This window comes from Streptacidiphilus monticola (assembly GCF_042658505.1).
Classification (GTDB): Bacteria; Actinomycetota; Actinomycetes; order Streptomycetales; family Streptomycetaceae; genus Streptacidiphilus; species Streptacidiphilus monticola.
In genome coordinates, this window is the sequence record NZ_JBHSQJ010000078.1 from 983 (window position 1) to 49,019 (window position 48,037).

Sequence of the window (48,037 nt, forward strand, 5' to 3'; positions counted from 1 at the left end):
GGAGCCCGGCGCCGGAGGGCCTGCGGGGCGGCTCGCGGCGCGTCGGCGGCGCGGCGCGGCCTTGGGGGCCGCCGGCTCCGGCGCGGACGCGCCGACCGCGGCCTGGGGTTCGTTGTTCTCGTTTTCGTTGATCTCGTTGTTACCGAGCATGCGGGCGGTTCTCCCGTCACGCCCCCGGGCGCCGCGCCGGTGAGGCGGGCGCCGCACGGGGGCTCGCGTTATGTCGTATGGCGTCCCGCGGTGCGCGGGAGCGCCGAAGTCTTCTGGTGGTGCGCCCACACCGGCCCCGGATGGCTCCCAGGACCTCGGACGGGCACCGACGACGCGCCTTGCTTGCGGCCCTACGTCTGCTGCGGCTCGGCCTGCTCCGTCAGGAGGGCCGGTACCGCGCCGCGGTCGGGCGCGAACGGGTCGGTCACCGCCCCGGTCTCCTCGTCGAGCAGCCCCTGCGCCAGCCTGGTCACCCCAGCGGGGACCGGCAGCGCGAGGTCGGCCGTCGCACGAAGACCGGAGAGGACGTCGTCGGGTCGGACGGCGGGTGTGGCGTGCCGAACAACCAGGCGCAGTATCGCACAGGCACCGCCTGCAGCGATATCGGCACCGGTGGTGACCTCGGACGTGTCCACCACGTCGAGGGCCACGACGGCGCCGCGGGCGTCGAAGGTGCGCAGTCCGTTCTTGGTCTGCCGCTGCACCTCGACCGACTCGGCGGCGAGAAACGCGGACACCGCGGATCGCGCGGTCTCCGGCTCGACGCCGTCCAGGCGCAGCTCCCACACCGACGCCTGCAGGCGCTCCATGAAGTCCTTGCCGGTGGCCTCGACCGCCTCGATGACGTCCAGACCCGGCGGCAGGGACTCGTCCAGCTGCTTGCGCAGCAGCTCCGGGTCGCGGTGCTCCGCGAGCGCGAGCTCGACGTACTCGGCCTCGCTGGCGGCGCCGGTGGAGGCGGCGTTCATGAAGCTGATCCTGGGGTGCGGGGTGAACCCCGCGGAGTACGCCATGGGTACGGCGGAACGGCGCAGGGCCCGCTCCAGGGCCCGCTGGAAGTCGCGGTGGCTGGTGAAACGCAGCCGGCCGCGCTTGGTGTAGCGCAGACGGATGCGCTGAACCACCGGTGCGGGCGGCGGACCGTCGGGCGTGCGGCGTGCCAGTGCGCTCAGTCCTTCAGACGTAGGGGTATTCCTGCGTCTACAAGGGTACGCGGGCCGTTGACGGGCCGTGCGCACCCGCCGCCCGACGCCACCGGTTCGAAGGAGCACCGATGATCGGCCGTGTCCAGACCTACGCCCTCGACTGCCCGGATCCGCTCGCCCTGGCCCGCTTCTACCAGCAGCTGGTCGGCGGCGAGATCGAGGAGGACGACGAGATCCAGGATTCGGACGACGGCTGGGTGACGCTGAAGCCCGAGTCGGGCACCCCGATCTCCTTCCAGCGAGTCCCCGGCTTCGTCGCCCCGACCTGGCCCTCCCAGGAGCGCGGGCAGCAGGGCCACATCGACATCGGGGTCGGCGACATCGCCAAGGCCCACGAGCAGGTGCTGTCCCTGGGGGCCGAACTGCTGGAGGACTGGGACGGCGCCAAGTCCTGGCGGGTCTACGCCGACCCGGCGGGCCACCCCTTCTGCCTGGTCCGCGAGTAGGGGCGGGCGGCGGCCGGAAGCCCGGGCGCTTGTCACGAATCGGCAACCGCCGCGCCGACCCCGTTCCGCTGCCGACCGGTGGGCATGGATGATCCAGCCATGATGACGCTCACCAAGGAAGACGGACCGGCCGACCTGGACGGCGTGACGCACCTGTCCATCGGCGTGTCCTGGGACCCCACCTCCGGGAGCAGCGGCGGCGTTCTGGGCAAGCTCCGCCGCACCACCGGCACCGACCTGGACCTGATCGCCATCGCGATGCAGGGGGGCGACCCGGTCCGCCTCGCCGGCCTCGACTCCCGGGACCCGATGGGCAACGGTTCCTTGGTCCACAGCGGCGACAACCAGACCGGGCGCGGGGACGGCGACGACGAGACGGTCACCGTCGAGTTCGCCCGGATCCCCCCGAACATCACCTCGATCGTCTTCGTCGCCGCCGCCTACAAGAAGGGCAGTTCCTTCCAGAAGGCGCGCAACATCAGCTTCAAGGTCTACGACGCGACCGGCGGCAGCACCCAGCAGGTCGCCGACATCTGGCCGAGCCTGCTCAGCCAGGACAACGGCTGTGCGGTCGCCAAGGCCGTGCGCGTGGGCGGCAGTTGGAAGCTCGAAGTGATCAACGTGACCGGCAAGATCAAGCAGGGGGACGAGCACGCGCTGATGCGCTTCGCCATCAGCAAGTAGGCCCGCCTCCGCCGCAGCCCGGTGCCCGGGTTCTCCCGCCGAGGGAGGTCCCGGGCAGCGCCTGTGCCGGAAAGGCCCTCAGCCGGCCGCGGCCTGCGCGCACCGCACGCCGAACCACTGCTCGGCCCCGTACTCCTCGAACCGCTCCACTTCGGTGAACCCCAGCTTCGCCGCGACACGCATCGAACTCCGGTTGGCGGTCCGGGTGGTGAGCACCACCGGCTCCCCCGGCAGCACCCCGGCGAGCCAGTCGAGCGCCGCAGCGGAGGCTTCGACGGCATAGCCGTGCCCCCACGCCTGCGGCAGGAACAGGTAGCCGAGCTCGACCTCCCCGGCCTCGGGACGCACGTGCCCCGGCCGTTCGGCGCCGCGCCGGTCGAGCGTGACCATACCGATCATCTCCCCCGCGCACTCGACGACGAACAACCCCGGGCTGCGCCCCGGTACTTCGGGCACCGCCCGCTCGAGCTCCTCCCGCGGCCGCGCGCCGCCCACGTACGTGCCCACCTCCGGCGAGGCGAACAACTCGACGAACGCCGCGCGGTCCCGCGCCTCCGACGCGCGCAGCACCAGTCGTTCGGTCCGTATCGGCTCCGGCGGCCAGGTGACCGGTCCAAGATCGCTCATGACCGGCAACCTATCCCAACCCCCGAACCGGCTGCGGGAGTTGAGCGCCGTTACTTCTGCCGGCCCGAACCGACCACGGTCAGCGGCAGCAGCTTCTTCCCGGTCGGGCCGACCTGGATGTGGGTGTCCATCTGCGGACACACCCCGCAGTCGAAGCACGGCGTCCAGCGGCAGTCGTCGACCTCGACCTCCTCGAGGGCGTCCTGCCAGTCCTCCCAGAGCCAGTCCTTGTCCAGGCCGGAGTCCAGGTGGTCCCAGGGCAGGACCTCCTCGTACTGGCGCTCCCGAGTGGTGTACCAGTCGACGTCGACTCCCGTGCCCGCCAGGGCCTTCTCGGCGGAGCGCATCCAGCGGTCGTAGGAGAAGTGCTCGCGCCAGCCGTCGAAGCGGCCGCCGTCCTCGTAGACGGCGCGGATGACGGCGCCGACGCGGCGGTCGCCGCGGGAGAGCAGGCCCTCGATGATGCCGGGCTTGCCGTCGTGGTAGCGGTAGCCGATGTTGCGGCCGTACCGCTTGTCGTCGCGGATCGCGTCGCGCAGCTTGATCAGTCGGGCGTCCGTCTCCTCGACACCCAGCTGCGGGGCCCACTGGAAGGGCGTGTGCGGCTTGGGCACGAAGCCGCCGATGGAGACCGTGCAGCGGATGTCGTTGGAGCCGGTCACCTCGCGGCCCTTGGCGATGACGTTCTTCGCCATCTCGGCGATCTGCAGCACGTCCTCGTCGGTCTCGGTCGGCAGGCCGGCCATGAAGTACAGCTTCACCTGACGCCAGCCGTTGCCGTACGCGGTGGCGACGGTCCGGATCAGGTCCTCCTCGGAGACCATCTTGTTGATGACCTTGCGCAGCCGCTCGCTGCCGCCCTCGGGCGCGAAGGTCAGGCCGGAGCGGCGGCCGTTGCGGCTCAGCTCGTTGGCCAGGTCGATGTTGAAGGCGTCGACGCGGGTGGACGGCAGGGAGAGGCCGACCTTGTCCTCCTGGTACCGGTCCGCCAGGCCCTTGGCGATGTCGCCGATCTCCGAGTGGTCCGCTGAGGACAGGGACAGCAGCCCGACCTCCTCGAAGCCGGTGGCCTTGAGGCCGCGGTCGACCATCTCGCCGATGCCGGTGATCGAGCGCTCGCGCACCGGACGGGTGATCATGCCCGCCTGGCAGAAGCGGCAGCCGCGGGTGCAGCCGCGGAAGATCTCCACGGACATCCGCTCGTGCACGGTCTCCGCGAGCGGGACCAGCGGCTGCTTCGGGTAGGGCCACTCGTCCAGGTCCATGACGGTGTGCTTGGACACCCGCCACGGCACTCCGGCCCGGTTCGGCACGACGCGCGCGATGCGGCCGTCGGGGAGGTACTCGACGTCGTAGAAGCGCGGGATGTAGACGCCGCCGGTCTTCGCCAGCCGCAGCAGCACCTCGTCGCGGCCGCCCGGGCGGCCCTCGGCCTTCCAGGCCCGGATGATCTCCGTCATGTCGAGCACGGCCTGCTCGCCGTCGCCGATGACCGCGGCGTCGATGAAGTCCGCGATCGGCTCCGGGTTGAAGGCGGCGTGGCCGCCGGCCAGGACGATCGGGTCGTCCAGGGTGCGGTCCTTCGCCTCCAGCGGGATGCCCGCGAGGTCCAGCGCGGCAAGCATGTTGGTGTACCCGAGCTCGGTGGAGAAGCTCAGCCCGAACACGTCGAAGGCCTTGACCGGGCGGTGCGCGTCGACGGTGAACTGCGGGACGCCGTGCTCGCGCATCAGCGCCTCGAGGTCCGGCCAGACGCTGTAGGTGCGCTCGGCGAGGACGCCCTCGCGCTCGTTCAGCACCTCGTAGAGGATCATGACGCCCTGGTTCGGCAGACCGACCTCGTAGGCGTCCGGGTACATCAGCGCCCAGCGGACGTCGCAGGAGTCCCAGTCCTTGACGGTGGAGTTGAGCTCGCCACCGACGTACTGGATCGGCTTCTGGACGTGCGGGAGGAGGGCCTCCAGGCGCGGGAAGACCGACTCGACAGGCATAAGGAGGAGGCTTTCGGTTCGGGCGGGAAACTCGGCACGAGGGCCACGCGGGTGACTCTTCAGCCTACCGTGCTCCCGAGGACCCGAGGCCGCGACGAGGTGCCGCTCCGGCCTCGGCCCTGTCCCGCGGACGGCGTCAGCTCACAGGGTGCGCTGCATCCGGACCGACTGCAGCAGCCCGATGCCCATCCAGATGGCGAACATCGACGAGCCGCCGTAGGAGACGAAGGGCAGCGGGATGCCGGCCACCGGCATGATGCCGAGCGTCATGCCGATGTTCTCGAACGCCTGGAACGCGAACCACGACGCCACGCCCGCCGCGACCACCGTGCTGTACAGGTCGCTGGCCTGTCGGGCGATCCGGCACGCGCGCCAGAGCACCACGCCCAGCAGCACCAGGATCAACCCGGCTCCCACGAAGCCGAGTTCCTCCCCCGCGACGGTGAAGACGAAGTCGGTCTGCTGCTCGGGCACGAACTGCCCGGTGGTCTGCGTGCCGTGGAACAGGCCCTTGCCCATCAGCCCGCCCGAGCCGATGGCGATACGCGCCTGCGCGGTGTTGTAGCCGACGCCCGCGGGGTCCAGGGCCGGGTTGGCGAACGCGGCGAAGCGGGCCACCTGGTACTGCTTGAGCAGGTGCAGCTGGATCACCGCGAAGACGCCGACCGCGCCGACCACGGCCAGCCCGCCGAGCCACTTCGCGGGGACGCCCGCCGCGGTCAGCACCCCGAGGATGATCACGACGATGACCATCGTCGAGCCGAGGTCCGGCATCAGCATGATGACGCCGATCGGCACCGCCGAGAGCCCGAGCGCCTGGAGGATGGACCGTCCGTCCGGCTGGGTCACCTCCCCCGCGTCCACACGGGCGGAGAGGATCGTCGCGCCCACCAGGATGACCGCGATCTTGACGAACTCGGAGGGCTGCAGCGAGAAGCCGCCGCCGAGCACGATCCAGGAGTGCGCCCCGTTGACCGTCGATCCCAGCGGGCTCAGCACCGCCAGGACGCCGAGCACGGCCAGACCGTAGATGAACGGCACCGCGGTGCGCAGCCGGTGGTGGCCCAGCACGACGACGGCCGTGCACAGGCCGAGGCCGATGCCCAGGTTCATCAGGTGGCGCACCAGGAAGTACGTCGAGTCGCCGTGGTTGATCTGGGTGCGGCTGCGGGTGGCGGACCACACCAGCAGGGAGCCGATGCCGGACAGGGCGAGGGCGGCCAGCACCATCGGCCAGTCGAGCCCGCGCAGCGGCGACTCGCGTTCGAACAGCCGTCCCATCGCGCCGCGTCGGGGGGTGTAGCGGGGGGCCCGCCAGGTGCTGCTGCTCAGGCCTGCCATCCGGCGCTCCTCCGCTCGGGGGCCAGGGCGTACAGCTCGGCGGGGGTGCCGAGGGTGCCCGCGCCGCCCTGGCCGGGGTTGGCGTACTGCGCGGCGGTCCAGCTCGCCGGCTGGGTGACGGTGCCGTCCGCGTGGAACGTGGGCAGCTGCTTCTGCGGCGTGGGCAGCAGCGCCTTCTTGGGGTCGATCGAGCCGTTGGGCTGGATGCCGTAGAGGGCGTTGTAGATGTTGCGCACGGCCGGACCGGAACCGCCGGAGCCGGTGCCACCCTGACTGATCGTCATGACGATGGCGTAGTCCTTGGTGTAGGTGTCGAACCACGAGGTGGTCTGCTTGCCGACGACCTCAGCGGTACCGGTCTTGGCGTGCAGGGTGATCTTGTCCTGCGGCCAGCCCTGGAACTTCCAGGCGGCGGTACCGCTGGTGATGACGCCGGCGGTGGCGTTGTCGATGTACTGGATCATCTTCTGCGTGGTCGGCAGCTTGCCCTGGACGATCGGCCTGAGGTCCTGGACGACCTTGCCGCCGGGGCTGACCACGGCCTTGGCGACCTGCGGCTGGTAGAGGGTGCCGCCGTTGGCCAGGGCCGAGTAGACACGCGCCATCTGAATGGGCGTCACCAGCGTGTCGCCCTGGCCGATGGCGTAGTTGACCTCGTCACCGGCGCGCAGGGTCTTGAAGTCGGCGCAGTCCTCGCGGGCGACCTCGGTCTCGTAGTCGTGCTTGCCGCTGGCGGCCTGCTTGCACCAGATGCCCTGCATGGCGTTCCAGTAGTCGACGTGCCACTGCCGGTCCGGCACCCGGCCCTTGACCTCGCCGGGGAGGTCGATGCCGGTCTTCGCGCCGAGGCCGAACTGGTGGGCGGTCCGGAACAGGTAGTCCTTCGGGTTCTTCGGCTTGGTGCCGCCGTCCTTGAGCCACTGCTGGTAGGCGATGTTGTAGAAGACGGTGTCGCAGGAGACCTCAAGAGCCCGGGACAGGTTGATGGCGCCGAAGTTCTCGCCCTCGAAGTTCTTGAAGACCCGGCCGCCGATGGTCATCGACGAGGTGCAGGGGAAGGTCGTGTCGTAGGAGTAGCCGGCGTTGAGCGCGGCGGTGGTGGACACGACCTTGAAGGTCGAACCGGGGGCGCTCTGGCCCTGGATGGCCCGGTTCAGCAGCGGGTAGTCAGACCGGGCGCTGGTGAGCGCCTGGTACTCCTTGCTGGAGATGCCGCCGGTCCACACGTTGGGGTCGTAGGTCGGCGCGGAGGCCATGGCGATGATCCGGCCGGTGTGCACGTCCATCACCACCACCGCGCCGGAGTCGGCCTTGAAGTTCTCGTGGGTGACGGTGTCGTAGGTCTTGCGCAGCGTCAGCATCGCCTGCTGGAGCTGCTGTTCGGCGATGGCCTGGATCCGGGCGTCGATGCTGGTGACCACGGTGTCGCCGGGGACGGCGGCCCGGCCGCCCGCGTTGCCGATGACCCGGCCGAGGTTGTCCACCTCGAGGTCCGTGGTGCCGTTGACGCCACGCAACTGGGTGTCGTAGACGGACTCCAGGCCGCTGCGGCCGATCTGGTCCGAGCCGGAGAGGGACGCCTGGCCGCTCTTGTTCTTGGAGGCGTCGATCTCGTCCTGGGTGACCGGGGAGAGGTAGCCGAGCACCTGGGCGGCGTTGGCCTTGTCGGGGGCCGGGTAGCGGCGGACGGCCTCGACGGCGGCGGTGACGCCGGGGAAGTCCTCCTGCCGCTCCATGATCTGCATGGCCTGCTGGGTGGTGGCCTTGTCGGTGACCGGGATGGGCTGGTACGGCGAGCCGTTCCAGCAGGGCTGCGGGGTCTTGGCGTCGCAGAGCCGGACCTTGTCGTGGATCTCCTGGTAGCTCATGCCCAGCACCGAGGCCAGCCGGGTGAGCACGGCGGTGCCGCCGTCGGCCTGCTGCATCAGCGAGGTGCGGCTGACCTTGACGACGAGCTTGGAGGCGTTGTCGGCGAGCGGGACGCCGTTGGCGTCCAGTATCTGGCCGCGCACGGCGGGGACGACGACGGTGCGGATGTGGTTGGAGGAGGCCTCCTGCACGTACTGCTTGCCGTCGCGGATCTGCAGGTACCAGAGCCGGCCGCCGAGGGTGGCCAGCAGCGACATGACCACGACCTGCAGGATGACCAGACGGGCGGTGACCTTCTTGGTGCGTCCGGTCTCCGGGATGTTGCTCACTGACGACCCTCTCCCAGGATCTGCCGGTCCGTCAGGACCGGCCCGCCGTCTTCTTGCTGCCGAAACCGGGAAGTGTGCCCAGCCCCGCCTCGCCGCCGGTGCGGCTGCCGGACACCCCGAACAGGGAGCCGCGGCGGTTGAGCAGGCCCTTGCGCGATCTCGGCGCGGCTCCGCCGCTCAGGCTCGAACCGCCGCTGCTGACCTGTTCGCCGAGGCAGCGCCGGGCCAGCGCCATCACGCCGGGCACCACGAAGGGCGCCAGCAGCAGGTCGTAGACGAGCGCCGAGACGATCAGTCCGACGATGCCGACGTGCCGGGCGGCGGTGTCGCCGACCAGGGCCCCGACGGCCGCGTAGAGCACGGTGGCGCCGACGGCCGCGACCGCGACGACGACCAACGGGGTCAGCACGGACCGCAGTTGGCCGCTCTCCGGACGCAGCAGCCCGGCGACGTAGCCGACCAGGCAGAGCACCAGGGCGTAGCGGCCGACGGCGTGGTCGGAGGGCGGGGCCAGGTCGGCGAGCAGTCCGGCCCCGAAGCCGACCAGGGCTCCTGCGGTGTGCCCCCAGACCAGGGCCAGACCGAGGACGACGAGCAGCAGCAGGTCCGGGGCGGCCCCGGGCAGGCCGAGCCGGGCCAGGATGCTGACCTGGACCACCAGGGCGACGACCACCAGCACGGCGCTCAGCAGCAGTGCCTGCAGCAGACGCGGACTTCCCATCTCAGTGCCCCTTCTGACGGGCCGTCGGCGTCGCCTTCGGCGTGGCGGCGGGCTTCGCCTGGGCCTGCGCGGTCGGCGTCGGCGCGGGCTTGGGCGGCAGCACCGCGTAGCGCGGGTCGGTACGCGGCGGCTGCACCACGATGCCGACCAGGTCGAGCTTGGTGAAGCTGACGAAGGGCTGCACCAGCACGGTCTTGGTGAGCTGGCCCGGGGTGTTCTCGACGGAGACCACCTTGCCCACCGGCACGCCCGGCACGAAGGGCTTGGAGTTCTGCGAGCCGAAGGTGACCAGCCGGTCCCCGGGCTTCACCGCGGCCTGGCCGTCGAGGAGTTCGACCCGCAGCGGCGAGTCGCCCTGGCCGGTGGCGAAGCCGACCTGGCCGCTGCCCTCCATCCGGGTGCCGACGGTGAACCGGGGGTCGACGGCGAGCAGCACGGTGGCGGTGTGCGCGGCGACCGTGGTGACCCGGCCGACCAGGCCCTGCCCGTTGATGACGGTCATGTCGCGGGTGATGCCGTCGGCGCTGCCGATGTCCACGGTGACGGTCCAGGAGAAGCCCTGGGCCGAGCCCATGGCCACGACCTGCGCGGCCTTGATGGTGTACTGGCCCGCTCCGGCCGCGCCGAGCAGCTGGGCGAGCTGCCCGTCGCGCGAGCGGACCAGGTCGGAACTGGACAACTGCTGCCTGAGCGCGGTGTTCTGCTGCTCCAGCGCACGGATGCGGTCGCCGTCGCTGCCGGAGGTGCGCAGCGCGTGCATCGCGTCGGAGACGGGGGTGACCGCGCCGGACAGGCCGCTCTCCACCGGGCCGAACACCGCCGCCGCCGCGTCGCGCGGGCCGTTGAGCGGTGAGTCGTCACCGCCGCGGATGTCGACGGTGATCAGCGCGAAGGCGATGGCCACCAGCAGGACCAGCAGGAGTCGACTTTCTCGGGTGTCCCTCACGATCCTCGAACGGACCCTTCACTGGTGGTTCGTCACATTGCTTGCACCGCGGACCCGTCGGGGGTCAGCGGCGCGGCTGCGCGTCCAGCACCTGCTGCAGCGCCTCGAACTCCTCGACGCACTTGCCCGCGCCCACGGCCACCGAGTCCAGGGGGTTCTCGGCGATGTGCACCGGCATGCCGGTCTCCTTGCGGAGGCGCTCGTCCAGGCCGCGCAGCAGGGCGCCGCCACCCGTGAGAACGATGCCGCGGTCCATCACGTCACCGGCGAGCTCGGGCGGGCACTGGTCCAGCGTGGTCTTGACGGCGTCGATGATGTTGTTGACCGGCTCCTCGATGGCCTGCCGCACCTCGGCCGCCGAGATGACGACGGTCTTGGGCAGACCGGACACCAGGTCCCGGCCGCGGATCTCGGAGTGCTCCTCGTTGTCCCCGTCCACCGGGTAGGCCGAGCCGATGGTCATCTTGATCTGCTCGGCCGTGCGCTCACCCAGCAGCAGCGAGTACTCCTTCTTGATGTGCTGGATGATCGAGTTGTCCAGCTCGTCGCCGGCCACCCGCAGCGACTGCGCGACGACGATGCCGCCGAGCGAGATCACGGCCACTTCGGTGGTGCCGCCGCCGATGTCGACGACCATGTTGCCGGTCGGCTCGTGCACCGGCAGGCCGGCGCCGATGGCCGCGGCCATCGGCTCCTCGATGATGTGCACCTGGCGCGCGCCGGCCTGCGCGGACGCCTCGATCACGGCCCGGCGCTCGACGCCGGTGATGCCGCTGGGCACGCAGACCACGACCCGGGGACGGGCCAGGTAGCGGCGCCGGTGGATCTTCATGATGAAGTAGCGCAGCATCCGCTCGGTGATCTCGAAGTCGGCGATCACGCCGTCCTTGAGCGGGCGGATGGCGACGATGTTGCCGGGCGTGCGGCCGATCATCTTCTTGGCCTCTGCGCCCACCGCCAGGATGCCGCCGGTGTTGGTGTTGACGGCGACGACCGACGGCTCGTTGAGCACGATCCCTCGGCCCCTGACGTACACCAGCGTGTTGGCGGTGCCGAGGTCGACAGCCATGTCACGGCCGATGAACGACATGTTGTTCGCCATGTGGGTGTGGAGCCTTCCCGAGCTCGAGGGTGGGGGGCGACGCCGCCGGGGCACTTCGGGCATGGTAGCGACGGCAGTGCCGCTCTCATTCTCCGTGCAGACGATCGGATATCCGGCGATTGGGACGCCTGTGTCGGCATCCCGGTTCCGCGGATTTCGGTGGGGGATCAGGCGTGAGCAGGGAAGAAAATCTTGATCTCACGCTCCGCGGAGGCGGGCGAGTCGGAGGCGTGGATCAGGTTCTCGCGGGTGATCGTCGCAAAGTCCCCACGAATCGTCCCCGGCCCCGCCTCAAGGGGGTTGGTCTTCCCGGCCAGCGCGCGAACGCCTTCGATCACTTCCTCGCCCTCGACGATCAGCGCGACCGACGGGCCGGAGGACATGAAGCGCATCAGCGGCTCGTAGAAGGGCTTGCCCACGTGCTCGGCGTAGTGCTGCTCCAGCGTCGCCTGGTCCAGCGTCCGCAGCTCCATGGCCGCGAGGCGCCACCCGGCCTTGCGCTCGATCCGCCCGAGGATCTCGCCGACCAGTCCGCGGGCGACGGCGTCGGGCTTGAGCAGGACCAGGGTGCGCTGGGGCATGGGTGGCTCCCGGGGAATGAGCGTGGGACGTGATGTGATGATCGGCACGAGACTACCTGACCAGTCCGGGGAGTCCGCGCGCAGAGGGCACCCGAGGGCGCCCGCCCGGGCGAGCGGCCCGCTGACCGGTCCGCTGCAGCCTGCTGACGGGCCGTCAGGCGGTGGCGGCGGCGCGCTGGGCCTTGATCGCGTCGATCTTGCGGCCGTAGTGGACGGAGGCCCACCACAGGGCGGCGAAGACGGCGCCCAGGCCGTACATCATGCCGACGACGGCGCCGGAGGCGATGAGCGCGATCTGGATGACCCAGCCCACGGCGACGGCGCCGGGGCGGTTGAGGGCGCCGCAGAGGAGGACGCACAACGCCATGGCCACCCCGCTGACCGTCCACAGCGTGGTGGAGGAGACGTGGGACAGCTTCATCGCGACGAGCGCGGCGAAGCCGATGACCATCGCCTCACTGATCAGGGTCGAGGAGCAGAGCGTACGCACCCGACGATGTTAGCTCGCGAGCACGTTGCACCTTCCCTTTGGGGCGCGAGGATCCCCCACCCTTCGGGCGGGAGGCGCCCCCAGCAGGACCGGTCCACCGCCCGGGGAGGTCGTCCTGCAGTACGGGTCGAAGCTCCGTCGGTGGTGCGCTGGTCGTGCTGGGGGCACCTCCCGCCCCGAAGGGTGGGGATCCTCGCGCCCCCGGCGAGGCAACTAATTCTTGCCGAGGAGGGTGCGGGCTTCGCCGACGGTGATGATGGAGCCGGTGATGAGGACGCCGGCGCCGCCGAGGTCGCCCTCCTCCTCGGCGAGGGTCACCGCCGCGTCGATCGCGTCGTCCAGCCGGGGCTCGACCTGCACCCGGTCCGCGCCGAAGACCTCCACCGCGATCTCTGCCAACTTGTCGACGTCCAGGGACCGTTGGGTGGAGTTCCGGGTGACCACCACCTCCGCGAGGACGGGCTCCAGCGCCTCCAGGAGGCCCTCGACGTCCTTGTCCCCGCTCGGCGCGACGACGCCCACCAGCCGGGTGAAGCCGAAGGCCTCGCCGATCGCGTCCGCGGTCACCCGGGCTCCGCCCGGGTTGTGCGCGGCGTCCAGCACGATGGTGGGGCTGCGACGGACGACCTCAAGGCGGCCGGGCGAGCTGACGCCCGAGAACGCCGCGCGCACCTTGTCGATGTCCAGCGGCTCCGTGTGGGCGGTGCCCACGCCGAAGAAGCCCTCCACCGCGGCCAGCGCCAGCGCGGCGTTCTGAGCCTGGTGGGCGCCGTGCAGGGGCAGGAAGACGTCCTCGTAGTCGTGGCCGCCCAGGCCCCGGAGGGTGACCATCTGGCCGCCGACCGCGACGTCGCGGCGGACCACGCCGAACTCCATGCCCTCGCGGGCCACCGTGGCGTCGATCTCGACCGCCCGGCGCAGGATGGCCTCCGCCGCGTCCAGCGGCTGCTGGGCGACGACGGCCAGGCCGCCCTTCTTGATGATCCCGGACTTCTCGGTGGCGATCGCCCCGGTCGTCGGGCCGAGCCGCTCCGTGTGGTCGAGCGAGATCGGGGTGATCACCGAGACCTGCGCGTCCACGACGTTGGTCGCGTCCCAGGACCCGCCCATGCCGACCTCGACGACGGCGACGTCCACCGGGGCGTCCGCGAAGCACGCGTAGGCCATGCCCGTGACGATCTCGAAGAAGGACATCGGGATCGGCTGCTGGGCGTCGACCATCTCCACATAGGGCTTGACGTCCCGGTAGGTCTCCACGAACAGCTCGGGGCTGATCGGCTCGCCGTCCAGGCTGATCCGCTCGGTGATCGACTCCACGTGCGGGCTGGTGTAGCGGCCGGTGCGCAGCTCGAAGGTGCGCAGCAGCTGCTCGATCATGCGAGCCGTGCTCGTCTTGCCGTTGGTGCCGGTGATGTGGATGGCCGGGTAGGACCGCTGGGGCTGGCCCAGGATGTCCATCAGCGCCCGGATGCGGTCCAGGGACGGCTCCAGCTTGGTCTCCGGCCACCGTGCGGTCAGTTCTGCCGCTACGGCACTCAGCTCGTTCTCGCTCACGGCGCAAGTCTACGGAGCTGTGGAGGTTCCGTTCAGACCCTGTAGCCAGGCATTTTCCTGCGATTTGCAGGCCCTAGGGTAGTTTCGTCCCTTTAACTGCCATCTACACCCGTCTTACCGGAGGCATACCTGGGCCACCAGACCCGTCCCCGACCCCGAGTGTGAGGAAACTTCCCACCGCTATGAGCACCGTCATAGACACCGCCCCCTATACCCGCTTCCACAAGCGTCTGGCACTGGCCTGCTCCGGCGGCCCACTGCTGGACGGCTACATCCTCAGCATCGTGGGCGTCGCCCTGATCGGCATGCAGCCGCAGCTCGGACTGAGCACCGCGGACGTCAGCCTGATCGGAGCCGCCGCGCTGGTCGGCATGTTCGTGGGAGGCGCGGTATTCGGGGTGCTGACCGACCGCATCGGAAGGGAGGTGATGTACACCGCCGACCTGCTCGTCATGATCGTCTGCTCGGTGGCCTCCTTCTGGGCCGACCAGGTCTGGCTGATCGTGGCCCTGCGCTTCGTCCTCGGCATGGCCGTGGCCGCCGACTACCCGATCGCCACCTCGCTGCTGGCGGAGTGGCTGCCCACCCGGCACCGCGGCCGGCTGCTCGGCAAGCAGATCGTCGCCTGGTACGCGGGTTCCGTTCTCGCCTACGTCGTGGGCTACGCCTTCCTGCAGCTGGGCGGCGAGGGCAGCTGGCGCTGGATGCTGGCGAGTTCCGCGCTCCTGTGCGTGGTCTTCCTGCTGATCCGCCGCGGCTCTCCGGAGTCGCCCCTGTGGCTGGCCCAGCACGGCCGCCAGGACCAGGCCGTCGCGGTCGTCCGCAAACACCTGGGCGTCAAGGTGACGGCCGATCAACTCCTGGCCGGCGAGCCGGACTCCGCCGACGAGCGGCTGACCGCGGGCAGCGTCCGCGTGCTCTTCTCCCCCGCCTACCGGACCCGGACGCTCTTCTGCGGCCTGTTCTTCCTGTGCCAGGTCGGCCCGCTGTTCGCGATGCTGACCTTCGGCCCGCAGATCCTCGGTTCCTTCGGGCTGCCCGGCGGCACCGTGATGGACACCCTGGGCACCGGCCTGATCAGCATGGTCTTCCTGCTGGGCTGCTACCCGGCGCTGCGCGCCATCGACGGGGTGGGCCGCCGGCCCACGATCGTGTGGTCCTTCGCCCTGATGATCGTCCCGCTCGCCCTGCTCGGCGTCTGGCCCTCCGCCCCGGCGGCGGTCGCGCTGGTGGCGCTGTGCGCGTACGCGTTCCTGTGCGGCGGGCCCAACGTGCTCGACTGGACCTACCCGAACGAGCTCTTCCCGACCCACATCCGGGCCACGGCCGTCGGCTTCGCCACGTCGGTGAGCCGGGTGGGCGCCGCGATCGGCACCTACCTGCTCCCCCTGTCCCTCACCGACCTCGGCACCGGCCCGACCATGCTGATCGCCGCGGGCGTGACCGCCATCGGCCTGCTCGTCTGCGCCTTCTGGGCCGAGGAGACCAAGGGCCGCAGCCTCCAGGCTGCCTCCGGCAGCCCGCGCCGGGAAGCCGTGCACTCCCTGTAGTTGCCACTCCGCCCAGGCGGCGCAGCCGCCCAGGGGCGCGAGGAACTGCGCGAGCAACCCGCCACCCGGGCAGGTCCGGCCCCATTGCACGGGTCGAACCTCCCCGGGTGGCGGGTTGCTCGCGCTGGGGGCACCTCCCGCCCGAAGGGTGGGGGATTCCTCGCGCCCCTTACGGGGCCTCCGGCCCCCGGGTGATGCGACTCAGCCCTGCGGAAGAGCCTCCAGCTGGGCGGTCAGGCGGGCGATGTCCGCCTGCGCCGTGGCCAGGCGCCCACGGATCTTCTCCACCGCCTGCGGCGCGGCCTTCGCCACGAACGCCTCGTTGCCCAACTTGGCCTCGGCCTGCGCCAGTTCCTTCTCCGCCGCCGCGAGGTCCTTGCTCAGCCGCTTCCGCTCGGCCGCCACGTCGATCGCGCCGGACAGGTCCAGCGCCACCGTCGCGCCCGCGACGGGAAGCGTGGCCGTCGCGTGGAAGGAGTCACCCTCCGGCTGCAGCTTCGCCAGCAGGCGCAGCGCCGCCTCGTGGGCCACCAGGGGCGTGCCGGCCAACTCCAGCCGCGCGGCCACCTTCTGACCCGGCTTCAGGCCCTGGTCCGCGCGGAAGCGCCGGACCTCGGTGACCACCTGCTGCAGCAGGGAGATCTCCTGCTCCGCCGCCGCGTCGCGGAAGCCGCTGTCCTTCGGCCACGCCGCCACGACCACCGACTCGCCGCCGGTCAGCGTGGTCCACAGCGCCTCGGTCACGAAGGGCACCACCGGGTGCAGCAGACGCAGCGTCACGTCCAGCACTTCGCCGAGGACCCGGCGGGTCACCTCGGCCGGACGGCCGCCCTCGGCGAGCGTGGACTTCGACAGCTCGACGTACCAGTCGAAGACCTCGTCCCAGGCGAAGTGGAACAGCGCGTCCGAGAGCCGGGCGAACTCGTAGTTGTCGTAGTGGCCGTCGACCTCGGTCACCACCGAGTTGAGCCGGGACAGGATCCACCGGTCCACCGCGCTCAGCTCGTCGACCGGCAGCTCCCCCGCCACCGTCGCACCGTTCATCAGGGCGAAGCGGGTCGCGTTCCAGATCTTGTTGGTGAAGTTCCGCGAGCCCTGGACCCAGTCCTCGCCGATCGGCACGTCCTTGCCCGGGTTGGCGCCGTTGGCCAGGGTGAACCGGACGGCGTCGGAGCCGTACTTGTCCATCCAGTCCAGCGGGTCCACCACGTTGCCGAAGGACTTCGACATCTTCTTGCCGCGCTCGTCGCGGACCAGGCCGGTCAGCGCGATGGTGTGGAACGGGACCTGACCGTCCATCGCGTACAGGCCGAACATCATCATCCGGGCGACCCAGAAGAAGATGATGTCGTGGCCGGTCAGCAGGACGTCGGTCGGGTAGAACTTCTCCAGGTCCGGGGTGCGCTCCGGCCAGCCCAGCGTTGAGAAGGGCCACAGGCCCGAGGAGAACCAGGTGTCGAGGACGTCCTCGTCCTGGCGCCAGCCCTCGCCGCTCGGCGGCTGCTCGTCCGGGCCGACGCAGACGATCTCGCCGTCCGGGCCGTACCAGACCGGGATCCGGTGGCCCCACCACAGCTGGCGCGAGATGCACCAGTCGCGCATGTTGTCGACCCACTGGAAGTAGCGGCCGGACATCTCCTCCGGGTGGATCTTCACCCGGCCGTCGCGGACCGCGTCGCCCGCGGCCTTGGCCAGCGGCTCGACCTTGACCCACCACTGCATCGACAGGCGCGGCTCGACGACCGTCTTGCAGCGCGAGCAGTGGCCGACGGCGTGGACGTAGGGGCGCTTCTCGGCGACGATGCGCCCCTGGCCGCGCAGCGCGCCCACGACCGCGTCGCGCGCCTCGAAGCGGTCCAGCCCCTCGAAGGGACCGGGGACGGTGATGATCCCGCGCTCGTCCATGACCGTGATCGCGGGCAGGTTGTGGCGCTGCCCGATCTCGAAGTCGTTCGGGTCGTGCGCCGGCGTCACCTTGACGGCGCCGGTGCCGAACTCCGGATCGACGTGCTCGTCGGCCACCACCGGGATGTGACGGTCCGTCAGCGGCAGCTTGATGAGCTTGCCGACCAGATGCCGGTACCGCTCGTCCTCGGGGTGGACGGCCACGGCGGTGTCGCCGAGCATCGTCTCGGCGCGGGTGGTGGCGACGACGATGGACTCGTCGCCCTCGCCGTAGCGGATGGAGACCAGCTCGCCGTCGCGGTCCTCGTGCTCGACCTCGATGTCGGACAACGCGGTCAGGCAGCGCGGGCACCAGTTGATGATGCGCTCGGCACGGTAGATCAGGCCGTCGTCGAAGAGCTTCTTGAAGATGGTCTGGACGGCGCGGGACAGGCCCTCGTCCATGGTGAAGCGCTCGCGCGACCAGTCCACGCCGTCGCCGAGGCGCCGCATCTGGCCGAGGATCTTGCCGCCGTACTCCTCCTTCCACTGCCACACGCGCTCGACGAAGGCCTCGCGGCCCAGGTCGTGGCGGGACTTGCCCTCCTCGGCGAGCTGCTGCTCGACCTTGTTCTGGGTGGCGATGCCGGCGTGGTCCATGCCCGGAAGCCACAGGGACTCGTAGCCCTGCATGCGCTTGCGGCGGGTCAGCGCGTCCATCAGCGTGTGCTGGAAGGCGTGCCCGAGGTGGAGCGAGCCGGTGACGTTCGGCGGCGGGATGACAATGGTGTACGCGGGCTTCTCGCTCTTGGCGTCGGCCTCGAAGTAACCGCGCTCGATCCAGCGCTCGTACAGCGGACCTTCTACCTCCGCCGGGGCGTACTGGGTCGGCAGGGTCTCGAGGGCGCTGTGGTCCCCGGCGTTCGCGGGGCGCTGGTTCATGTCGGTCACGACGCACAGTTTACGGACGCGCGAGGCATGATCACGAACCGCTTTCACCCGCTGTGGCCGCAGACTCCGCGGCAGCGGATCGGCCCGCGCACGCCGCGCCTCCGGGCGACCGGGGACCGACTGGGGTGAACTGTCCCGGTACCCAGACAGGAAGGGACGGCGACAGGTGAGCCAGGACCGGGGAGACGCCCGCCGCGCGCGGGTGGAGGCGTTGCGGACGCAGCAGGCGCGGCGCAAGCGGGCGCAGCGCAACAAGGCGATCGCCGCGGTCGTGTTCCTGGTGCTCGTCATCGGCGCCATCATCGGCGGCGTGCTGGCGAGCGAGTCGTCCCACCCCGGTGCGAACTCCGGGTCGGCCCAGTCCTTCTGCGGGAACGTCAGTTCCGGGTCCCCGAACGGCAGGCAGTGGAGCAAGGCGCCCGCCCTCACCATCGACACCTCCGCCGCCTACGCCGGGACACTGCACACGTCCTGCGGCGACGTCCCGATCCGACTGGACGCCAAGGGCGCGCCGCAGACCGTCAACAGCTTCGTGTTCCTGGCCCAGCAGCAGTACTTCGACCACACCCGCTGCCACCGGCTCACCACCAGCGGCATCTACGTCCTGCAGTGCGGCGACCCGACCGGCACGGGGAGCGGCGGCCCCGGCTACACCCTGCCGGACGAGAACCTCACCGACACGAGGATCGCCAAGGGGACCTACCCGGCCGGCACCGTCGCGATGGCGAACACCGGGCAGGCCCACACCGGCGGCTCCCAGTTCTTCCTCGTCTACCAGGACAGCCCGCTGCCGCCGAGCTACACGCCCTTCGGCACGATGACCGCCGACGGTCTGAAGCTGGTCCAGCGGATCGGCGCCAACGGCACCGCGGACGGCTCGGGCGACGGCCGGCCCAAGGACGATGTCGTGATCAACTCGGTCTCGGTCGCCAAGGGCTGAGGGTCCCCGACGGGCTGACGGGTTTTCATCGAGCCTTCAAGCAGCTCCCAGAGCCCGTGAGGAAACGGCGGGCATCGTGGGCACCATGAGGAACTCCAAGCGCCACAGCAGCCGTAAGCACTCCGCCTCCCTGAAGGGCCGTCAGCTCCCCGCCGCCGCCCCGCAGGTCCGGGTACGCCACGGCGCGGGGGCCTTCGGGCCTTCCGCCCTGGACCTCCCGCGCCGCATGTTCGAGTTCTAGGCCACCGCGCTCCGCGCGGCCTGCCGCCTGCGCGTCAGGCGCTCTTCTCGCGCCGCTCGCGCTGGGTGCGGATGTCCCGCGGCACGAGCGTCGGGTTGACGTGCTCCAGGACGACGTTCTCGTCCACCACCACGCGGGCGACGTCCTTGCGCGAGGGCACCTCGTACATCACGGACATCAGCACCTCCTCCATGATGGCGCGCAGTCCGCGCGCGCCGGTGGAGCGCTTGATGGCCTGGTCGGCGATGGCGTCCAGCGCCTCGGCGGTGAACTCCAGCTCCACGCCGTCCAGTTCGAACAGCCGCCGGTACTGCTTGACCAGCGCGTTCTTCGGCTCGGTGAGGATCTGCAGCAGCGCGTCCCGGTCGAGGTTGTGCACGCTGGTGATCACCGGCAGACGGCCGATGAACTCGGGGATCATGCCGAACTTGACCAGGTCCTCGGGCATGACGTCGCGGAACTGGTCGCTCGCGTCGATCTCGTGCTTGCTGCGGATGGTGGCGCCGAAGCCGATGCCCTTCTTGCCGGCCCGGCCCTCGATGATCCGCTCCAGACCGGAGAACGCGCCGCCCACGATGAACAGCACGTTGGTCGTGTCGATCTGGATGAACTCCTGGTGCGGGTGCTTGCGCCCGCCCTGCGGCGGCACCGAGGCCGTCGTGCCCTCCAGGATCTTCAGCAGCGCCTGCTGCACGCCCTCGCCGGAGACGTCACGCGTGATCGACGGGTTCTCGCTCTTGCGGGCGACCTTGTCGATCTCGTCGATGTAGATGATGCCGGTCTCGGCCTTCTTGACGTCGTAGTCCGCGGCCTGGATCAGCTTCAGCAGGATGTTCTCGACATCCTCGCCGACGTAGCCGGCCTCGGTCAGCGCGGTGGCGTCGGCGATGGCGAAGGGCACGTTGAGCATCCGGGCCAGGGTCTGCGCCAGCAGCGTCTTGCCGGAGCCGGTGGGGCCCAGCAGCAGGATGTTGGACTTGGCCAGCTCGATGCCGTCGTCGCGGCCGTGCTTGCCGTTCTCGCCCGCCTGCACGCGCTTGTAGTGGTTGTAGACGGCGACGGAGAGCGCCTTCTTGGCGAGCTCCTGCCCGACCACGTAGCCGTCGAGGAACTCGTAGATCTCGCGCGGCTTGGGAAGCTCCTCGAACCGGACCTCGGAGGTCTCGGCGAGCTCTTCCTCGATGATCTCGTTGCACAGGTCGATGCACTCGTCGCAGATGTACACGCCGGGCCCGGCAATGAGCTTCTTCACCTGCTTCTGGCTCTTCCCGCAGAACGAGCACTTGAGCAGGTCGCCACCGTCACCGATGCGTGCCACGAGGTGCTTCCCCTTCGCCGATGGCTCCCTTGGGGGCCGGAGCCTGGTGCTTGGTCTCCGACGGTACTCCGTCAGGACCCCCGATCCGCCGTGTTCGGCGGGCTTCCCTGTTCCGCCCTGGGCGAATCTCCGGGATTCCGGTGGTGGCCACCACGAGGGGGTGGCACTCCGGCTCCTCCGATGGTGCCAGGCTCCGCCCCCGGCTCCAAGAGCCGGGGGCGGTCCGGAGGGGTGTTGCTGGTCTCAGCACGCCCGATTTGACGCACTTTCAGACCTTGCGCCGGGCTGAACTCGGCGGCGGCTCAGGCCTCGAAGGAGGTCTTGCGGGTGGAGATGATCTGGTCGATCAGGCCGTACTCGAGCGACTCCTCAGCGGTGAGGATCTTGTCGCGCTCGATGTCGTCCGAGATCTCCTGCTGCGACTTGTGCGAGTGCTTGGCCAGCAGCACCTCCAGCAGCTCGCGCATGCGCTGGATCTCGTTGGCCTGGATCTCCAGGTCGGACACCTGGCCGCGGCCGGTCTCGGTGTACGGCTGGTGGATCAGCACGCGGGCGTTCGGCAGCGCCATGCGCTTGCCCGGCGTGCCGGCCGCCAGCAGCACCGCGGCGGCGGAGGCGGCCTGCCCCATGCACACGGTCTGGATGTCCGGCTTGACGAACTGCATGGTGTCGTAGATCGCCGTCAGCGCGGTGAAGGAACCGCCGGGCGAGTTGATGTACATGGAGATGTCCCGGTCCGGGTCCATCGACTCCAGGCAGATCAGCTGCGCCATGATGTCGTTCGCGGAGACGTCGTCCACCTGGGAGCCCAGGAAGATGATGCGCTCCTCGAACAGCTTGGCATAGGGGTCGTACTCGCGGACGCCCTGCGAGGTGCGCTCGACGAAGCGCGGGACGATGTACCGGCCCTCGGCGCGCATGTCCTCCAGGCGGCGCTCCGCCTGGGTCAGGCTGGGGATGTTGATGCCCATGATCGTGTTCCGTCCTCGGAAGGCTCGTGAAGACTCGTGATGACTCGCGTGACGAGCTGTCAGGTCTGTGCGGTGAGTGCGGTGAGTACGAGGACGCTCAGGCGCCCGTGCCGCCGCCGCCCGGCACGTTCGCCGCGCTGGACATGATGTCGTCGATCAGGCCGTACTCCTTGGCCTCCTCGGCCGTGAACCAGCGGTCGCGGTCGGAGTCCTTGTTGATCTGCTCGACGCTCTGGCCGCTGTGCTGCGCGATCAGCTCCGCCATGCGGTGCTTCATGCGGACCAGCTGCTGGGCCTGGATGCGGATGTCCGTCGCCGAGCCGCCGAGGCCGGCCGAGGGCTGGTGCATCAGGATCTCGGCGTTCGGCAGCGCGAAGCGCTTGCCCTTGGCGCCCGCGGTGAGGAGGAACTGGCCCATGGAGGCCGCCATGCCCATCGCGATCGTCACCACGTCGTTCTTGATGTACTGCATGGTGTCGTAGATCGCCATGCCCGCGGTGACCGAGCCGCCCGGGGAGTTGATGTAAAGGAAGATGTCCTTCTCCGGGTCGGCCGCCAGCAGCAGCAGCTGCGCCGTGATCTTGTTCGCGATGTCGTCGTCGACCTGCTGGCCGAGGAAGATGATGCGCTCGTTGAGCAGACGGTTGTAGACCTGGTCACCCAGCCCGCCGCCGCCGATGTCGCCAGCGGCTCGAGGGGTCGTAAGGAAAGGCGAAGTCGTCACGTTTCCACCTGCTCGTCGTCGTGGACGGCTGATTTCACCCGCCGTCAGGTAAGTCTCTAGTGGACCCTAACGCCCCGGACTGACTTGGCTATCCCCCAACTCCGCACTGTTCGCTGTCAGCGTCACGGCGCCTGCCCTGAGCGAACACGGGCATACGGCGGCACGCGAAAGGGGCCCGGGCACGGCCCGGACCCCTCACGCTGGTCTGCTCCTCGGGTCGGTCGAACGAACCGGCCGAACCGGCCGAACCGGCCGAACCGGCCGAACCGGCCGAACCCGCCTTACTCGGCGGCGTTCTCCTCGGCCTTGTCCTCGGCGGCCTCGGCAGCGGCCTCGACGGTCTCGCCGGAGGCGTCCTCGTCGTCCTCGTCCTCGAAGTCGACGACGTTGCCCTCGGTGTCGACGACCTTGGCGGCCTCGACGACCAGCGCCAGGGCCTTTCCGCGGACGACCTCACCGACGAGCAGCGGCACCTGGCCGCCCTCGACGACCTGCTGGGCGAACTGGTCCGGGGTCAGGCCCGAGCCGGCGGCGCGGCGCAGCAGGTGCTCGGTGAGCTCCTCCTGGGAGACGCTCAGCTCCTCCTTGGCGGCGATCGCGTCCAGGACGAACTGGGTCTTGATGCCCTTCTTCGCCTGCTCCTCGATCTCGGCCTCGAACTGCTCCTGGGTCTTGTCCTGCAGCTTCAGCCAGGCCTCGAGGTCCAGGCCCATCTGCGGGAGCTGGTGGTGCTCCAGGTTGTGCTTGCGGGTCTCGATCTCGTCCTTGAGCAGCTTCTCCGGGTACGGCAGCTCGACCAGCTCCATGAGCTTGTCCAGCACCTTCTCCTGGGCCTGGGTGGCCTGGTCGAACTCCTTCATGCGGGTGAGCCGCTTGCGGGAGTCCTCCTTCAGCTCCTCCAGGGTGTCGAACTCGGACGCCAGCTGCGCGAACTCGTCGTCCAGCGCCGGGAGTTCCTTCTCCTGGACGGTGGTGACGGTGACCGTCACCTCGGAGTCCTTGCCCGCGGCGGAGCCGCCCTTGAGCTCGGTGGTGAAGGTGGCGGTGCCGCCGGCCTCAAGGCCGATCACGGCGTCGTCGATGCCGTCGATCAGACGGCCGGAGCCGATCTCGTAGCTGACGCCCTTGGCGACGCCGTCCTCCGGCACCTCGCCGTCGACCTTGGCCTCCAGGTCCACCACGACGATGTCGCCGGCCTGGGCCGGGCGCTCGACGGTGTTGACCGAGGCGAAGCGGTCACGCAGCTGCTCGAGGCTCTTCTCGACGTCCTCGTCGGTCACCGTCAGCGGGTCGACCTCGACCTCGATGGCGGTGAAGTCGGGGAGCTCGACCTCGGGGCGCACGTCCACCTCGGCGGTGAACTTCAGGTCGCCGCCGTCGGCCAGGTTCTCGACACCCTCGATCTCGGTGATGTCGGGCTGGCCCAGCACGTCGACCTTGCCCTGCTCGACGGCCTGCGAGTAGAAGCGCGGAAGCGCGTCGTTGACGGCCTCCTCCAGCACGGCACCACGGCCGAAACGCTGGTCGATGACGCGAGCCGGGATCTTGCCCTTGCGGAAACCCGGAACCGTGACCTGCTGGTTGATCTTCTTGTACGCCGCGTCGAGGCTGGGCTTGAGCTCCTCGAAGGGCACCTCGACGGTGAGTCGAACCCGGGTGGGGTTCAGAGTCTCCACGGCGCTCTTCACGGTTGGGTCTCCTTGGGGGGCTTTGCGGTCAGTGTCCGCCCCGCGTCCGGGACTGCCGGAACGCGTGACGAGACGGGTGATGCGTCGGTTGCGTATCGCCCGCCGGATTCTTGGCTGTACTGCCTGGGTCCTGCGTGGTGGTGTTGCCTGCTGGTGCTGTCTGGGGGACGGCCCCGGGAGGGGACGTCAGACGTCACCAGCCAGCAATCCTACCGGTACCACAAACGGCCCCGCGCCCCGCCGCCGGTTGTCCCGCCCCGCACCCGCTGTGCGCGGCTCCGCCGCTGGTCGGAGACCTTCCTGGGCCGGCTTCGGCTCGCCTGTTCATAGGGAGCCCCGCGTTCGTCGTCGCGCTGCTCGTCGAGACGTCGCCGACTACTGGTGCTACAACCGCTACCGCCGCTGCTGAGGATTCGGTGCTGAGTATCTGGTCGGGGTGACCGGATTCGAACCGACGACCTTCCGCTCCCAAAGCGGACGCGCTACCAAACTGCGCCACACCCCGTCGCCCTGCGCGCTGCCCGCGGCTCCTGCCGTGAGCGGCTGTCGCGAAGACAGCACGTAGCGTACATGCTCCCTGGCCCCGCCCCCGGCCGATTATCCCCACCACCTCGGCGCAGGCTGGCGGGCCCGCCGAATGGTGTGTGCAATCCCCCGACCGCATCCGCTAACCTGATCCCCGAACACCCCGGGGTGATCACTGCGGGCGTAGCTCAATGGTAGAGCCCTAGTCTTCCAAACTAGCTACGCGGGTTCGATTCCCGTCGCCCGCTCCAAATGGTTCGGCCCCAGCTCAGCGGCATGATCGCTGAGCTGGGGCCGATCTTCGTTTCGGGGGTCTGGCACGCCGCGTGCCACACGCGTGCCACATCGGCTTAGATCTTGTCGTCTGGCGGGGCGTCAGGAGCCGTGCCAGTGAGGCGTCCTGAGTCTCGCTTGAGTCCGTCAAGGGCCCACGCCGCTCACGCGGCGCGGCCCGCTCCCGCTCGGGCGCGCTCCAGTCTTCGCCCCGCGCCGCCCGGCGGGGCGGACCGCAAGCGGAGGGACAGGCAGGAACCGGACTGACCAGCCTGCCAGCCAGAAGAACAGGGGATCTCCGGCACCGGGATGGCCCGGGGAAGGTGCCGACAGTGGCAGGCCGCAGGGGTGAGCGAGGGGACTGCCATCCCGACCACACTCGACCCAGGCAGAGCCAAGCGGGCTTGTGGGTCGACGGCGAACGGGATAACAGGCGGCGGGGTTTCCCGGCGGGGCGATCTACTGGGCGCCGTCAGCTGGCAGGCGCGGGCGCCACATCTTGAAGGACCAGTTCGGATCGCCGGAGAACCAGTCGACCCAGGGCCAAGGGTTCTCGCGGCGAATCGCCTTCATGACCATACTGTCGAAGTCGTCTGCCAGTTCGACGTACTCAAATTCCTGGCGGAGAAGCACCCCGATCACGTACTGATCTTCGTTGATCCAGCGAAACGAGAAGCGATCGCCCTCGGAGCTGGTACCCCAGATGAGCAGGCCGTCTGGCTCTGGGTAGTAGCGGTGGGGGAGGGTCCCGTCCTCGATCATGTCGGCGTCGTCGTCGGGCGCAGCGTTGATGAGTTCGAGCAAGCTTCGGGCGGGATCGGTGGCTGCAGGGTGGTAGAAGGTCAGGAAGTCGGCGAGGTCGCCAGTGCCGTACGCGTCCACGAATGCGCGGAAAGACTCCGGGAAGATCATCCCCTGTCGTTCCCATTCGGTCCAGATCGCTTGATCCGCGCTGTTGAATGGGGGAGGGCCCAGCTCTGCCAGCACGGCGTCCATGTCTAGTCGCACGACCTTCACGCTCCCTTCGGCTGAGCTGATGATGCCCGACGAGAGTAGGACGGACCAAGATCCGGACCAGGCACGGACCAAGACGCTCACCGCGGTGCCAGGTCGGGCCGACCGCGCAGGTCAGAGCGGAAGCCCAAGGGGTTTCCGCAGCGGCCTGTAAATCTGCTCCGACAGCAGCTACGGTCTCCGCCGGAGAAGGGATGCGCCGTGTCTGCGTGGATCAGCTTGGTCGTCGGGTGCAGCTTCGTCGTCGGCGGGATATGCGTCCTCAACGGATGGAGAGCGGCGCAGTATCTGGACCCTCGCCTGGGCGGGTGGGCGACCATGATGGGCGCGGGGTTCGTCCTCGACGGTCTGCCAAGGGTCCTTGGGTGGCCAAGCTCGATTGGCGTGATCTTCGGCTTGGTGGGGTTCGTCCTCATCGTGATCGGCGCAGTTGCGGCTCTCAAGGACATGAGAGTCTGGCGACGCAGCCGTAAGAGCGTCTGACGGCGGCTTGGAAGCTGCCTTCGTCCGGCTGGAGCGTTCAACCAACGTGCCCGTTGTGTGCCGACGGGGCGGTCAGTTACCGTCAATGACGGTCTGTCAGCTAACTATGCTGCTGCGATGGACCCAGGACTCTGCCGACTCAACGGCCTAGTGTCGCGGTTCCGGAGCATCCTGCAGGATCTCGGCCTCACGCCGGATATCGAGGTGCAGCCCGCCGACAGCTGCTGGCTGGTGTCCATCGACTGGGACGGTGACGATCCCGACGGCTCCACCTTCCTGGTCAGCCGCTTCACCGACTGGGTCCTGGCGCTTGACCCGAACGGCGAAGATCTGACCGACACCGAGTGGCCCACGTATCTGGCACTTCGAGCTACGGGCCTCAGCCGGTCACGTCCGCTGGCGTGGTGTATCGACGGCCAGTCGGTGATCTGTTTGCAGGTTATGCGGTGAGGGCGGTCGGGTTGGTGTCGTCGGTGGGTTCTCCCTCGATCGGGTGGAGGCGGCAGCGGCCGAGGATCTCGGAGCCGATGTAGCGTCGCTGCTCGGCCCATTCGTCGCTCTGCTCGGCCAAGACCGCGCCGACCAGTCGGATCACGGAGGCCCGGTCGGGGAAGATCCCGACGACGTCGGTGCGGCGGCGGATCTCCTTGTTCAGCCGTTCCTGCGGGTTGTTGCTCCAGAGCTCTTCCAGACCGTCCGCGGGAACGCGGTGAACGCCAGCAGGTCCTCGCGGGCCGTCTCCAGGTGCTCGCCCGCGGCGGGGAACTTCTCGTGCAGCGAGCCGATCACCTGGGCCATCTGCTGGTGGACCGCGTCGGCGTCGGGCTGCTCGAAGACGGTCCGCAGCAGCGTGGCGACCCATGGCTGGGCCGATTTCGGGACCTGGGTCAGCAGATTGCGGGCGTAGTGGGTTCGACAGCGCTGCCAGCTCGCGCCGGGCAGAACGCCCGCGACGGCGTCGACCAGGCCGGTGTGGGCATCGGAGACGACCAGCTGGACTCCGCTCAGCCCGCGGGCGACCAGGGAGCGCAGGAAGGCTGTCCAGCCGGCTCCGTCCTCGACGGTGGCGGTCTCCAGTCCCAGGACTTCGCGTTGGCCTTCGTTGTTGACGCCGACGGCGACCAGGCAGGCGATGTTGACCACGCGCCCGCCCTCGCGGACCTTCTGGGTCAGCGCGTCGAGCCAGACGAAGGTGTAGGGGCCGGCGTCCAGGGGCCGGTTGCGGAACTCGGCGACCCGGGAGTCCAGGTGCTTGGCCATCTCGCTGACCTGGGACTTCGACAGCTGAGTGACGCCCAGGGTCTCGGCGAGCTTCTCGACGCGACGGGTCGAGACGCCGAGCAGGTAGGCGGTGGCGACCACCGAGATCAGGGCCTGCTCGGCCCGACGCCGGCGTTCCAGCAGCCAGTGGGGGAAGTAGGAGCCGGACCGAAGCTTGGGGATCGCGAGTTCGACGGTGCCGGCACGGGTGTCCCACTCGCGCGGGCGGTATCCGTTGCGGTGGTTGACGCGTTCGTCGCTGACCTGCCCGTATTCGGCGTTGCAGAGAGCGTCGGCCTCCGCGGACATGAGCGCGTCGGCGAACGTCTTGACCATCGCGCGCAGCAGATCGGGACTCGCCGAGGCGAGGTTGGTCTCGACGAGGGCGTGCAGGGGCAGACTGTCAGGTGCGGTCATCGTGCTGGTCTCCTTCGGGCTTAGACACCTCGAAGATCAGCCGATGGCCGTTCAACTATGCGGGCACCCAACCGATTCAGAAGCAAACCCCCGAATCAGGTGGAAACCCGTACACCACTTCCCAGGACGCAACCCCTCAGCCCGTCCAAGGCGTTGAAGCAGGCGCGGCAACGTCATCGTGAACGTCGGAGCAGCCGACCCGGCCAGTTCAGATGGCGCACCCGCCTACGCCAGCACATGCCTTGGTGGCTCATTGCGCGCCGCTTCGCCGCCAAGGGGCAGAGTGACTGCGGCGATCACGAGTGGTACAACCACGATGGAAGCGTCGCCCGCTGCTATCACTGCGAAGTCGGGGAGACTGACCTCACGACAGCGCGGCAAGAGGCCACCCCCTGACAACTCGGCGCGTGCCATAGGCGTGCCAGATGGGGCGGTAGTCCACGGGGAGCAGCGGCGGGAGCTGTGCCCGACCGCAGGTCAGCGAAGTGCCAGGCCACCTAGGGTCCGAAGCCGGACTCTTCCAAACTAGCTACGCGGGTTCCATTCCCGTCGCCCTCTCCACACAGCAAAGGCCCATGCCAGGAGTGATGAACTCCGGCCCGGGCCTTTCTGCTTGAGGGGGCGTCAGAGGCTGCCGCCACCCGCGTGTCGTCTTGGATCGGTCCGCCCGTTCCCGCGCGCCATCCCCTCAATCGGCTGACCGGCTGATCGGCTGGCCGACTGATCGACCGCCAAGATCCGCGGACAGCGCAGCGTAGATGTACTCGCTGCCCCAGCGGTCCCCGTCGAGGTCGTTCTCGACCAGGTGCGCCTCCCGGCGCATCCCGAGGCGCTCGCAGACCCGCAGAGACCCGGTGTTCTCCACGTCCAGCCGTGCGTAGAGCCGGTGCACGCCGAGCGTGTCGAAGGCAAACGCGGCGAGCGCCGCGGCCGCCTCGGTCGCGTAGCCGTGGCGCTGGTGGCCGGGGTGTAGGGTCCAGCCGATCTCGGCCTGGGCGGCGCGGGCATCGGCCAGGGTGAGGCTCACCTCGCCAATGACGCCGGGCTCCTCGCGTCGGCAGACGGCGAGCGAGAGCTTGTCCCCGTCGGTGCGCCAGACCGTCCGCGCCGCGCGCTCGGCGGCAACCTGCTTGCTGCGCTCACGGGTGTGCGCCGGCCGGTACAGGTAGCGCGCCACACTCGGCAGGCCCTGGTAGGCGTACAGGTCGTCGGCGTCGTCGGGGGTGAACACGCGCAGCGACAATCGGGCCGTGGTCAGCGGCAGCAGCGCGGCGACGTCCATGCTGGCCTCCGGGGCGCAGATGGGGATCAAGTGCGGACCGATTTTCGCATCACGCCTATCCGGCAACCACGCCCTTTCAGGAGCAGCGCTCGGCAGCCGCGCTGCACCCTGAGGCGACGCAGGCCAGGAGGGTGTTCACCGACCCGCGCTGACCTCGCTCCGTTGTCCTGGCATTGGCGTTGCTCTGTTGCCTGCCCGCTGCGTCCCCGAGAGGGGTAACCAGCGGTATCCCCGGTCGGTCGTCACGTGGGAAGTCGGGAGCACGAAGGCCCCCGCCCGTTTCCTCTTCGGAGCCCGCGTCTACGAGTGCGAGTCGGCCCACTGCCTGAGTGCCTCAAAGTCGTCCGACTGCAGGCCGAGTTGTGGGTTCACGTAGTGCAACAGCGCCGGTCCCGCGTGGTGCTCGGTCACCCAGGCCCGATCGGCGTCGGAGACCTCGTCGTCCAGCCAGGCAAAGGAACAGCCCCCAGCCCACGCCACCAGCTCAGGGGTTTTCCAGAGCAGCCCGCCAGCTCGGGCACGACGTGGGGCAGACCACTCGATGCATGGCAGGGGTGGCAGGCCGAGCAGCGGAGAGATGAACGCGTTCGCCTCCTCGCCCCAGGTCGAGGCCCAGGCCAGCCGGAACGGCAGCGCGGCCAGCAACGCTCCATGCGTCGGGTTGAGCCAGACGGGCAGCGGAACCGGTGCAAGCTGCTGCCTACCCCACGCCGACAGCCGCTCGCGCTCAGCCTTCTCCCAACTCGGCGGCATCAGCCGGTACGAGCGGTATCCCGGCGGACAGTCGTGCGGCATACCGGCGAACGGGTTGAGCGGGCCGTCCACGTCCAGGAACAACCACGGCAGTTCCGCCCCCACGTCCACGGTCATGACGTGCACCCTAGTCGGCGCAGGCCACCCAGCTACGCGTGTCCCCCGCTCCATGAAGCCGATAGCCGCGCGGTCGCCAGGGGTTCCCCGTGGGTCCAGCGGACCACAAGAGCCGCTCTGTGCCCGGCTCTTGCCCACCGGCTCTCCCCGGACCGGGCTGGGCAACGGGTTGCGTCCTGGGAAGTGGTGTACGGGTTTCCACCTGATTCGGGGGTTTGCTTCTGAATCGGTTGGGTGCCCGCATAGTTGAACGGCCATCGGCTGATCTTCGAGGTGTCTAAGCCCGAAGGAGACCAGCACGATGACCGCACCTGACAGTCTGCCCCTGCACGCCCTCGTCGAGACCAACTTCGCCTCGGCGAGTCCCGATCTGCTGCGCGCGATGGTCAAGACGCTCGCCGACGCGCTCCATCGGCATACACGAGCAGACCTGTCTTGGCTCCCAAGCCCTCCCTCGGTCACGTGGTCTCATCGCTGTCGCACCCTACGCAGACGCACTGACAGGACGAGGCCGCGCGCCGATCTGGGCGCTTCTTCCCCCCACGGCAGCAGGCGCTCACTACCCTCTTGCCCGTGGAAGCATCGCCCAAGAGACCGACCTGCCCGACCTGCGGGCAACCACTCGTCAACTTGGGCCTGGTGCTCTCTCTGCGCGAAGAGGACAACCAGCGCGTGTGCCGAAACGCCTGGAGGTGCCAGGAGGGCCACCACTGCTGGCACTGGGCCGACCGACCGAACGAGCTCCTGGAAGTCTGCCCCTTCCCGCAGATCTTCCGACGTCGGTGACCTCGCCCGGCGCGTTTCGGCTGCTTTGATCCCTTCATCGACGCGCGAGCACGAAGGGCTCACGAAGGGCTCCAGGCTCAGAGCCCAGCCTTCGCGCATGGGCGAGGAGCCTCGGCGACTCCAAGGTGCTTGCGTGCACGACCGCAGCGGGGAACACGGTGGTGTTGATCCGGCCGGGGAGCCGGGCGACCAGGACCTCGACGGACTCTCGCGGATCCCGGAAGGCCATCCCGCCTTCGCGATTGAGCAGGAGCCGAGCAAACCTCCCACGAGGACTCCCATGCACTCCGCCGCTGCTGCCACGCGCCAGGACCGGAGCAGCGGCCGCCCCAACTGTCGCTTCAGTTCTGCCGCTTCGAACAGTGACAGCAAGGCCACGACGTCCTCGTCGGCGAAGCCGACCAGCCATCCCTCGGGTCCTCGCTCGGCGAGCCGCTTGCCGTTGCGCCCCAGCGCGACCCTGCCGCCGCGGGTACAGGTGAAGCGGTAGACGTCCTCCGTGTCCTCCGTCAGCGCGAAGCGCACCTCCCGACCCGACGGCGCCGCCGGCCGGGCGGAGGTCAGCCGGAAGTCGCGCCCGCCGAGGGAGCCGAGGACGACGCGGCCGGGGCTCACGGCATCCCGCAGTGTGTCGTCGAGGCGCACCAGTTCTCGTCCGTCGAGCGTGAGCCGCCAGACCTCCCAGTTCTCGGCTCGGGCCATGTAGCTGTGGTTGCGGGAGCGCGCCCGGGTCAGCTCCGCCTTCCCCAGCGGTGTTCCGACGACGGCGTGGACCTGCTCGTCCTGCGCCCGGGCGGCCCACTCCTGTCGGCTCGTCAGACGCTCGACCGAGAAGGCTCCCCTGCTCACAGCCACCTCGCTCGTTCGCGGCACCGTCCACCGCCCGTACGGCGACCCGGCCGTCATCGTCTCAGCTCCGCCCGCGCCCCCGGCAGAGGGAGAACACCTCCGCGACGTGGGCGGTGAGGGCCGGCTCCGTCGTGGCCGGGGTGACGGTCACGGAGGGCAGGCCAGCCGAGGCGGTCTCGCCGCGGAGGCGGTCGGTGAAGAGGGCGTCGCGGGTGAGCAGGTGGGTCAGGGCGCGTTCGGGGTCGCTGGTGCGGCCGGCGATGGACCAGAGGGAACCGCGGTGGGCGAAGGCGGCGCGACGGAAGTCCGGGGTGGGGAGCAGCCAGACGGCCTGGTGGGCGGGGTCGGTGAGGAGGGGAGCCACCAGGCCGGGCAGCAGGCGGAAGCCCTCGGCCAGGACCGGGGTGGTGGTGGGGAGTTGGAGCAGGTCCTCCACGATCAGGTCGAAGCCCTCGCCCGCGAACCAGTGGAAGGTCGCCAGCATCGTCTCGGGTGACCGGTCGAGCCACCGTGCGTCCATGTCCATCGCGGTGAACTCCTGCAGCAGCGGCGTGGCTTCGGGACGGGCGCGTCGGGCGTGGTCGGGCATCGCGGCGTCGGTGCCGTAGAGGTGCAGGCCGTAGCGGGCGGCGAGGTGGCGGGCGACGGTGGACTTGCCGGCACCGCTGCCGCCGCCGAGCCAGCGGACGTGGCGGAGGCGGTCCCGCAGGCGGTCAAGGTCCCCGAGGGCGCGGGCGTAGGGAGGAGTCATGGATCCGGTATAGCGTGCGGAAGCAGAATTGAACGCGTTCAAGAAGGATGCCATGATGGCCGCCATGGATGCGATGCCCGTGGTGTGGCGGGGAGTTCGGTGCGGCGTCGGGTGGTCGGCGCTCGTCGGGGCGGTGCTGGGGGCGGTGATGGCCTTCGGGGCGCTGCTGAGCGACGTCCCCGGCGGCGTGGTCGCGACGATCGTCACGGCGGGGGACATCGGACTGACGGCCACGGCCGTGGGAGCCGCCTTCGGCGTACTGCCGGGCCTCGTCGTCGGCGTGGCGCTGGCACGGTCGGCGGCCCGGACGCAGGCCCATCGGTGGGCGGCCCTCAGCGGGGGCGGAGCGTTCCTGTTGCAGAGCGCGGCCGTCGGCCTGTCGTCGGGGGTCGTCCTGGCGGTCGGCCTCGCGATGCTCGGGACGCCGACTGCGGCACTGCTGGCAGCGGTGTCGGCGAAGGCGGTGCGGGAGGGCGGAACACCGGCCAGGCGATGAGGAGTTGTCAGGCGGCCGTCGGACCGGCACCGCGTCCGGGCAGTTCGGGCACGGGCTGTGCGAGGATGCGCGCCATGAATGTCGCCGAGCGTCATCTTGCCGAGGACGAGCAGCTCGTCCATGCCACGCGCCAGCACTGGACCGAGATCTTCACGGAGTTCGTCCTCCTGGTGCTGGTACTCGCCGTCGCGGGCGGACTGTTCTGGGTGATCCCGGGTGATCAGGGCTGGGGCCGGATCGCCGACTACGTCGTGGGCGGGGCGGCACTGATCGCCGCCGTGTGGCTGTGGCTGATACCGCTGCTGAAGTGGCGCAGCACCGTCTACATCGTGACGACCAAGCGCATCTACGTGCGCTCCGGCTTCCTGACCAAGACCGGGCACAGCATCCCGCTGGGCCGGATCAACGACGTGGGCTTCCGGGCCAACCTGTGGGAGCGGATGCTGAGCGAGGGCACGCTCTTCCTCGAATCGGGCGGTGAGCACGGCATGCTGACGCTCAAGCACGTGCCCGACCCGGAGGGCCTGAAGTCGGTGATCGACCGGGCGATCGACGAGCACGAGGAAGAGCACGAGCACCGCCACGAGCGCGAGCGGGAGCCCCGGGCCGAGTCGGGGACCGAACGCGAGGGCGAGCCCAGGGCCGAGGCGCAGGCGTGACGCGCTGAGCGGGGAAGGAGCGAGCGAGCCGGTGCGGTTCCTGGTCGTCGGTGGCAGCGGGTACCTCGGTGGCGAGGTGGTGCGGCAGGCGCTGCGCGCCGGGCACGAGGTGGTCGCCACGTTCGGCCGGGCGGCCGGGGACGCTCCCGGGGCCGAGTGGCGGCGGGTGGAGCTGCGGGAGCCGGGCCCTGTGGCCGCCCTGGTGCGGGAACGGCGGCCGGACGTCGTGGTCAACTGCGCCTACCGGAAGGACGACTGGGCCGTGACGGCGGACGGCGCCGCCCGGGTCGCGGTGGCCGCGGCGGCGGGCGGGGCCGGGCTGGTGCAGGTCTCCAGCGACCTGGTGTTCCCGGGCACCGCGGCGGCCGTCGTCTTCGCGGAGGACGCTCCGCCCGCCCCCGACTCCCCCTACGGCGCGGCCAAGGCCGCCGCGGAGACCGCCGTGCGGGCCGTCCATCCCGCAGCCGCGGTGGTCCGGACGTCGCTGATCCTCGGGGACGGCAGGTCCGTGCACGAGGAGTTCGCACGGGAGTTGGCCACCGGCCGACGACCCGGCGGCGTGCTGTTCACGGACGTGGTGCGCTGCCCGGTCCATGTCGCGGACCTTGCCGCCGCGCTGCTGGAGGTGGGGACACGGGGCCTGGGCGGCGTCCTGCACGTCACCGGCCCGGAGGCGGTGAGCCGGGCCGAGCTCGGCCGCCTGATCGCCGCCCGCGAGGGCCTGAACCCGGACGCCCTCCCCACCGGCCCTGCCCCCGGCGGCCCCAGCGACATCCGCCTCGACTGCGCCCGAACGGCACGGCAACTCCGCACCCGCCTGCGCGGCGCCCGCGAGTTCCTGGCGGCCACGCCGACCTGACGGCGGGTCAGCCCACCAGCCAGGGCTCCAGGCCGGGCGGCACGGGGACCGGGAACCATACTCCGCGCAAGGCCTCGGCGAAGGCGGGGTCCCGGCGGGCCGTCGTGGTCAGCTCTGCGGCCAGCGACCCGCCATGGGCATGGACGAGGTCCTCCAGGGGTCCTGCGGCCAGCACGGCCAGGTCGCCGTCCTGGGGGCGGGCGTCCAGCAGGCGCAGGACCAGCGCGAGGGCCCGGGGGCCGCCGGCTGCGACCACCTCGGCGACCTGGTCGGCCACCGGCCGGTGGTCGTCCGCCCGCAGGCGCTCCTGGCGGGAGCCGGAGGACAGGCGGACATACTCCCACCAGGCGGCGGCTGACCCCTCGTCCTCCTCCGTCACCGCAGTTCTGCCGACTCGCCCGGGGCGAGCAGGGTCAGACGGCCCGTCAGGTCCGCGTCCGCGGCGGCGAAGGCGGTGCGGAGGTCGTCGGCGGATTCGGAGAAGTGGGCCCAGGAGTCGCAGTGCAGCGGCACAACGTGGCGGGCCTGCAGGATGCGGGCGGCTTCGACGGTGTCGGTGGCCGTGAGGGTCAGCGGAGCGTCCGGGATCAGCGGGGTACGGGCCGCGCCCGCGAAGAGGAGGGCGAGGTCGAAGGGCGGGAAGCGGTCCGCGATCTCGCGGACGACCCGCACAGAGGCGTTGTCGCCGCTGATGTAGACGGTGGGCAGGCCAGGACCGGTCAGGACGAAACCGGCCACCTCCCCCACGACGGGCTCGCAGCCCTCGGGGCCGTGCAGGGCAGGAACGCGGGTCACCGTGACGTCGCCCACCGCGTGGGACTCCCACAGGGGCAGCGCCAGTGCGGGGCCGCCCACGCGGCCGGCCGCGGAGGCGGTGGTGAGCACCAGCGGGACCTCGGCGAGGTACTGACGGCCGGTCAGGTCCAGGTTGTCGGGGTGCTGGTCGTGCGAGAGCAGGACCGCGTCCACCGTGCCCACCTGCTCCGGGGTCAGTGCCGAAGGCCGGGTCTTCTCCAGGTACCGGTCCGGACCCATGGGGTAGCGGCGCGGCTCGTCGAAGGTCGGATCGGTGAGCAGACGCAGGCCGCCGTACTCGACGAGGGCGGTGGGACCGCCGAGGGCGTGGACGCGCACCGGGGCGGACGGGGTCGCGGAGGCGGAGGTCGAAGTCACGGCAGACATCCTTCCAGTCCTTGCCCGGGCGCTCGAACGGGTACGCTCACGGAAGTTCCACATCCGGCCACGTGCCCGACACAAGCGGAGGAGGCGCCGTGCCGACCAGGCGGATCGACGAGATACGGCGTGCCGTGGTCCGTGAAATGGCGGCGCTGGGGCGGCAGTTCCACGTGGACGAGGTGGGCGGCGTGGTGCGCGGCCCCGGCCGCACGGCCGTCGCGACCCGGGAGCACTCCGACGTGACCGGCCGCCACCTCGACCTGGGCTACGTGCTCCGCCTGGGTGACGGGGCGGCACCGGTCGTCTGGGACTGCGCGGGCGGCACCGCCGCGAGCGGCCAGCAGCCCGCGCTGGAGGGCCTGGAGGGGCTCGAGAACATGGTCCGGATGTGGCGGACCACCACGGCCTCGGCCGTCGTCGAGCTGATCGAGGGCCGCGGGCTGCACGGCGACCACGTCCGCTCGGGCATCGGGGGCTGGTCGGCCGTGCAGGGCCCCGCCTGCGTCTTCGGCTTCCGCAGTGGGGAGTTGGGCGACTGGGTGGGCCGCAACCGGCTGCTGCCGCACGTCGCGACGGAGATCGCGCCGCGGCTCGACCCGGCCGAGGGCGGCCTGCACGGGGTGCGCTTCTTCTTCGGCGGCCGCGCCGGCGACGAGGTCGCCGAGGTGCGCGTGGACGGCGAGCCGGTGCCCACCGCCTCCGCGGCGCTGCGGGCGCTGGACTGGCCGCGCGGCGAACGGCTGGCCTGGGCCCGGTGTTTCGTGCTGCTCTCGCGCGAGCCGCGCCTCTTCGCCGACGCCGAGCAGGAGCCGGGCGCGCGGCCCTGGGACTCGCGGCCGACGGCGGGCCAGTGGCGCGTACCCGCCGGGCTGCTGCGGCGCTGGCTGAGCGTCTGACCCGTCCGCCGGGGCGGGCGGGCCGGGCGGGCTCAGTGGGTGAGCTGGTTGATGGTCGAGGCGATCTGGTCCACGAACTGCTGGATCGGGGACGCCGCCGACGTCTTGGCCAGGAAGAAGCCGAAGAGGACGGCCAGGATCGTGTAGCTGACCTTGATGCTCTTGTTCCTGATGAAGACGATGAGCAGGATGCCGAGCAGCACCACGGCTGAGATGGAGAAGGTCGTCACGGGCCCCACTTCCTCGTTGCTGACGTTGCCGACGTCCTTGGAGTCCGGGCAACCCGGCAGGCCGGAACTGCTGTGCCGCTCATCGGCATCGCCCCCCTGTCCTTCCTCGCCCGCCTAGCCAGTCTCTCCGGATCATGGCTTGTCGTAAAGCGGTTCCGGGTCACACTGACCGGGTCCGTTCACATTCAGCCGAGATTGACCGAAGATCGTGTGCCGCCTGCGCCGGATGTTACAACTGTGGTCTCTGCCAGGGCCATTCACAGCATCCGCGCCACTCATTCACGCCAGACCAGCAGCAGGGCGCGGTCGTCGTTGAGGTCGCGGGCCACCGTCTCGATCAGCCGCCAGGCCGAGCCGGCGAAGGAGAGGCCCATCAGCCGGTCGGCCTCCCCCATCAACCGGTCCATGCCTTCGGTGAGATCGCGGCCCGGGGCCTCCACCATCCCGTCCGTGCACAGCATCAGCACGTCGCCGTGGTCCAACTGACCGCGCACCCCTTCGAACTTGGCGCCCTCCGACGTGTCGAAGATGCCCAGCAGCGGCCCCTCGGCCTCCTTGACCTCCCAGCGGCCGGTCCCCTCGCAGCGCTGCATGCCGGGCAGGTGCCCGGCCGACAGCAGCTCGTACTCGCCCGTGTCCAGGTCCAGCACCAGGTGCACCGCGCTCGCGAAGCCCTCCTGCCAACCCTGGCGCAGCAGATAGCCGTTGGCGGCCGGCAGGAACTCGTGCGGCGGCAGCGAGCCCAGCAGGCCGCCGAAGGCCCCGGACAGCAGCAGCGCCCGCGAGCCGGCGTCCATGCCCTTGCCGGAGACGTCCGCGAGGACCACCTCCAGCGTCCGCTTCGCGGGGCCGGTGCGGGACGCCACCACGAAGTCCCCGGAGAAGGACTGGCCTCCCGCCGGGCGCAGCGCCATCTCGGCGTGCCAGCCGCCGGGCAGCGCCGGCATCCGGCTCTGCACCTTCAGCCGCTCGCGCAGGTCGAACAGCATCGACTGGCCGCCGCGCCACGGTACGCCGACCCGGGCCCGGAACTGCGCCAGCAGCAGCCCGGCCGCGCCGATCGCGCCGACCACCAGCACGGTGCCCGGCGTCACCCGGCCAGGGCCGTCGGCGTACGGGCCGCGCAGCGCCGACTCGACGGCGAGCGCGGCCGCCGAGGCCGCGTAGAGCAGCACCAGGCTGCTGGGCCGCAGCAGCAGCGCCCCGGCGAGCACCGGCAGCACCATCGCGGTGGGCGGGAACCACAGCGGCAGCAGCAGGGTCAGCACCGCGACCAGCGGTACCAGGGTGGCCAGCGCGGCGAAGGCGATCCAGTCGGAGGCGTCGCCGCGGAAGTAGTCGACTCCGGCCCGGCGCACCCTGCGTCGGGCCCGGGAGAGCGCCCTGCGCACCCGGGCCGCCGAGGTGTCCCCGGGATGGGCCGGGGCGGGGCCGTCTGCCATTCCGGCAGACCCTATCCGCACTGCCTCCGCGGAGTCGATGCGGAACTTGGCCGTTCCGTGTCGGCGCTGTCCGGATCCGGTCGTTCCTGTTCCGGTGGACGCCGCCCCGGGCACAGGAACGACTGTTGACACGCCGTCAGGCGGCCTGGCAGCCGGGGCACCAGAACAGGTTGCGCGCGGCGTGGGTCTCCGTCGCCACCGGGGACGCGCAGACGTGGCAGGGCAGGCCCGCGCGCCGGTAGACGTACACCTCGCCCCCGTGGTCGTCCACTCGCGGCGGGCGGCCCATGGCCTCCGGGGTGTGCTCGGGCCGGACGGTGTCGATCCGGCCCAGCCGGACGCCCTCGCGCATCAGCGCGACCAGGTCCGCCCAGACGGCGTCCCATTCGGCGCGGCTGAGCGACCGGCCCTCCCGGTGCGGGGCGATGCCGTGGCGGAACAGGACCTCCGCGCGGTACACGTTGCCCACGCCCGCCAGCACCTTCTGGTCCATCAGCAGCGCCGCCACCGTGGTCCGGCTGCGGCTGATGCGCGTCCAGGCCAGGTCCGGATCGGCGTCGGCGCGCAGCGGGTCGGGACCCAGCCGGGCCAGCACCGCTGACTGCTCGTCAGGAGTCACCAGGGCACAGGTGTTGGGTCCGCGCAGGTCCGCGTGGTGGCCCTGGTTCTCGACCCGCAGCCGCACCGCGCCCACCGGCGCGGGGGCGGGGGCCGGGCCGAAGCCGACCTTGCCGTAGAGGCCGAGGTGGATGTGCACGGCGCCGAGGTCCCCGAAGCCGAGGAAGAGGTGCTTGCCGGTGGCCTCCGCGCCGACCAGCGTCCGCCCGTCCAACAGCGCCGCCGAGGCGGCGAACGGTCCCTGAGGGCTCGTCACCCGCACGCGCGTTCCGGCGAAGGCGGCGCGGTACTCGGCGGCCAGGCGGTGCAGCGTGTGTCCCTCGGGCATCCGCCGAGTCTAGAACGCCGCAGGCGCACCTCCGTAACGGTGGTGCGCCTGGACGGGACGGCCGGAGCAGGGGCCGGTGCGGCTCAGTCCTGCTGCGGGTGGTGGGCCGGGATCGGCGGGAGCTCGCCGGTGGTCTCGTACTCGGTCAGCATGTCGATGCGCCGCTGGTGGCGCTCCTCGGCAGAGAACGGGGTGTTGAGGAACGCCTCGACGAAGGAGGTCGCCTCCTCCACCGAGTGCATCCGTCCGCCGATGCTGACGACGTTCGCGTTGTTGTGCTCGCGGCCCAGCGTCGCCGTCTCCAGGCTCCAGGCCAGCGCCGCGCGCACGCCCTTCACCTTGTTCGCGGCGATGGCCTCGCCGTTGCCGCTGCCGCCGATGACGACGCCCAGGGCGTCCGGGTCGGCGGCGGTGCGCTCGGCGGCGCGCAGGCAGAACGGCGGGTAGTCGTCCTGGGCGTCGTAGACGTGCGGCCCGCAGTCGACGGGCTCGTGCCCGTTCGCGGTGAGCCACTTCACCAGGTGCTCTTTGAGCTCGTAGCCGGCGTGGTCGGAACCGAGGTAGACGCGCATGGTCGTCAGTATGTCAGCAGGCCCCGGGCGCGGCTCAGCCGCGGCGGCCGATGAGCTTCCAGGCCGCCGGCAGCAGGCCCGTCGCCAAGGCGATCTTCAGCGCGTCGCCGACGAGGTACGGGTACATGCCCAGGTCCGCGGCCTTGGCCAGGGAGACGTGCAGCGAGACGGCGAGGTAGCTGACGCCGACGGCGTAGATGGCCGCGTTGCCCAGCACCATCGCGACGGCGGTGCGCAGCGGGCTGCGGTCCGCACCGCGCCGCGCCAGCGCGCCGACCAGGGCGCCGGCCAGCACGAAGCCGATCACGTAGCCGAAGGTCGCCCCGGTGCCGGAGCTGCCGCCGGCGAACCACGGCACGCCCGCCATGCCGGCCAGCAGGTACAGCGCCATCGACGCCGAACCCCGCGAGGCGCCGAGCGCGGTGCCGACGAGCAGCGCGGCGAAGGTCTGCCCGGTCACCGGCACCGGGGAGCCCGGAACCGGCACGGACAGCTGTGCGGACAGGCCGGTCAGCGCCGCACCTCCGAGGACCAGGGCGGCGTCGCGGAGGACGGCCCGGGTGCGGCCCGTGGCGGGCAGCAGGTCGGCGAGGACGGCACCGGAACGCAACGGATCGGCGGGGGCGGCGAGGCTCACGGGGCTACTCCTGGGTGTCCTGAGGGTGTGTCAGCCGTTCGATGCACGCGAATCTATCGAGCGATCGGCTCCGACGGCCTTGACGAACCTGACAAAGACGCAGGTCACACCGTTGGCGGGGAAGGCGGCGGCATCACCGTGCGCATTCGGGCGGACGCGGACCGGGATCATCGCTTCCGGATGGCGGGCAGGATTCGCACCACTCCGGACGAATCGTTCAGCCTGGTCGGATAGCGAACATGCCGTCTCACCATTCGAACCGTCTGGATCCACCGTCCCCATGAGCACCACACAGACCACGCACACCGCCCCACACCCTGAACCAGCCGCGCTGACCCACGGCCTGAAGCAGCGTCACCTCTCGATGATCGCCCTCGGCGGCGTCATCGGCGCGGGCCTGTTCGTCGGCTCGGGCGCGGGGATCGCCGCGGCGGGGCCGTCCATCGTGGTGGCCTTCGCCATCTCCGGGCTGCTGGTCATGATGATCATGCGGATGCTCGGCGAGATGGCCGCGGCCCGACCGGCCTCGGGCTCGTTCTCGGTCCACGCGGAGAAGGAGATCGCCCCCTGGGCCGGCTTCACCGCCGGGTGGATGTACTGGGTGCTGCTCTGCGTCGGCGTCGCGGTCGAGGCCATCGGCGCGGCCGGCATCGTGCACGGCTGGCTGCCCGCGGTGCCCGCCTGGATGTGGGTGGCGGTGTTCATGGCCTTCTTCTGCACGAACAACCTGGCCGCGGTCCGGAACTTCGGCGAGTTCGAGTTCTGGTTCGCCGCGGTGAAGGTGGCGGCGATCTCCGCCTTCCTGCTGCTGGGCGTCCTGGCCGTCTTCGGCGTGGTCGGCCCCGGCGCCCCCGGCCTGGGCAATCTGACGGGCGACGGCGGCTTCTTCCCCCACGGCGCGTCAGGTCTGGTGACCGGCCTGCTGGCCTCGGTCTTCGCCTACGGCGGCCTGGAGACGGTGACGATCGCCGCGGCCGAGTCCGCGGACCCCGTCCGCAGCGTCGGCCGGGCGGTGCGCACCGCGATGTGGCGGATCGCCGTCTTCTACGTCGGTTCGATGGCGGTCATCGTGACCCTGCTGCCGTGGCACGACCCCTCGGTGCTGGGCGGCCCGTACGCGGCGGTGCTCAACCACCTTGGTATCCACGCGGCGGCGCAGATCATGAACGTGGTGGTGCTGATCGCTCTGCTGAGCGCCATGAACGCGAACATCTACGGCTCGTCCCGGATGGCCTTCTCCCTGGTCGGCCGCGGCCTGGGCCCGAAGGGCCTGGCCAAGGTCTCCGGCGGAGTGCCGCGCCGGGCGGTGCTGGCCTCGTCGTCGTTCGGTTTCGTGGCGGTGCTGCTGAACTTCTGGTGGCCGGACACGGTGTTCCACTGGCTGCTGAACATGGTCGGCGCGGCGGTGCTCGTCGTCTGGGGCTTCACCTGCGTCGCGCAGCTGCGGATGCGGGCCCGACTGGAGCGGGAGGAGCCGGCCCGACTGAGCGTCAGGATGTGGGGCTTCCCCTGGCTCACGTGGGCGACGCTGGTCGCCGTGGCGACGATCCTGGCCCTGATGCTGCGGGACCAGGCGGACCGCGTCCAACTTGCCGCGACCGCGGCCCTGGCCGTCGCCCTCAGCGCGGCGGGTTGGCTCCGCCAGCACCGCTCCGGCGGCGCAGCCGCCTGAAGGGGCGCGAAGGAACTCCGCGGCCGGCCCACCACTCACGGAGGTTCGACCCGTTGATCGGGGACGGACCTCCCCGAGTGGTGTGTTGCTCGCGCAGTTCCCCACGCCCCTTGCGGCCGCGCCGCCCGCCTGGCGGGGGTGGGGTGCTGTCAGTCGAAGGACGGGCCGGCCGTGCGGGTGCGCTTGATCTCGTAGAAGCCGGGCGTCGACGCCACCAGCAGCGTGCCGTCCCACAGCCGCGCCGCGGCCTCGCCGCGCGGGGTCGGGGTGACCACGGGACCGAAGAAGGCGACACGCTCGCCGTCCGCGCCCGGCACCGCGATCACCGGGGTGCCGACGTCCTCGCCGACGAGCGAGATGCCCTCCTTGTGCGAGGCCCGCAACAGGTCGTCGTACGCGTCCGTGTCCGCCGCGTCGGCGAGTTCGCGGGGCAGGCCGGCCTCGTCGAGCGCGGCCTCGATCGTCTCCCGGGTGCGCGGCTCCGCGTTGTTGTGGAAGCGGGTGCCCAACGCTGTGTAGAGACGGCCCAGCACCTCGTCCCCGTGCTCCGCGGCAGCGGCGATGCAGACCCGCACGGGGCCCCACGCCTCGTCCAGGAACTTGCGGTACTGCTCCGGCAGCTCCCGCCCCTCGTTGAGCACGGCGAGGCTCATCACGTGCCAGGCCACCCGGACCGGGCGCTGCTGCTCGACCTCCAGCATCCAGCGGGACGTCATCCACGCCCAGGGACACAGCGGGTCGAACCAGAAATCAGCCGTCACGACCGGCGTCTCCTGGGCTGCCGTCATTGCACACTCCTGCCTGAACAGACTGAAAGGAACTGACACGTAGTCATCCCCCACAACACTGCCGGTCCGCCACGGATTCCCGGGCGACCCCCCGTGAAAGGATGCGGTGACAGGACTCGAACGTTAGGGAGTGGCGCAGTGCCCGGGAGCAACCTCACCCGCGACGAAGCCCGTGAGCGGGCCCGCATCCTCAGCGTGGACGGCTACGACGTCCATCTGGACCTGAGGTCCGCCCTCGGCGACAGCGGGCGGTTCCGCTCCCGTACCGTGCTGCGTTTCCGCTGCGCCGAGCCGGGCGCGCACTCCTTCGCCGACCTGATCGCCTCCGAGGTGCACCGGGTCGAGCTGAACGGACGCGAGCTCGACCCGGCCGAGGTCTTCGACGGCTCGCGCGTCCTGCTGCCGTCCCTGGCCGCCGAGAACACGCTGACCGTGGACGCCGACTGCGCCTACAGCCACACCGGCGAGGGCCTGCACCGCTTCGTCGACCCGGTCGACGGGGAGGTCTACCTCTACACGCACTACGAGCCCGCCGACGCCCGCCGGGTCTTCACCAACTTCGAACAGCCCGACCTGAAGGCCCCGTTCAGCTTCAAGGTGACCGCCCCGGCCGACTGGCAGGTGCTGGCCAACTCCCCCGCCGGCGGCGACCCGCTGCCGGTCGAGGGCGACGACTCCGCGCTCACCTGGGAGTTCGCCCCCACGCCACGGATCTCCACCTACATCACCGCCGTCGTCGCGGGCCCCTACCACGTGGCCACCGACACCTGGAGCCGCCTGCTCTACGACGGCCGCACCACGCTGGACGTCCCGCTCCGAGCGCTGTGCCGCAAGTCGCTGGCGCCCTACTTCGACAGCGACGAGATCTTCACCGTCACCCGGCAGGGCCTCGACTTCTTCCACGACGAGTTCGACTACCCGTACCCCTTCGGCAAGTACGACCAGGCCTTCGTCCCCGAGTACAACATCGGCGCGATGGAGAACCCCGGACTGGTCACCTTCCGCGAGGAGTTCATCTACCGCTCGAAGGTCACCGAGGCCGCGTACGAGTCGCGGGCCAACGTCATCCTGCACGAGATGGCCCACATGTGGTTCGGCGACCTGGTCACCCCGCAGTGGTGGGACGACCTGTGGCTCAAGGAGTCCTTCGCCGACTTCATGGGCGCGTTCAGCCAGGTCGCCGCCACCCGCTACCAGGCCGGCTGGATCACCTTCGCCAACCGCCGCAAGGCGTGGGCCTACCGGCAGGACCAGCTGCCCACCACGCACCCGATCACCGCCGACATCCGCGACCTCGAGGACGCCAAGCTCAACTTCGACGGCATCACCTACGCCAAGGGCGCGTCGGTGCTCAAGCAGCTCGTCGCCTACGTCGGCCGGGACGCCTTCTTCGAGGGCGCGCGGCGCTACTTCAAGCGCCACGCGTTCGGCAACACCACGCTGGACGACCTGCTCGCCGTCCTCGCCGAGACCTCCGGCCGCGGTTCCGAGGCCATGGCCGAGTGGTCCCGCGCCTGGCTGCAGACCGCCGGCGTCAACGCGCTCACCCCGGAGCTGACGGCGGATCAGGACGGCCGGATCGCCTCCTTCGCCGTCCTCCAGGAGGCCGACCCCGCGCACCCCGTGCTCCGGCCGCACCGCATCGCCATCGGCCTGTACAGCCGCACCGCGGACGGGGAGCTGGTCCGCACCGACCAGATCGAGACCGACGTCCGCCCCGAAGCCCGGACCGAGGTACCGGAGCTGGCCGGCCGGGAGCGGCCCGACCTGGTCCTGGTCAACGACGCCGACCTGACCTACTGCAAGATCCGCTTCGACGCCGCCTCGCTGGACACCCTGCGCTCGTCGCTCGGCTCGCTCACCGACCCGCTGGCCCGCGCCCTCGCCTGGTCCGCGCTGTGGAACCTCACGCGTGACGGCCTGCTGCCCGCCCGCGACTACCTCGCCCTGGTGCTGCGCTTCGCCGGGCAGGAGAGCGACATCGGCGTCCTGCAGCAGCTGCACCTCAACGCGTCCGCCACGCTGGACTCCTACGTCGCCCCTGCCGCCCGTGGCACCGCCGGACGCGAGCTGGCCGCCGGCGCCGCGCGCGAGCTGCGCGCCGCCGCTCCTGGCAGCGACCAGCAGCTCGCCTGGGCCCGCTTCCTCGCCGCCACGGCGGACGCGACGGCGGGCGGCGTGGCGGACGCGACGGCGGATCGGGCCGAAGGCGGGGACGGTGTGGGCGACGGCGCCGAACTGGCGCTCGTGGCCGGCCTGCTGGCCGGCACCGAGCGGATCGACGGCCTTGAGATCGACCAGGAGCTGCGCTGGGCCCTCACCCAGTGCCTCGCCGCCGCCGGCCTCGCCGGCACGGACGCCATCGAGGCCGAGCTCGCCCGCGACAACACCGCCAGCGGCCAGCGCCTGGCCACCCAGGCCCGCGCGGCGCTGCCCACCGCCGAGGCCAAGTCCCAGGCCTGGCACCGCGTCATGGACCGCGACGACCTGCCCAACGCCCTGGTGGAGGCGAACGCCTCGGGCTTCCAGCAGGCCGGCCGCCGGGAACTCCTCGAACCGTACGTGGAGCCGTACTTCGAGATCCTGGAGAAGGTCTGGGCCGAGCGCACCATCGAGAACGCGATGCGCATCGTCCGCGGCTTCTTCCCCGCCCTGGTCGGCTCGGAGCAGGTCCTCGCCCGCACCGACGCCTGGCTCGACGAGCACGCCGACGCCGCGCCGGCACTGCGTCGCCTGGTCCTCGAGTGCCGCGACGACCTGGCCCGCGCGCTCAGGGCGCAGGCGGCGGACAGGCCCGAGGGGTCGTCCTGACGGGGCACCGAGGGGTCCTGAGGGGGCCCTGCGGGGTCCGCCGGATCCCACACCGGGCCTGACAGGCCGTCAGCGCCAGGCCATGCGCCTGCTCCAGCGGCATGTTCGCGTTCGCGTGTCCCGGCCCTCTACGATGCCTGACGCGATCAACGTAAGAGTGGCGTAAAGCGGATCAGTCACAGCAGAACCAGATAATCGGAAAGGTGCGGGGGATGTCCGACACCACACCGGGTCCCGGTGCTCCAGGAGCAGCGGCCGGCCCGGCCGGCCCGGGCGGTGCCAACCAGCATGGGGCAGCGCCGGGTTCAGCAGGGCCGGGTCCCCAGGACCAGCCTCCTTACGGGTACCCGCCGCCGCCCCCGGGCTACGCGCCCACGGAACTGAGCAAGGGTCCCGCGATGCCGGGCCAGGCGGCCCAGGCCACAGGCGCAGCGGCGGGACAGCCTGGTGCCCAGCCCGGTGGCGGGCACGCGGGTGGCGGGCAGGTGAGCGGTCTTCCGCCGCAGCAGTCCGGGTGGGCCTACGCCCCTACGCAGACCTCGCCGCAGGCCCAGCCCGGTCCTGGCGGCTACGGCTACCCGGCACAGCAGGGGCAGCCGGCTCCGCAGGGACAGCAGGCTCCGCCGATGCAGCCCGGTTACGCGCCGACCCCGGCGCCCGGATGGCCGCAGCAGCAGGGCTACGCTCAACCGGGTTACCCGCAGGCGCAGCCGGGTACGCAGGCGCAGCCGGGTACGCAGCCCGGGTACGCCTACCCGCGGCAGGGCCAGCCCCAGCCCGGCTACCCGCAACAGCCCGGCGGCGCCTACCCGATGGGCCCCTACCCCGGCCGTCCGGGCGGCACCGGCCGCCGGCTCAACGCCGGCTGGATCAGCGCCCTGGTCATCGTCGGCGTGCTCGTCATCGCCATCGTCGTCCTGGCCTTCACCGTCTTCAGCGGCGGAGGCGACAACGGCAAGGGCGGCGCGGCCATGACCAAGGACTGGTCCGCGCCCTCCACCGGGGACAACGACCAGCTCGTCGGCAGCTGGCTCACCGACAAGCTGCTGATCCGAGCCAGCAGCGGCGAGGGCGTCACCGCCTACAACCTCGACGGCGGCACCAAGGCCTGGACCGTCACCCCGCCCTCGACCGGCGGCGGCAAGGTCCCCTGCGCGATGTCGTCCAACCTGTCGAGCAAGGGCATCGGCACGATCGCCTTCGGGACCGACAGCCACTCCTGCACCGTCATGACCGGTGTGGACGCGGCGACCGGCAAGGTGCTGTGGTCCATCCCGCTCACCAACTCCGAGCACACGACGGCGATGAGCGCCCAGACGTACATCCAGGGCGACGTGGCCACCATCGTCGGCGCCACCGTCCTCGGTGGCGTCAAGGTGGACACCGGCGCGACCGTCTGGGGCTACCACGCCCGCGGCGACTACTGCAACGTCTACGACTACGGCGCCCCGGGCGTCGTCCTGGTCGACGACTACTGCGCGGACAGGGACTCCGACCCGTATACCCTGACCGCCTACGACGGCGCGACCGGCCGGAAGCTGTGGCAGAAGTCCACCAAGGACCACACGGACGTCCGCGACGTCTACTCGGCCTCGCCGATCATCGCCTCGATCAGCCAGACCGGCGAGGACTCGGTCGTGCAGTTCGACGCCGGCGGCAACAGCAAGAAGCTGTCCACGGGCAACCTGGAACTGAGCATCGGCAACAGCGTCTCGGACGACCGGGTGGCCCGCCTGGTGGACAACGGCAAGACGCTGATCGTCCCGACGCGGGGCAGCGACGACATCTCGTCGGTCACCGCCTTCGACCTCGCCACGGGCAACAAGCTCTGGAGCTACGACGGCGAGAGCCACCACGGCGCGGCCCTGGCGGACGACAACGGCGACGGCAAGCTCTACGCCGTCTCCACCGGCAGCTACAGCGGCGTCCCGCACGTGGTCACCCTCGACCCGGCCACGGGCAAGTCCACCGTCCTGAGCGAACTGCCGACCGGCACGGACGGCTGGACCTTCACCTACGGCACGGTCTACATCCTCCCGGACGGCCGGCTGGCGGTGCTCAACGACACGTCGCTGAGCGACGGGTCGGTCGTGGTCTACAAGAAGAAGTAGTGGTGGTGGCGGCGTTGGCGTTGGTCGTGGACAGGCGGCCGGCGTTCTGAGCGGACGTGAGAGGGCCCGGACGGATGGAATCCGTCCG

Annotated in this window: 41 protein-coding genes, 2 tRNA genes and 1 pseudogene; 14 read left to right on the forward strand and 30 right to left on the reverse strand. The window is 70.7% G+C overall.

The annotated features are described in order from the left end of the window. Window positions 1-341: 341 nt before the first annotated feature. Window positions 342-1,115: a TIGR03936 family radical SAM-associated protein gene (locus tag ACFP3V_RS19000; RefSeq protein WP_380584965.1), complete on the reverse strand. Its 774-nt coding sequence runs from the start codon at window positions 1,113-1,115 to the stop codon at window positions 342-344. A gap of 149 nt (window positions 1,116-1,264) precedes the next feature. Here ACFP3V_RS19000 and ACFP3V_RS19005 point away from each other — a divergent pair, with 149 nt between their 5' ends. Together ACFP3V_RS19005 and ACFP3V_RS19010 are read left to right on the forward strand one after the other, a co-directional pair. Next, a complete protein-coding gene (locus ACFP3V_RS19005; RefSeq protein WP_380584967.1) occupies window positions 1,265-1,642 on the forward strand; it encodes a VOC family protein in 378 nt (125 codons plus the stop codon). A gap of 99 nt (window positions 1,643-1,741) precedes the next feature. Next, the gene (locus ACFP3V_RS19010; RefSeq protein WP_380584969.1) at window positions 1,742-2,326 is read left to right on the forward strand and encodes a TerD family protein; all 585 of its coding nucleotides are present in this window, start codon (window positions 1,742-1,744) and stop codon (window positions 2,324-2,326) included. Window positions 2,327-2,404: 78 nt separating this feature from the next. On the opposite strand, the gene ACFP3V_RS19015 is transcribed toward ACFP3V_RS19010, so the two are convergent. From ACFP3V_RS19015 to folC, 10 genes are all read right to left on the reverse strand, one after another. Continuing rightward, window positions 2,405-2,953: a GNAT family N-acetyltransferase gene (locus ACFP3V_RS19015; RefSeq protein ID WP_380584971.1), complete on the reverse strand. Its 549-nt coding sequence runs from the start codon at window positions 2,951-2,953 to the stop codon at window positions 2,405-2,407. A 50-nt stretch (window positions 2,954-3,003) separates the two neighbouring features. Next, complete coding sequence (locus ACFP3V_RS19020) at window positions 3,004-4,944, reverse strand: TIGR03960 family B12-binding radical SAM protein (RefSeq protein WP_380584973.1); 1,941 nt, start codon at window positions 4,942-4,944, stop codon at window positions 3,004-3,006. A gap of 141 nt (window positions 4,945-5,085) precedes the next feature. Beyond that, on the reverse strand, window positions 5,086-6,285 hold the full coding sequence (gene rodA / locus ACFP3V_RS19025) for a rod shape-determining protein RodA (protein WP_380584975.1): 1,200 nt from the start codon (window positions 6,283-6,285) through the stop codon (window positions 5,086-5,088). Then, window positions 6,273-8,483 (reverse strand): penicillin-binding protein 2, encoded by a 2,211-nt coding sequence (gene mrdA / locus ACFP3V_RS19030; protein WP_380584977.1) that lies wholly within the window; start codon window positions 8,481-8,483, stop codon window positions 6,273-6,275. Before mrdA ends, rodA begins: the two co-directional genes overlap by 13 nt. Before the next feature lie 31 nt (window positions 8,484-8,514). Then, window positions 8,515-9,204, reverse strand: coding sequence for a rod shape-determining protein MreD (gene mreD, locus ACFP3V_RS19035; protein ID WP_380584979.1), 690 nt, complete (start codon window positions 9,202-9,204; stop codon window positions 8,515-8,517). A 1-nt stretch (window position 9,205) separates the two neighbouring features. After that, window positions 9,206-10,150, reverse strand: coding sequence for a rod shape-determining protein MreC (mreC, locus tag ACFP3V_RS19040; RefSeq protein WP_380584980.1), 945 nt, complete (start codon window positions 10,148-10,150; stop codon window positions 9,206-9,208). A 64-nt stretch (window positions 10,151-10,214) separates the two neighbouring features. Then, on the reverse strand, window positions 10,215-11,240 hold the full coding sequence (locus tag ACFP3V_RS19045) for a rod shape-determining protein (RefSeq protein WP_380585043.1): 1,026 nt from the start codon (window positions 11,238-11,240) through the stop codon (window positions 10,215-10,217). Window positions 11,241-11,419: 179 nt separating this feature from the next. Beyond that, window positions 11,420-11,833, reverse strand: a complete 414-nt coding sequence (gene ndk / locus ACFP3V_RS19050) for a nucleoside-diphosphate kinase (RefSeq protein ID WP_380584982.1) — start codon at window positions 11,831-11,833, stop codon at window positions 11,420-11,422. Window positions 11,834-11,987: 154 nt separating this feature from the next. Next, window positions 11,988-12,323 (reverse strand): DUF4233 domain-containing protein, encoded by a 336-nt coding sequence (locus tag ACFP3V_RS19055; RefSeq protein WP_380584984.1) that lies wholly within the window; start codon window positions 12,321-12,323, stop codon window positions 11,988-11,990. Between the two features lie 213 nt (window positions 12,324-12,536). Then, window positions 12,537-13,877 (reverse strand): bifunctional tetrahydrofolate synthase/dihydrofolate synthase, encoded by a 1,341-nt coding sequence (gene folC, locus ACFP3V_RS19060; protein WP_380584986.1) that lies wholly within the window; start codon window positions 13,875-13,877, stop codon window positions 12,537-12,539. A 182-nt stretch (window positions 13,878-14,059) separates the two neighbouring features. Between folC and ACFP3V_RS19065 the strand changes: the two genes are divergently transcribed. Next, a complete protein-coding gene (locus ACFP3V_RS19065; protein WP_380584988.1) occupies window positions 14,060-15,427 on the forward strand; it encodes an MFS transporter in 1,368 nt (455 codons plus the stop codon). A 201-nt stretch (window positions 15,428-15,628) separates the two neighbouring features. Here the strand turns inward: ACFP3V_RS19065 and ACFP3V_RS19070 are convergent, their stop codons facing one another. After that, complete coding sequence (locus tag ACFP3V_RS19070) at window positions 15,629-18,253, reverse strand: valine--tRNA ligase (protein ID WP_380585045.1); 2,625 nt, start codon at window positions 18,251-18,253, stop codon at window positions 15,629-15,631. A gap of 175 nt (window positions 18,254-18,428) precedes the next feature. Here ACFP3V_RS19070 and ACFP3V_RS19075 point away from each other — a divergent pair, with 175 nt between their 5' ends. Beyond that, window positions 18,429-19,202 (forward strand): peptidylprolyl isomerase, encoded by a 774-nt coding sequence (locus tag ACFP3V_RS19075; protein WP_380584989.1) that lies wholly within the window; start codon window positions 18,429-18,431, stop codon window positions 19,200-19,202. Window positions 19,203-19,287: 85 nt separating this feature from the next. Then, window positions 19,288-19,443, forward strand: coding sequence for a hypothetical protein (locus ACFP3V_RS19080; RefSeq protein WP_380584991.1), 156 nt, complete (start codon window positions 19,288-19,290; stop codon window positions 19,441-19,443). A gap of 34 nt (window positions 19,444-19,477) precedes the next feature. Here ACFP3V_RS19080 and clpX read toward each other — a convergent pair whose 3' ends face one another. The 5 genes from clpX to ACFP3V_RS19105 form a co-directional block, all read right to left on the reverse strand. Further along, window positions 19,478-20,761 carry an ATP-dependent Clp protease ATP-binding subunit ClpX gene (gene clpX, locus ACFP3V_RS19085; protein ID WP_380584993.1) on the reverse strand — a complete coding sequence of 428 codons (1,284 nt, stop codon included), beginning with the start codon at window positions 20,759-20,761 and terminating at the stop codon, window positions 19,478-19,480. A 302-nt stretch (window positions 20,762-21,063) separates the two neighbouring features. Beyond that, window positions 21,064-21,732 carry an ATP-dependent Clp protease proteolytic subunit gene (locus ACFP3V_RS19090; protein ID WP_380584995.1) on the reverse strand — a complete coding sequence of 223 codons (669 nt, stop codon included), beginning with the start codon at window positions 21,730-21,732 and terminating at the stop codon, window positions 21,064-21,066. A gap of 97 nt (window positions 21,733-21,829) precedes the next feature. After that, window positions 21,830-22,456 carry an ATP-dependent Clp protease proteolytic subunit gene (locus ACFP3V_RS19095; protein WP_380584997.1) on the reverse strand — a complete coding sequence of 209 codons (627 nt, stop codon included), beginning with the start codon at window positions 22,454-22,456 and terminating at the stop codon, window positions 21,830-21,832. A 281-nt stretch (window positions 22,457-22,737) separates the two neighbouring features. Beyond that, window positions 22,738-24,144 (reverse strand): trigger factor, encoded by a 1,407-nt coding sequence (gene tig / locus ACFP3V_RS19100; RefSeq protein WP_380584999.1) that lies wholly within the window; start codon window positions 24,142-24,144, stop codon window positions 22,738-22,740. A gap of 428 nt (window positions 24,145-24,572) precedes the next feature. Next, window positions 24,573-24,649, reverse strand: a tRNA-Pro gene (locus ACFP3V_RS19105). A 197-nt stretch (window positions 24,650-24,846) separates the two neighbouring features. On the opposite strand from ACFP3V_RS19105, the gene ACFP3V_RS19110 reads away from it, so the two are divergent. Further along, a tRNA-Gly gene (locus ACFP3V_RS19110) sits at window positions 24,847-24,920 on the forward strand. A 481-nt stretch (window positions 24,921-25,401) separates the two neighbouring features. Here the strand turns inward: ACFP3V_RS19110 and ACFP3V_RS19115 are convergent. Further along, the gene (locus ACFP3V_RS19115) at window positions 25,402-25,938 is read right to left on the reverse strand and encodes a hypothetical protein (protein ID WP_380585001.1); all 537 of its coding nucleotides are present in this window, start codon (window positions 25,936-25,938) and stop codon (window positions 25,402-25,404) included. Window positions 25,939-26,556: 618 nt separating this feature from the next. Between ACFP3V_RS19115 and ACFP3V_RS19120 the strand changes: the two genes are divergently transcribed. Beyond that, window positions 26,557-26,889: a hypothetical protein gene (locus ACFP3V_RS19120; protein WP_380585003.1), complete on the forward strand. Its 333-nt coding sequence runs from the start codon at window positions 26,557-26,559 to the stop codon at window positions 26,887-26,889. Here ACFP3V_RS19120 and ACFP3V_RS19125 read toward each other — a convergent pair. The 4 genes and pseudogenes from ACFP3V_RS19125 to ACFP3V_RS19140 all read right to left on the reverse strand — a co-directional run bounded on the left by ACFP3V_RS19125 (window position 26,879) and on the right by ACFP3V_RS19140 (window position 32,654). Beyond that, a pseudogene (locus tag ACFP3V_RS19125) lies at window positions 26,879-28,116 on the reverse strand (IS256 family transposase). The gene ACFP3V_RS19120 and the pseudogene ACFP3V_RS19125 sit on opposite strands and share 11 nt — an antisense overlap. Before the next feature lie 688 nt (window positions 28,117-28,804). Further along, window positions 28,805-29,398: a GNAT family N-acetyltransferase gene (locus ACFP3V_RS19130; RefSeq protein WP_380585005.1), complete on the reverse strand. Its 594-nt coding sequence runs from the start codon at window positions 29,396-29,398 to the stop codon at window positions 28,805-28,807. A gap of 300 nt (window positions 29,399-29,698) precedes the next feature. Next, on the reverse strand, window positions 29,699-30,268 hold the full coding sequence (locus tag ACFP3V_RS19135; RefSeq protein WP_380585006.1) for a hypothetical protein: 570 nt from the start codon (window positions 30,266-30,268) through the stop codon (window positions 29,699-29,701). 1,696 nt (window positions 30,269-31,964) lie between these two features. Further along, the gene (locus tag ACFP3V_RS19140; RefSeq protein WP_380585008.1) at window positions 31,965-32,654 is read right to left on the reverse strand and encodes a hypothetical protein; all 690 of its coding nucleotides are present in this window, start codon (window positions 32,652-32,654) and stop codon (window positions 31,965-31,967) included. A gap of 64 nt (window positions 32,655-32,718) precedes the next feature. Between ACFP3V_RS19140 and ACFP3V_RS19145 the strand changes: the two genes are divergently transcribed. The 3 genes from ACFP3V_RS19145 to ACFP3V_RS19155 all read left to right on the forward strand — a co-directional run bounded on the left by ACFP3V_RS19145 (window position 32,719) and on the right by ACFP3V_RS19155 (window position 34,668). After that, window positions 32,719-33,150, forward strand: coding sequence for a hypothetical protein (locus tag ACFP3V_RS19145; RefSeq protein WP_380585010.1), 432 nt, complete (start codon window positions 32,719-32,721; stop codon window positions 33,148-33,150). A 74-nt stretch (window positions 33,151-33,224) separates the two neighbouring features. Then, on the forward strand, window positions 33,225-33,809 hold the full coding sequence (locus ACFP3V_RS19150; protein ID WP_380585012.1) for a PH domain-containing protein: 585 nt from the start codon (window positions 33,225-33,227) through the stop codon (window positions 33,807-33,809). A 31-nt stretch (window positions 33,810-33,840) separates the two neighbouring features. Continuing rightward, window positions 33,841-34,668, forward strand: a complete 828-nt coding sequence (locus ACFP3V_RS19155) for an SDR family oxidoreductase (protein ID WP_380585014.1) — start codon at window positions 33,841-33,843, stop codon at window positions 34,666-34,668. Window positions 34,669-34,675: 7 nt separating this feature from the next. On the opposite strand, the gene ACFP3V_RS19160 is transcribed toward ACFP3V_RS19155, so the two are convergent. After that, window positions 34,676-35,047, reverse strand: a complete 372-nt coding sequence (locus ACFP3V_RS19160) for a DUF6869 domain-containing protein (protein ID WP_380585016.1) — start codon at window positions 35,045-35,047, stop codon at window positions 34,676-34,678. Then, window positions 35,044-35,850, reverse strand: a complete 807-nt coding sequence (locus tag ACFP3V_RS19165; RefSeq protein ID WP_380585018.1) for an MBL fold metallo-hydrolase — start codon at window positions 35,848-35,850, stop codon at window positions 35,044-35,046. Before ACFP3V_RS19165 ends, ACFP3V_RS19160 begins: the two co-directional genes overlap by 4 nt. 89 nt (window positions 35,851-35,939) lie before the next feature. On the opposite strand from ACFP3V_RS19165, the gene ACFP3V_RS19170 reads away from it, so the two are divergent. After that, window positions 35,940-36,740, forward strand: a complete 801-nt coding sequence (locus tag ACFP3V_RS19170) for a DUF6348 family protein (protein ID WP_380585020.1) — start codon at window positions 35,940-35,942, stop codon at window positions 36,738-36,740. A 32-nt stretch (window positions 36,741-36,772) separates the two neighbouring features. Here ACFP3V_RS19170 and ACFP3V_RS19175 read toward each other — a convergent pair whose 3' ends face one another. The 5 genes from ACFP3V_RS19175 to ACFP3V_RS19195 all read right to left on the reverse strand — a co-directional run bounded on the left by ACFP3V_RS19175 (window position 36,773) and on the right by ACFP3V_RS19195 (window position 40,567). Then, the gene (locus ACFP3V_RS19175) at window positions 36,773-36,970 is read right to left on the reverse strand and encodes a hypothetical protein (RefSeq protein WP_380585022.1); all 198 of its coding nucleotides are present in this window, start codon (window positions 36,968-36,970) and stop codon (window positions 36,773-36,775) included. Window positions 36,971-37,245: 275 nt separating this feature from the next. Further along, a complete protein-coding gene (locus tag ACFP3V_RS19180) occupies window positions 37,246-38,412 on the reverse strand; it encodes a PP2C family protein-serine/threonine phosphatase (protein ID WP_380585023.1) in 1,167 nt (388 codons plus the stop codon). 136 nt (window positions 38,413-38,548) lie between these two features. Continuing rightward, window positions 38,549-39,358: an Fpg/Nei family DNA glycosylase gene (locus ACFP3V_RS19185; RefSeq protein ID WP_380585024.1), complete on the reverse strand. Its 810-nt coding sequence runs from the start codon at window positions 39,356-39,358 to the stop codon at window positions 38,549-38,551. Window positions 39,359-39,441: 83 nt separating this feature from the next. Beyond that, window positions 39,442-39,930 (reverse strand): ribose-5-phosphate isomerase, encoded by a 489-nt coding sequence (locus ACFP3V_RS19190; protein WP_380585025.1) that lies wholly within the window; start codon window positions 39,928-39,930, stop codon window positions 39,442-39,444. A 34-nt stretch (window positions 39,931-39,964) separates the two neighbouring features. Beyond that, window positions 39,965-40,567 (reverse strand): biotin transporter BioY, encoded by a 603-nt coding sequence (locus ACFP3V_RS19195; RefSeq protein ID WP_380585027.1) that lies wholly within the window; start codon window positions 40,565-40,567, stop codon window positions 39,965-39,967. Between the two features lie 280 nt (window positions 40,568-40,847). On the opposite strand from ACFP3V_RS19195, the gene ACFP3V_RS19200 reads away from it, so the two are divergent. Further along, window positions 40,848-42,239: an amino acid permease gene (locus ACFP3V_RS19200; RefSeq protein WP_380585029.1), complete on the forward strand. Its 1,392-nt coding sequence runs from the start codon at window positions 40,848-40,850 to the stop codon at window positions 42,237-42,239. A 149-nt stretch (window positions 42,240-42,388) separates the two neighbouring features. Here ACFP3V_RS19200 and ACFP3V_RS19205 read toward each other — a convergent pair whose 3' ends face one another. Next, a complete protein-coding gene (locus ACFP3V_RS19205) occupies window positions 42,389-43,027 on the reverse strand; it encodes a mycothiol-dependent nitroreductase Rv2466c family protein (protein ID WP_380585031.1) in 639 nt (212 codons plus the stop codon). 138 nt (window positions 43,028-43,165) lie between these two features. Between ACFP3V_RS19205 and pepN the strand changes: the two genes are divergently transcribed. After that, window positions 43,166-45,838 carry an aminopeptidase N gene (gene pepN / locus ACFP3V_RS19210; RefSeq protein ID WP_380585033.1) on the forward strand — a complete coding sequence of 891 codons (2,673 nt, stop codon included), beginning with the start codon at window positions 43,166-43,168 and terminating at the stop codon, window positions 45,836-45,838. Between the two features lie 485 nt (window positions 45,839-46,323). Further along, the gene (locus ACFP3V_RS19215; RefSeq protein WP_380585035.1) at window positions 46,324-47,949 is read left to right on the forward strand and encodes an outer membrane protein assembly factor BamB family protein; all 1,626 of its coding nucleotides are present in this window, start codon (window positions 46,324-46,326) and stop codon (window positions 47,947-47,949) included. Window positions 47,950-48,037 lie beyond the last annotated feature (88 nt).

Bases quoted from the DNA above. Each gene is read 5' to 3' on its own strand.
- ACFP3V_RS19070 (WP_380585045.1), bottom strand. From the start codon at position 18,253: ATGAACCAGCGCCCCGCGAACGCCGGGGACCACAGCGCCCTCGAGACC.
- ACFP3V_RS19080 (WP_380584991.1), top strand. From the start codon at position 19,288: ATGAGGAACTCCAAGCGCCACAGCAGCCGTAAGCACTCCGCCTCCCTG.
- ACFP3V_RS19130 (WP_380585005.1), bottom strand. From the start codon at position 29,398: ATGGACGTCGCCGCGCTGCTGCCGCTGACCACGGCCCGATTGTCGCTG.
- ACFP3V_RS19205 (WP_380585031.1), bottom strand. From the start codon at position 43,027: ATGACGGCAGCCCAGGAGACGCCGGTCGTGACGGCTGATTTCTGGTTC.
- ACFP3V_RS19115 (WP_380585001.1), bottom strand. From the start codon at position 25,938: ATGGACGCCGTGCTGGCAGAGCTGGGCCCTCCCCCATTCAACAGCGCG.
- ACFP3V_RS19180 (WP_380585023.1), bottom strand. From the start codon at position 38,412: ATGGCAGACGGCCCCGCCCCGGCCCATCCCGGGGACACCTCGGCGGCC.
- ACFP3V_RS19120 (WP_380585003.1), top strand. From the start codon at position 26,557: ATGGACCCAGGACTCTGCCGACTCAACGGCCTAGTGTCGCGGTTCCGG.
- ACFP3V_RS19090 (WP_380584995.1), bottom strand. From the start codon at position 21,732: ATGGGCATCAACATCCCCAGCCTGACCCAGGCGGAGCGCCGCCTGGAG.
- ACFP3V_RS19015 (WP_380584971.1), bottom strand. From the start codon at position 2,953: ATGAGCGATCTTGGACCGGTCACCTGGCCGCCGGAGCCGATACGGACC.
- ACFP3V_RS19045 (WP_380585043.1), bottom strand. From the start codon at position 11,240: ATGTCGTTCATCGGCCGTGACATGGCTGTCGACCTCGGCACCGCCAAC.
- ACFP3V_RS19020 (WP_380584973.1), bottom strand. From the start codon at position 4,944: ATGCCTGTCGAGTCGGTCTTCCCGCGCCTGGAGGCCCTCCTCCCGCAC.
- ACFP3V_RS19065 (WP_380584988.1), top strand. From the start codon at position 14,060: ATGAGCACCGTCATAGACACCGCCCCCTATACCCGCTTCCACAAGCGT.
- ACFP3V_RS19010 (WP_380584969.1), top strand. From the start codon at position 1,742: ATGATGACGCTCACCAAGGAAGACGGACCGGCCGACCTGGACGGCGTG.
- ACFP3V_RS19165 (WP_380585018.1), bottom strand. From the start codon at position 35,850: ATGTCTGCCGTGACTTCGACCTCCGCCTCCGCGACCCCGTCCGCCCCG.
- ACFP3V_RS19190 (WP_380585025.1), bottom strand. From the start codon at position 39,930: ATGCGCGTCTACCTCGGTTCCGACCACGCCGGCTACGAGCTCAAAGAG.
- ACFP3V_RS19005 (WP_380584967.1), top strand. From the start codon at position 1,265: ATGATCGGCCGTGTCCAGACCTACGCCCTCGACTGCCCGGATCCGCTC.
- ACFP3V_RS19200 (WP_380585029.1), top strand. From the start codon at position 40,848: ATGAGCACCACACAGACCACGCACACCGCCCCACACCCTGAACCAGCC.
- ACFP3V_RS19185 (WP_380585024.1), bottom strand. From the start codon at position 39,358: ATGCCCGAGGGACACACGCTGCACCGCCTGGCCGCCGAGTACCGCGCC.
- mreD (WP_380584979.1), bottom strand. From the start codon at position 9,204: ATGGGAAGTCCGCGTCTGCTGCAGGCACTGCTGCTGAGCGCCGTGCTG.
- rodA (WP_380584975.1), bottom strand. From the start codon at position 6,285: ATGGCAGGCCTGAGCAGCAGCACCTGGCGGGCCCCCCGCTACACCCCC.
- ACFP3V_RS19140 (WP_380585008.1), bottom strand. From the start codon at position 32,654: ATGACTCCTCCCTACGCCCGCGCCCTCGGGGACCTTGACCGCCTGCGG.
- ACFP3V_RS19150 (WP_380585012.1), top strand. From the start codon at position 33,225: ATGAATGTCGCCGAGCGTCATCTTGCCGAGGACGAGCAGCTCGTCCAT.
- ACFP3V_RS19135 (WP_380585006.1), bottom strand. From the start codon at position 30,268: ATGACCGTGGACGTGGGGGCGGAACTGCCGTGGTTGTTCCTGGACGTG.
- ACFP3V_RS19145 (WP_380585010.1), top strand. From the start codon at position 32,719: ATGGATGCGATGCCCGTGGTGTGGCGGGGAGTTCGGTGCGGCGTCGGG.
- ndk (WP_380584982.1), bottom strand. From the start codon at position 11,833: ATGCCCCAGCGCACCCTGGTCCTGCTCAAGCCCGACGCCGTCGCCCGC.